Source organism: Streptomyces sp. NPDC051211 (assembly GCF_040689505.1).
Classification (GTDB): domain Bacteria; phylum Actinomycetota; class Actinomycetes; order Streptomycetales; family Streptomycetaceae; genus Streptomyces.
Window position 1 is genome coordinate 57,672 of sequence record NZ_JBFBAV010000018.1, and the last position, 57,671, is coordinate 115,342.

The 57,671-nt window shown below is 71.1% G+C and carries 48 protein-coding genes and 1 riboswitch (1 of these 49 only partly in view); of the genes, 32 read left to right on the top strand and 16 right to left on the bottom strand.

Annotation, left to right across the window (positions count from 1 at the left end; all coding sequences use genetic code 11):
• From AB0447_RS19540 to AB0447_RS19635, 20 genes are all read left to right on the top strand, one after another.
• Positions 1 to 264: the 3' portion of an STAS domain-containing protein gene (locus AB0447_RS19540; protein WP_366477934.1), read on the top strand. Its footprint begins 111 nt before the window's first position; only the last 264 of its 375 coding nucleotides appear in the window; its start codon lies off the left edge, out of view; the stop codon is at positions 262 to 264.
• Positions 261 to 2,393: a glycogen debranching protein GlgX gene (gene glgX / locus AB0447_RS19545; RefSeq protein ID WP_366477935.1), complete on the top strand. Its 2,133-nt coding sequence runs from the start codon at positions 261 to 263 to the stop codon at positions 2,391 to 2,393. The genes AB0447_RS19540 and glgX overlap by 4 nt, the downstream gene beginning before the upstream one ends.
• 1 nt (position 2,394) lies before the next feature.
• Entirely contained in the window at positions 2,395 to 2,706 is a 312-nt protein-coding gene (locus AB0447_RS19550; protein WP_366477936.1) for an STAS domain-containing protein, read from the top strand.
• Positions 2,699 to 3,187 (top strand): ATP-binding protein, encoded by a 489-nt coding sequence (locus tag AB0447_RS19555; protein ID WP_366477937.1) that lies wholly within the window; start codon positions 2,699 to 2,701, stop codon positions 3,185 to 3,187. Before AB0447_RS19550 ends, AB0447_RS19555 begins: the two co-directional genes overlap by 8 nt.
• Complete coding sequence (locus AB0447_RS19560; protein WP_366477938.1) at positions 3,169 to 4,434, top strand: PP2C family protein-serine/threonine phosphatase; 1,266 nt, start codon at positions 3,169 to 3,171, stop codon at positions 4,432 to 4,434. The genes AB0447_RS19555 and AB0447_RS19560 overlap by 19 nt, the downstream gene beginning before the upstream one ends.
• Entirely contained in the window at positions 4,434 to 5,192 is a 759-nt protein-coding gene (locus tag AB0447_RS19565; protein ID WP_366477939.1) for a MinD/ParA family protein, read from the top strand. Before AB0447_RS19560 ends, AB0447_RS19565 begins: the two co-directional genes overlap by 1 nt.
• A 71-nt stretch (positions 5,193 to 5,263) precedes the next feature.
• On the top strand, positions 5,264 to 6,004 hold the full coding sequence (locus AB0447_RS19570; RefSeq protein WP_366477940.1) for a type 1 glutamine amidotransferase domain-containing protein: 741 nt from the start codon (positions 5,264 to 5,266) through the stop codon (positions 6,002 to 6,004).
• A 32-nt stretch (positions 6,005 to 6,036) separates the two neighbouring features.
• Positions 6,037 to 7,521, top strand: a complete 1,485-nt coding sequence (locus tag AB0447_RS19575) for an aldehyde dehydrogenase family protein (RefSeq protein WP_366477941.1) — start codon at positions 6,037 to 6,039, stop codon at positions 7,519 to 7,521.
• 21 nt (positions 7,522 to 7,542) lie between these two features.
• Positions 7,543 to 8,157 (top strand): NAD(P)-binding domain-containing protein, encoded by a 615-nt coding sequence (locus tag AB0447_RS19580; protein WP_366477943.1) that lies wholly within the window; start codon positions 7,543 to 7,545, stop codon positions 8,155 to 8,157.
• Positions 8,142 to 8,642, top strand: a complete 501-nt coding sequence (locus AB0447_RS19585) for a (2Fe-2S)-binding protein (protein ID WP_366477944.1) — start codon at positions 8,142 to 8,144, stop codon at positions 8,640 to 8,642. The genes AB0447_RS19580 and AB0447_RS19585 overlap by 16 nt, the downstream gene beginning before the upstream one ends.
• 3 nt (positions 8,643 to 8,645) lie before the next feature.
• Complete coding sequence (locus AB0447_RS19590; protein ID WP_366477945.1) at positions 8,646 to 11,036, top strand: xanthine dehydrogenase family protein molybdopterin-binding subunit; 2,391 nt, start codon at positions 8,646 to 8,648, stop codon at positions 11,034 to 11,036.
• Positions 11,033 to 11,857, top strand: coding sequence for an FAD binding domain-containing protein (locus tag AB0447_RS19595; RefSeq protein ID WP_366477946.1), 825 nt, complete (start codon positions 11,033 to 11,035; stop codon positions 11,855 to 11,857). The genes AB0447_RS19590 and AB0447_RS19595 overlap by 4 nt, the downstream gene beginning before the upstream one ends.
• Before the next feature lie 37 nt (positions 11,858 to 11,894).
• Complete coding sequence (locus AB0447_RS19600) at positions 11,895 to 13,184, top strand: MFS transporter (RefSeq protein ID WP_366477947.1); 1,290 nt, start codon at positions 11,895 to 11,897, stop codon at positions 13,182 to 13,184.
• Complete coding sequence (locus AB0447_RS19605) at positions 13,181 to 14,614, top strand: ATP-binding protein (RefSeq protein ID WP_366477948.1); 1,434 nt, start codon at positions 13,181 to 13,183, stop codon at positions 14,612 to 14,614. Before AB0447_RS19600 ends, AB0447_RS19605 begins: the two co-directional genes overlap by 4 nt.
• 41 nt (positions 14,615 to 14,655) lie before the next feature.
• The gene (locus AB0447_RS19610) at positions 14,656 to 14,997 is read left to right on the top strand and encodes a nuclear transport factor 2 family protein (RefSeq protein ID WP_366477949.1); all 342 of its coding nucleotides are present in this window, start codon (positions 14,656 to 14,658) and stop codon (positions 14,995 to 14,997) included.
• A gap of 84 nt (positions 14,998 to 15,081) precedes the next feature.
• On the top strand, positions 15,082 to 15,726 hold the full coding sequence (locus AB0447_RS19615) for a TMEM175 family protein (protein WP_366477950.1): 645 nt from the start codon (positions 15,082 to 15,084) through the stop codon (positions 15,724 to 15,726).
• A 72-nt stretch (positions 15,727 to 15,798) separates the two neighbouring features.
• On the top strand, positions 15,799 to 17,124 hold the full coding sequence (locus AB0447_RS19620; RefSeq protein WP_366477951.1) for a transposase: 1,326 nt from the start codon (positions 15,799 to 15,801) through the stop codon (positions 17,122 to 17,124).
• A 5-nt stretch (positions 17,125 to 17,129) separates the two neighbouring features.
• Positions 17,130 to 18,290 carry an XdhC family protein gene (locus AB0447_RS19625; RefSeq protein WP_366477953.1) on the top strand — a complete coding sequence of 387 codons (1,161 nt, stop codon included), beginning with the start codon at positions 17,130 to 17,132 and terminating at the stop codon, positions 18,288 to 18,290.
• 138 nt (positions 18,291 to 18,428) lie between these two features.
• Positions 18,429 to 19,871 carry a GuaB1 family IMP dehydrogenase-related protein gene (locus AB0447_RS19630; RefSeq protein WP_366477954.1) on the top strand — a complete coding sequence of 481 codons (1,443 nt, stop codon included), beginning with the start codon at positions 18,429 to 18,431 and terminating at the stop codon, positions 19,869 to 19,871.
• Between the two features lie 415 nt (positions 19,872 to 20,286).
• A complete protein-coding gene (locus AB0447_RS19635; protein ID WP_366477955.1) occupies positions 20,287 to 20,862 on the top strand; it encodes a sigma-70 family RNA polymerase sigma factor in 576 nt (191 codons plus the stop codon).
• Here AB0447_RS19635 and AB0447_RS19640 read toward each other — a convergent pair.
• The gene (locus AB0447_RS19640) at positions 20,826 to 23,801 is read right to left on the bottom strand and encodes an AAA family ATPase (protein WP_366477956.1); all 2,976 of its coding nucleotides are present in this window, start codon (positions 23,799 to 23,801) and stop codon (positions 20,826 to 20,828) included. The two genes, AB0447_RS19635 and AB0447_RS19640, sit on opposite strands and share 37 nt — an antisense overlap.
• 1,261 nt (positions 23,802 to 25,062) lie before the next feature.
• On the opposite strand from AB0447_RS19640, the gene AB0447_RS19645 reads away from it, so the two are divergent.
• The 5 genes from AB0447_RS19645 (at position 25,063) to AB0447_RS19665 (ending at position 32,058) form a co-directional block, all read left to right on the top strand.
• The gene (locus AB0447_RS19645) at positions 25,063 to 25,389 is read left to right on the top strand and encodes a hypothetical protein (protein ID WP_366477957.1); all 327 of its coding nucleotides are present in this window, start codon (positions 25,063 to 25,065) and stop codon (positions 25,387 to 25,389) included.
• A 32-nt stretch (positions 25,390 to 25,421) separates the two neighbouring features.
• Positions 25,422 to 26,318, top strand: a complete 897-nt coding sequence (locus tag AB0447_RS19650; protein WP_366477958.1) for a hypothetical protein — start codon at positions 25,422 to 25,424, stop codon at positions 26,316 to 26,318.
• A gap of 348 nt (positions 26,319 to 26,666) precedes the next feature.
• Positions 26,667 to 27,083: a hypothetical protein gene (locus AB0447_RS19655; RefSeq protein ID WP_366477959.1), complete on the top strand. Its 417-nt coding sequence runs from the start codon at positions 26,667 to 26,669 to the stop codon at positions 27,081 to 27,083.
• A gap of 509 nt (positions 27,084 to 27,592) precedes the next feature.
• Positions 27,593 to 31,816, top strand: coding sequence for a hypothetical protein (locus AB0447_RS19660; RefSeq protein WP_366477960.1), 4,224 nt, complete (start codon positions 27,593 to 27,595; stop codon positions 31,814 to 31,816).
• Between the two features lie 71 nt (positions 31,817 to 31,887).
• The gene (locus AB0447_RS19665; RefSeq protein ID WP_366477961.1) at positions 31,888 to 32,058 is read left to right on the top strand and encodes a hypothetical protein; all 171 of its coding nucleotides are present in this window, start codon (positions 31,888 to 31,890) and stop codon (positions 32,056 to 32,058) included.
• A gap of 582 nt (positions 32,059 to 32,640) precedes the next feature.
• Here AB0447_RS19665 and AB0447_RS19670 read toward each other — a convergent pair.
• The 9 genes from AB0447_RS19670 to AB0447_RS19710 all read right to left on the bottom strand — a co-directional run bounded on the left by AB0447_RS19670 (position 32,641) and on the right by AB0447_RS19710 (position 41,638).
• Positions 32,641 to 33,876, bottom strand: coding sequence for a histidine kinase (locus AB0447_RS19670; protein ID WP_366477962.1), 1,236 nt, complete (start codon positions 33,874 to 33,876; stop codon positions 32,641 to 32,643).
• Positions 33,873 to 35,639, bottom strand: coding sequence for a cation acetate symporter (locus tag AB0447_RS19675; RefSeq protein ID WP_366477963.1), 1,767 nt, complete (start codon positions 35,637 to 35,639; stop codon positions 33,873 to 33,875). Before AB0447_RS19675 ends, AB0447_RS19670 begins: the two co-directional genes overlap by 4 nt.
• A gap of 148 nt (positions 35,640 to 35,787) precedes the next feature.
• Positions 35,788 to 36,063 (bottom strand): hypothetical protein, encoded by a 276-nt coding sequence (locus tag AB0447_RS19680; protein WP_366477964.1) that lies wholly within the window; start codon positions 36,061 to 36,063, stop codon positions 35,788 to 35,790.
• Between the two features lie 225 nt (positions 36,064 to 36,288).
• Complete coding sequence (locus AB0447_RS19685; RefSeq protein ID WP_366477965.1) at positions 36,289 to 37,206, bottom strand: response regulator transcription factor; 918 nt, start codon at positions 37,204 to 37,206, stop codon at positions 36,289 to 36,291.
• Between the two features lie 10 nt (positions 37,207 to 37,216).
• Positions 37,217 to 37,423, bottom strand: coding sequence for a zf-HC2 domain-containing protein (locus AB0447_RS19690; protein WP_366477966.1), 207 nt, complete (start codon positions 37,421 to 37,423; stop codon positions 37,217 to 37,219).
• A 173-nt stretch (positions 37,424 to 37,596) separates the two neighbouring features.
• Positions 37,597 to 38,532 carry an SCO0930 family lipoprotein gene (locus tag AB0447_RS19695; protein ID WP_366478003.1) on the bottom strand — a complete coding sequence of 312 codons (936 nt, stop codon included), beginning with the start codon at positions 38,530 to 38,532 and terminating at the stop codon, positions 37,597 to 37,599.
• Between the two features lie 117 nt (positions 38,533 to 38,649).
• Positions 38,650 to 39,663 carry a GDSL-type esterase/lipase family protein gene (locus AB0447_RS19700; RefSeq protein ID WP_366477967.1) on the bottom strand — a complete coding sequence of 338 codons (1,014 nt, stop codon included), beginning with the start codon at positions 39,661 to 39,663 and terminating at the stop codon, positions 38,650 to 38,652.
• Positions 39,660 to 40,520, bottom strand: a complete 861-nt coding sequence (locus AB0447_RS19705; protein WP_366477968.1) for an SDR family oxidoreductase — start codon at positions 40,518 to 40,520, stop codon at positions 39,660 to 39,662. The genes AB0447_RS19700 and AB0447_RS19705 overlap by 4 nt, the downstream gene beginning before the upstream one ends.
• A complete protein-coding gene (locus AB0447_RS19710) occupies positions 40,517 to 41,638 on the bottom strand; it encodes an LLM class flavin-dependent oxidoreductase (RefSeq protein WP_366477969.1) in 1,122 nt (373 codons plus the stop codon). The genes AB0447_RS19705 and AB0447_RS19710 overlap by 4 nt, the downstream gene beginning before the upstream one ends.
• Before the next feature lie 308 nt (positions 41,639 to 41,946).
• Here AB0447_RS19710 and AB0447_RS19715 point away from each other — a divergent pair, with 308 nt between their 5' ends.
• From AB0447_RS19715 to AB0447_RS19735, 5 genes are all read left to right on the top strand, one after another.
• Positions 41,947 to 43,410 carry an amino acid permease gene (locus AB0447_RS19715; protein WP_366477970.1) on the top strand — a complete coding sequence of 488 codons (1,464 nt, stop codon included), beginning with the start codon at positions 41,947 to 41,949 and terminating at the stop codon, positions 43,408 to 43,410.
• A gap of 10 nt (positions 43,411 to 43,420) precedes the next feature.
• Positions 43,421 to 43,876 (top strand): Lrp/AsnC family transcriptional regulator, encoded by a 456-nt coding sequence (locus AB0447_RS19720; RefSeq protein ID WP_030027017.1) that lies wholly within the window; start codon positions 43,421 to 43,423, stop codon positions 43,874 to 43,876.
• Positions 43,877 to 43,976: 100 nt separating this feature from the next.
• Positions 43,977 to 44,741: a class I SAM-dependent methyltransferase gene (locus AB0447_RS19725; protein WP_366477971.1), complete on the top strand. Its 765-nt coding sequence runs from the start codon at positions 43,977 to 43,979 to the stop codon at positions 44,739 to 44,741.
• Positions 44,742 to 44,863: 122 nt separating this feature from the next.
• A complete protein-coding gene (locus AB0447_RS19730) occupies positions 44,864 to 45,664 on the top strand; it encodes a carbon-nitrogen hydrolase family protein (protein WP_366477972.1) in 801 nt (266 codons plus the stop codon).
• Positions 45,665 to 45,750: 86 nt separating this feature from the next.
• The gene (locus AB0447_RS19735; protein WP_366477973.1) at positions 45,751 to 47,448 is read left to right on the top strand and encodes an NAD(P)/FAD-dependent oxidoreductase; all 1,698 of its coding nucleotides are present in this window, start codon (positions 45,751 to 45,753) and stop codon (positions 47,446 to 47,448) included.
• A 69-nt stretch (positions 47,449 to 47,517) separates the two neighbouring features.
• Here AB0447_RS19735 and AB0447_RS19740 read toward each other — a convergent pair whose 3' ends face one another.
• From AB0447_RS19740 to AB0447_RS19750, 3 genes are all read right to left on the bottom strand, one after another.
• A complete protein-coding gene (locus AB0447_RS19740; protein ID WP_366477974.1) occupies positions 47,518 to 48,216 on the bottom strand; it encodes a DUF5995 family protein in 699 nt (232 codons plus the stop codon).
• Between the two features lie 87 nt (positions 48,217 to 48,303).
• Positions 48,304 to 49,707: a solute carrier family 23 protein gene (locus tag AB0447_RS19745; RefSeq protein WP_366477975.1), complete on the bottom strand. Its 1,404-nt coding sequence runs from the start codon at positions 49,705 to 49,707 to the stop codon at positions 48,304 to 48,306.
• Between the two features lie 72 nt (positions 49,708 to 49,779).
• Positions 49,780 to 50,991: an MFS transporter gene (locus AB0447_RS19750; RefSeq protein WP_366477976.1), complete on the bottom strand. Its 1,212-nt coding sequence runs from the start codon at positions 50,989 to 50,991 to the stop codon at positions 49,780 to 49,782.
• A gap of 72 nt (positions 50,992 to 51,063) precedes the next feature.
• Between AB0447_RS19750 and AB0447_RS19755 the strand changes: the two genes are divergently transcribed.
• Both AB0447_RS19755 and AB0447_RS19760 read left to right on the top strand, forming a co-directional pair.
• Positions 51,064 to 52,269 carry an ROK family transcriptional regulator gene (locus AB0447_RS19755; protein WP_366477977.1) on the top strand — a complete coding sequence of 402 codons (1,206 nt, stop codon included), beginning with the start codon at positions 51,064 to 51,066 and terminating at the stop codon, positions 52,267 to 52,269.
• A 40-nt stretch (positions 52,270 to 52,309) separates the two neighbouring features.
• Positions 52,310 to 52,912 carry a hypothetical protein gene (locus tag AB0447_RS19760; protein WP_366477978.1) on the top strand — a complete coding sequence of 201 codons (603 nt, stop codon included), beginning with the start codon at positions 52,310 to 52,312 and terminating at the stop codon, positions 52,910 to 52,912.
• 58 nt (positions 52,913 to 52,970) lie between these two features.
• Here the strand turns inward: AB0447_RS19760 and AB0447_RS19765 are convergent, their stop codons facing one another.
• From AB0447_RS19765 to AB0447_RS19775, 3 genes are all read right to left on the bottom strand, one after another.
• Positions 52,971 to 53,714: an NAD(P)H-binding protein gene (locus tag AB0447_RS19765; protein ID WP_366477979.1), complete on the bottom strand. Its 744-nt coding sequence runs from the start codon at positions 53,712 to 53,714 to the stop codon at positions 52,971 to 52,973.
• A 34-nt stretch (positions 53,715 to 53,748) separates the two neighbouring features.
• Entirely contained in the window at positions 53,749 to 54,633 is an 885-nt protein-coding gene (locus AB0447_RS19770) for an RNA polymerase sigma-70 factor (protein WP_366477980.1), read from the bottom strand.
• Positions 54,634 to 54,722: 89 nt separating this feature from the next.
• Positions 54,723 to 57,098: a chitinase C-terminal domain-containing protein gene (locus tag AB0447_RS19775; RefSeq protein WP_366477981.1), complete on the bottom strand. Its 2,376-nt coding sequence runs from the start codon at positions 57,096 to 57,098 to the stop codon at positions 54,723 to 54,725.
• A gap of 274 nt (positions 57,099 to 57,372) precedes the next feature.
• A riboswitch (FMN riboswitch) is annotated at positions 57,373 to 57,503 on the top strand.
• Positions 57,504 to 57,671: the final 168 nt, after the last annotated feature.

Sequence of the window (57,671 nt, forward strand, 5' to 3'; positions counted from 1 at the left end):
GTCCGCGAGGGCCGGCCGCTGAAGATCGACCTCACCGCCGTCACCTACGTCTCCAGCGCCGGCCTGCGGACCCTGCTCGTGGTCTACCGCGAGGCCCAGCACGCCGGGGTCGCCGTCACCCTCTACGGGGTGAGCGAGGAAGTCCGGTTCGTCATGTCGGCCACCGGCTTCCTCGACTTCTTCGAAACCGGCGAGGCCGCGGCCGCCAACGCCAAGGCCAACGCCAACGCCAAGGCCAAGGCCACGGCCAGGGCAGCCCGATGACCGAAGCCCACAGCGAGCAGGTCCTGCGCGTCGACGCGTACCCGACCCACGAGGTGGGCGGGTACCGCGTCCGCGCCGGCAAACCGTTCCCGTTCGGGGCCAACGTGGTCCCCGGCGGAGTCAGCTTCTCCGTCTTCTCCGACCAGGCCACCTCCATGACCCTGGTCATCTACAAGCGCGGAGAGCCCGAGCCGATGGCCGAGCTGGAGTTCCCCGACGAATTCCGCATGGGCAGCGTCTTCGCCATGACCGTCTTCGGCCTCGACCACGAGAACATCGAGTACGGCTACCGCGCGGACGGGCCCTTCGACCCGGTCGTCGGCCACCGCTTCGACGCCCGCCAGGTCCTCTCCGACCCCTACGCCCGGCTGATCGCCGGCCGCGACGTGTGGGGCGTACCGCCGGACTACAGCCGCGGTTACCAGTACCGGTCGCGGGTCTGCCTGCAGGACTTCGACTGGGGCGACGACACGCCGCTGCGGATCCCCGCCGAGGACCTCGTCGTGTACGAGGCCCACGTCCGCGGGTTCACGAGGCACCCCAACTCGGGCGTCACCGCCCCCGGCACCTTCGCGGGCCTGCGGGAGAAGATCCCGTACCTGAAGGAGCTCGGGGTGAACTGCATCGAGCTGCTGCCCGTGTTCGAGTTCGACGAGAGCGACAACCCGCGCAGCAACCCGGAGACCGGCGAGAAGCTCTACGACTACTGGGGCTACAACACCGTCTCGTTCTTCGCGCCCAAGGCCGGCTACGCGGCCACCGGACGCTACGGCATGCAGGGCGACGAGTTCCGCACCCTGATCAAGGAGCTGCACGCGGCCGGCATCGAGGTCATCCTCGACGTGGTGTTCAACCACACCGCCGAGGGCAACGAGATGGGCCCGACCATCAGCTTCAAGGGCCTCGACAACGCCACGTACTACATGCTCACCCCGGAGGGGTACTACTTCAACTTCAGCGGCACCGGCAACACGGTCAACTGCAACCACCCCGTGGTCCGCAACTACGTACTGGACTGCCTGCGCCACTGGGTCGCCGACTACCACATCGACGGCTTCCGCTTCGACCTCGCGGCCATCCTCGGCCGGGCCCTGGACGGCACCCCGCTGCCCAACCCGCCGCTGCTGGAACTGCTCGCCTTCGACCCCGTCCTGCGGCACACCAAGCTCATCGCCGAGGCCTGGGACGCGGCCGGGCTCTACGAGGTCGGCAACTTCCCGGCGTACGGCCGCTGGGCCGAATGGAACGGCAAGTACCGCGACACAGTACGCCGCTTCATCAAGGGCGACGCGGGCGTCACCGGGGAGCTCGCCACCCGCCTCGCCGGCTCGCCCGACCTGTACACCGGCCGCGGACCCGCCGCCTCCGTCAACTTCCTGACGGCGCACGACGGCTTCACCCTCGCCGACCTGGTCTCGTACAACGACAAGCACAACGAGGCCAACGGCGAGAACAACAACGACGGGGCCAACGACAACAACAGCTGGAACTGCGGGGCCGAGGGACCCACCGAGGACCCGGAGATCAACCGGCTGCGGCTGCGGCAGATGAAGAACGCCCTGGCCATCCTCCTCACCAGCCAGGGCATCCCGATGCTCCTGTCCGGGGACGAGGTCGGCCGCACCCAGCAGGGCAACAACAACACCTACTGCCAGGACAACGAGCTCTCCTGGTTCGACTGGGACCAGGTCGAATCCAGCGCGGAACTCCTGAACTTCACCCAGCAGATGATCGCCTTCCGCATGCGCCACCGGGAGCTCCGCTCCACCGAGCACCCCACCGGCGCGGTCCGGCCCGACCTGGGCCTGCCCGACATCAGCTGGCACGGGGAACGGGCCTGGCAGCCCGACTGGTCGCCGGACAGCCGGCTGCTGGCGGTGGCCCGCTGCGGACCCGGGGACGACGACGTGGTGTACGTGGCCATGAACTCGCACTGGGAGGCGCACGACCTGGAGCTGCCCGCGCTGCCGGGGCGGCGGACCTGGCACCTGTTCGCCGACACCGGGGCCGAGGCGCCGTACGACATCCGCACCCCCGGCACGGAGCCCGAACTGGACAACGCCGGCAAGTACCTGATCGGCCCGCGCTCAGTGGTGATCCTCGTGGGCCGCACCAACGAAGGAGACTGACATGCCGCTTTCCGTGTCCCTGAGCATCGAGGGCGACACCACCGTCATCGAGCTGAAGGGCGAGCTGGACGCCAGCACCGCGCCGGACTTCCACCAGACCATCGAGAAGGCCGCCGGACACGGCACCACCACGGTCGAGATCAAGATGGCCGGGGTCGGCTACATGGCCAGCGCCGGACTGCGCTCGCTGGTCTTCGCCCAGCAGAAGGTCGCGAACAACGTCACGATCAAGGTGACCGGCGCCAGCGAGCCGGTCGCCCGCACCATCCGCACCGCGGGCCTGGACCGGAGCATCGTGCTCTCCGATGAGTGAGAGCCACCCACCCCGCAAGGCCAGGACCCCGCTGACCGAACCGGCCGCCGGCGAGCTCCAGGTACCGGCCAGCTTCGGCTCGCTCGCCGCCATCGCCTCCTTCGTGCAGGCGGTGGCGGGACGGGCCGGGCTGGACCGGCGGGCGGCCTACCGGCTCCGGCTCGCCGTGGACGAGCTGGCCACCAACATCGTGATGCACGGGTACCGGGGCGGCGACGGACGGATCACCGTCCGCGGCCGCTCCGGCCCCGGCCGGGCAAGGATCGTCGTCGAGGACAGCGCCCCGGAGTTCGACCCGGTGGCCGGCTGCCTGCCGCCCGCCACCGAACTCCCGCCGGAACAGCGGCGGATCGGCGGCCTCGGCATCCACCTCGCCCTCACCAGCGTCGACGAGTTCAGCTACGTACGGCACGACGGCCGGAACATCAGCACACTGACCGTGAAGGCTGAGGGGACGGACCCATGCCCTCCACAACCGTGATCATCCTCAACGACCACCCGCCCCCTCCGGACAGCCTGCTGGCGGCGCTCCGGACCATGGACGCGGAGCTGGTGGTCCACACCCTGCAGGAGCTGCTCTCCGGCCCGCAGGACCTGCTGCCGGTCGCCGACGTGCTGCTCGCGCCGGCCGAGGTGCCGGGGGAGTCGGTCCGCATGGCCGTCCGGCGGCTGCGCCGCTGGGCCGGGGCACCCATCGTGGTCGTCTGGACCGTGGACCGCTTCGCCGCCCTGGAGGAGCACGTCCGCCTCGGCCACGACTACCTGGTACCGCCGTTCCTGCCGGCCCTGGTCGGCGCCCGCCTGCACAGCTGCTCCGAACGGGCCGAACTGGGCCGCACCCTGCGCGAGGCCGACGCCCGCGCGGAACTCATGGGCTACGAGAAGGAACTGGAGATCGGCCGGGAGATCCAGGCCGGCTTCCTCCCGGAGGCGCTGCCGGTCCCCGACGGCTGGGAGATCGACGTCCGCTTCCGCCCGGCCCGCCAGGTCGCCGGGGACTTCTACGACGTGTTCGAACTGGTCCACCGCCGCCGGCTCGCCGTGGTCGTCGCCGACGTCTGCGACAAAGGGGTCGGCGCGGCCCTCTTCATGGCCCTCATCCGCTCCCTGCTCCGCCACACCGCCGAGAACAGCGGCCTCCAGCACCTGGTGGCGGCCGGCCGGTCCGGCGCCCGGATCCCCGTCGTCGGTGCCACCCCGCTGCTCAACGCGGTCACCGCCACCAACGGCTACCTCACCCGCAACCACCTGCGGCAGGGCTACTTCGCCACCCTGTTCTTCGGCGTGCTCGACCCGCTCACCGGAAGCCTCGTCTACATCAACGGGGGCCACAACCCGCCACTGCTGCTCAGCGCGAACGGCGGAAGTCCCGTGGCCCTGGACGTCACCGGGCCCGCCGTCGGCGTGCTGCCCGACTGCGTCTACACCCTCGGATACGCCCAGCTCGACCCCGGGGACACCCTGTTCGTCTTCACCGACGGGGTTCCGGAGGCGCGCTGCCCGGACGGCCGGTTCCTCGGCGACGACCGGATCGTCGACCTTCTCGTCGGCGACCACACCGGGCCGCCGCGCAGCGGCAGGGACCTGCTCGACCGGATGGACTCGGCGGTGCGCGAGCACACCGGTTCCGCCGAACAGCACGACGACGTCACCATGCTGGCCCTGCACCGGCCACGCGCGGCGCGGGGGCCGCACGCGGACGGTGCCGGCTACCGGGTGGTGGCCTGATGACCCGGACCATCGTGGTGCACTCCCACCGCGGCGGCACGGGAAAGTCCACGGTCCTGGCCAACCTCGCGCTGCTGCTCGCGGACGAGGGACGCCGGGTCGGGGTGGTCGACACCGACATCCAGTCGCCCACCCTGGACCTGCTGTTCCGGCTGCCGCCGGGCGGCGGGTCGCTCACCGACTACCTGCTCGGCCGCTGCGAGATCGAGGCCGCGGCCCATCCGGTGGCCCGGCCCGGGCTGTACGTCGTACCGGCCCGGACCGGCACCACGGCGCTGCGCGAGATCATGGCGACCGGGTACGACGTGGGGCTGCTGCCGGAGGGCTTCGACCGGCTCGCCGACCGGTACGACCTGGACCTGCTGCTGGTCGACACGCACGCCGGACTCAACAACGAGTCGGTGACCGCCATGGCCAGCGCCGACATCCTGGTGCTGCTGGTCCGGGCGGACCGGATCGACCTCTCCGGGGTCGAGGAGACCATCGCCCTGGCCGGGCGGCTCGCCTGCCGGCGGGCCCTGGTGATGAGCATGGCCCCCGAAGGCATGGAGCGGGCACCGGTCCGCCGCCGGGCCGAGGAGGTCTACGGCGCGCCGCTGGCCGGAATCCTGCCGTACGTGCCGGAAATGGCCGCCCTCTACGGCGAACGCATATTCGCCGACGCCCACCCCGACCATCCGCTGGTCGGTGAATTCCGCACCATCATCTCGGCGCTCGACATCGCCATGGACGCACGTGACGAAGTATCGCGTGCCTGACGTCATCCCCTTACGCCCTCTGACAGCGGGCGTGTTGAATCGGCAGCGAATCCAGAACAAGGAGATCAGTCATGAAGATTCTCGTCGTCATGACGGCCAAGGCCACGCTCCATCTGCTGGACGGGGAGCTGCACCCCTCGGGATTCTGGGCCGAGGAATTCGTGGTCCCCTATCAGATCTTCCGCGCCGCCGGACACACCGTCGACGTGGCGACGATCGGCGGCCGGGCTCCCACCGTCGACCAGACCAGCATCGACCCCCAGTTCCTCCAGTGGGTGCGCCCGCAGGGCTCCGAGAACACCGACGAGGCGGCCGCGGCCGAGTACGTCGAGGTCATCGGGTCCACCCCGCAGCTGAAGAACCCCATCGCCCTGGAATCCCTGGGGGAGAAGGACATCGCCGGCTACGACGGCATCTACATCAGCGGCGGCCACGGCGCCATCGGCGACCTGCCCAAGTCCGACGAGCTGGCGCAGCTGCTGCGCTGGGCCATCGCCCAGGACAAGCCGCTCGCCACGGTCTGCCACGGCCACACCTCCCTGCTCGCGCTGCGCGACGGCGAGGGCCGCTGGCCCTTCGAGGGCTACCGGATGACCGCCTTCTCGCACAGCGAGGAGCTCGTCACCAACATGGCCGGCCGGCTCCCGCTGATCCTGGAGGTCGAGCTCACCCGGCTCGGCGCCCGGTACGAGAAGGCCGAAGCGATCTGGGACTCGCACGTGGTGGTCGACCGCAGGCTGACCACCGGCCAGAACCCGTACTCCTCGAAGGCTCTCGCCGAGACCTTCTTACGGCAGCTCGCGCAGGGCTAGACGGCCCCGCACCCCGACACCGGAAGGCAGCCATGACCAAGCGCGCGCTCAGCGACCAGCCCCTGGCCAACCCCGGAAAGCTGTTCATCAACGGCACCTGGGTCCCGGCCCGGGACGGCCGGACGGAGCCGGACATCAGCCCCGTCGACGGACAGGAGATCGTGCCGGTGGCCCAGGCCGCCGCGGCCGACGCCGACGCCGCGGTGGCGGCGGCGCGAGCGGCCTACGAAGAGGGTCCCTGGAGCAGACTGTCCGCCCAGGAACGCGCCCTTCGGCTGAACCGGGTCGGTGAGCTCATCGAGCGGGACCTGGAGGAGATCGCCCTGCTGGAGACCGTGGACATGGGCAAGCCGTTCGCGTTCTCCAGCACGGTCGACGCCCCGATGGCCGCGCAGCTCATGCACTACTACGCCGGTGCCGTCACCCGCGTCGACGGGTCCTCCCGGGCCCCGGCCGGCGGGCAGCTCGCGTACACGCTGCGGGAACCGCTCGGCGTGGTCTGCGCGATCACCCCGTTCAACTTCCCGCTGCTGCTGTCCATGACGAAGATCGCTCCGGCGCTCGCCGCGGGCAACACCGTGGTGCACAAGCCCTCCCCGGCCACCCCGCTGACCGCCCTGAAGATCGCCGAGCTGTTCCAGGAGGCGGAAATCCCGGACGGCGTGTTGAACGTGGTCACCGGTCCGGGCGTGGAACTGGGTGAGACCCTCACCGGCCACCCCGGTATCGACAAGATCGCTTTCACCGGTTCCACCGCCGTCGGCCAGTCCATCATCCGCAAGGCCGCCGGCACCCTCAAGAAGGTCACGATGGAACTCGGCGGCAAGTCCGCCAACATCGTCTTCGCCGACGCCGATCTGGACGCCGCCGAGGAACTGGCCTTCTTCGGCATCTACTACAACAAGGGCGAGATCTGCACGGCCGGCTCCCGCCTGCTGCTCCAGCGCCCGATCCACGACGAACTCGTCGAACGGCTGGTCCGGCGGGCCGCCGCGCTCAAGCCCGGCGACCCGCGCGATCCGGCCACCCTGTTCGGGCCGCTCGCCCACCGCGGCCAGTTCGACAAGGTCAGCTCGTACATCGAGATCGGCGAGAAGGAAGGCGCCAACCTGCGGATCGGCGGCACCGGCTGGACCCCGGAGGGCGCGTCCTCGGAAGGCCTGTACTTCCTGCCGACGATCTTCACCGGCGTCGACAACGGGATGCGGATCGCCCAGGAGGAGATCTTCGGCCCGGTGCTGTCCATCATCCCCTTCGACACCGAGGAGGACGCCGTGCGCATCGCCAACGACAGCGCGTACGGCCTCGCCGCCGGCGTCCACACCAAGGACCTGCGGCGCGCCCACCGGGTGGCGGCGCAGATCAAGGCCGGCACGGTCTGGGTCAACTGCTACAACCAGTACGACCCCTCCGTGCCGTACGGCGGCTACAAGGCCTCCGGCTTCGGCCGCGAATGCGGCCCCGAGTCGCTGGAGAGCTACACCCAGACCAAGTCGGTCTGGATCGGCCTCGACTGACCGGACCTTCAGAGGAGAGTCATGATCACGGGCATCATCGGCACCGGGCGGATCGGATCCACCCTGGCCCGCATCCTGGTGGCCGCAGGCCACCGGGTGGTCCTCGCCAACGCGAGCGGCCCGCACACCCTCGGCCCGCTGCTGGCCGAACTGGGCTCCGCCGCGCAGGCCGCGACCGTCGCCGAGGCGGCGGAGCGGGCCGACCTCCTGGTGCTGATGGTGCCCTTCGACAGCGCCCGAGGGCTGCTGCCGCAGGACGCCGTCCGTGACAAGGTCCTGATCGACGCCATGAACGCGTTCAGCGGCCGCGGCGAGCCCCGGGACCTGGGCGGCCGGAGTTCCAGCGAAATCGTCGCCGACTGGTATCCGGGCGCGCGGCTGGTGAAATCCCTGAACACCATGCACTTCGAAACACTTGCCTTCGCCGGCACCGCACCCGGTGACCGCCTCGCCCATTACACGGCGGGCGACGACGAGAAGGCGAAGGAAATCGTGGCGGGAATCATCAAGGACCTCGGATTCGCCGCCGTGGACACCGGCCCGCTGCACTCCGGTGGAATTCTCCAGCAGCCCGGCGGGCCGCTCTTCAACCGGCCGCTCACGGAAGCGCAGGCAACGGAATGGATCTCACGCTGAACGTCAACGGACTGCCCCGGCAGTTCGCGGCCGAACCCAACGAACTGCTCGTCGAGCGGCTCCGGGACGGGCTCGGCCTCACCGGTACCAAGGTCGGCTGTGACACCGGCCAGTGCGGCTCCTGCGTCGTCCGGCTCGACGGCACCTCCGTCAAGAGCTGCCTGATCCTCACCGCCTCCGCCGCCGGCTCCGAGGTGACCACCATCGAGGGGGTCTCCGCCACACCGGACGGTGAACTCACCGGCCTCCAGGAGGCCCTGCGCCAGGAGCACGGCACCCAGTGCGGGTTCTGCACCCCCGGCATGGTGATGGCGCTGGGCGAGTTCGTCGACAACGCGGCCGCCCGGGGCGCCGACGCCCCCACCGAGCCCGAGATCCGCGAGTGGCTCACCGGCAATCTCTGCCGCTGCACCGGCTACCACAGCGTCGTCCGCGGGGTGCAGCGCGCCTGCTCCGCGCAGGCCGCCGCGAGACAGGAGGGGTGAGCGATGACCGCACCGACGGGGGAAGCGAGCGTCCTCGGCGCGCCGCTGGACAGCCGTGAGGACCCGCAGCTGCTGCGGGGCGAGGCCACGTACATCGCGGACATCGACCTGCCCGGCACCGCCCACATGGCCATCCTGGGCAGCGAGGTCGCGCACGCCCGGATCCTGTCCATCCAGACCAAGGCCGCCGAACAGATGCCGGGCGTGCTGAAGGTGGCCACCGCGGCCGACTTCACCGATGTCATGCCCCTGCCCTGCATCTGGATACCCGGCGGGGTGGAGAGCCACTTCCCGCCCCACCCGTACGGACTGCCCGGCGCCCGCCCGGTCCTCACCGGCGACACCGTCCGGCACGTCGGCGACGCCATCGCCGTGGTCGTCGCCGAGACCCCGCGCCAGGCCGCCGCCGCGCTCGCCGCCATCACCGTGGACTACGAGCCGCTGCCCGTGGTCACCCGGGCCGACCAGGCCCTCGCCGAGGGCGCCCCGCAGCTCCACCAAGCCGTCCCCGGCAACCTCAACGCGTACTGGACCTGCGGCGACAAGGAGCGCACCGACGCCGCCCTGGCCGCCGCCGAGGTCACCGTAGAGCTGGACCTCGTCAACCAGCGCACCATCAACAGCCCCATCGAACCGCGCGGCGCCGTCGGCGACTACGACCGGGCCACCGGCGAGTACACCCTCTACGCCTCCACCCAGGGCCCGCACAACCACCGCTTCCTGCTGTCCGCCCTGGTCCTCGGGATCCCCTTCAACAAGCTCCGGGTGGTCGCCCCGACCGTCGGCGGCAGCTTCGGCACCAAGGGCTACCTCTACCCCGACATGGCGCTGGTCCTGCTGCTGTCCAAGGCGCTCGGCCGCCCGGTCAAGTGGGTGGACACCCGCACCGGCCTGATGAACTCCACCGTCCAGGGCCGCGACCACCGCCAGCACGTCACCCTGGCCGGCACCCGCGACGGCCGCATCACCGCCGTCCGCTGCACCAGCTACGCCAACCTCGGCGCCTACCCCTCCACCATCGGACCCGGAGTCGCGACCGCCCTGATGGGCCGCTCCATCAGCGGCATGTACCAGATCGACGCCGCCTTCTGCGAGGTCTACGCGGCCTTCACCAACACCGTCCCGCTCGGCGCCCAGCGGGGCAGCGGCCGCGCCGAGGCCGCCTTCCTGATGGAACGCCTCGTCGACCGGTACGCCGCCGAGATCGGCATGGACCCGGCCGCCGTCCGCCGCCGGAACCTGGTCCCCGCCGAGAAGTTCCCGTACGACAACGGGCTCGGCTGGACCTACGACTCCGGCAACTACGCGGAGAACTTCGACAAGGCCCTGGAGCTCGCCGGATACGCCGACATGCCCGCCCGGAAGGCCGAGGCCCGCACCCGCGGCAAGCGGCTGGGCGTCGGCATCGCCACCTACGTGGCGATCTGCGGGGTCGGCCCGTCCACCCGGATGTCCCAGGAAGGCATGCTCGGCGGCACCTGGGAGAGCGCCAACATCCGCGTCCACCCGACCGGCGAGGTCTCCGTCACCGTCGGCTCCGCCTCCACCGGCCAGAGCCACGGCACCGTCTTCGCCCAGGTCGCGGCCGCCGAGCTCGGCATCGACCCGGCCACCGTGAACGTCTACGAGGGCGACACCCTCAAGGCCCCCTACGGCCAGGGCACCTACGGCAGCCGCTCCTACAGCATGGCCGCGCCGGCCGTCGCGCTCACCGCCCGGAAGATCAAGAGCAAGCTGGTCCGGGCCGGCGCCGTCTTCCTCGGCATCCCCGAGGAGAAGGCCGTGTACGCCGACGGGAAGGTCTTCGAGGAGGGCAACCCGGAGAACGCCAAGACCTTCGCCGAACTCGCCATGTCCATGTGGTACGGCTGGGGCCTGCCGCCGGAGATCGAACCGGCCCTCGACGAGACCACCCACTTCGACCCGCCGGACTTCAACTACCCCTTCGGCAGCCACGTCGCGGTCGTCGAGATCGACGAACTCACCGGCGAGACCGAGGTGGTCGCCTACACGGCGGTCGACGACGCGGGCAACATCGGCAACCCCAAGGTCGTCCTCGGCCAGATCGAGGGATCGATCCTGCACGGCCTCGGCCAAGCCCTGATGGAAGCCGCCGAATACGACACCGACGGCCGGCTGCTCACCGCCGACCTCACCGGCTACGCCCTGCCGCGCGCCGCCGACGCGCCCTTCTTCACCCTCGGCAAGACCGTCACGCCCAGCCCGCACAACCCGCTGGGCGCCAAGGGCGCCGGCGAGATCGCCACCGTGCCGCCCGCCGCGGCCGTGGTCAACGCGGTCGTGGACGCCCTGTCCGACCTCGGCGTGCAGCACATCGACATGCCGGTCACCCCCGAGAAGGTCTGGCGCACCATGCAAGGAGGAGACCGGTGATCCTCACCGCATTCGACTACGTCCGGCCGGCCGGCCTGGACGAGGCCCTCACCCTCCTCTCCGGCGGTACGGGCATCCGCGTGCTGGCCGGCGGCCAGAGCCTGCTGCCCGAGCTCCGCAAGGGCACGGCCACCGCCCGGCTGCTGGTCGACGTACGCCGGCTCGACGAGCTCCGCGGGGTCGCCGGCACCGCCGGCGGAGGGCTCCGGATCGGCGCCCTGACCACCCTGGCCGAGCTCGCCGCCCACCCCCGGGTGCGGGCGGTGGCACCGGAACTGGCGGCGGCCGCCCGCGCCAACGGCGACCCGCAGGTCCGCAACCTCGGCACCGTCGGCGGCAACCTCGCCGCCGGCGGGCGGGCCACCGACCTGCCGGTGGCCGCCGTCGCCGCCGGCGCCCTGGTCGAACTGGCCGGACCGGGCGGGCGGACCACCGTGCCGGCCGAGGAGTTCGCGGCCGCCGGACCCCCGCCGGCCTCCCTGGTCACCGCCCTGCTGGTGACCGACGCCGGCCCGGCCGCCGCCTTCGAAAAGACCGCCGACCGGGCCACCCGCTACCCGGTCTGCGCGGCAGCGGTACGCATCACCGCCGACGGGCCGCGCATCGCCGTCGCCGGCGCCACCCAGCGCCCGCTGCGGCTCACCGGGGTCGAAGACCGGCTCCGCGGCACCGCCCACACCACCGAGGCCGTCCTCGCGGCCTTCCGCGCCGAACCCCGGGAACTCTTCGTCCCCGGCCGCGGCACCTCGGCCGAATACCTCGGCCATCTCGCGGGCGTCCTGACCGCCCGCGCGCTCGCGCGGGCCCAGGCCCTGACCTGACCGGCCCTGACCGCCGTCCCACGGGGGAGTGACAGCAGTGGCAGGCAACACCTCGAAGCCCACGACCAGCACGCCGACCACAGGAGTCACGGTGCCACCGTCCGCTCCGCGAGCGACGCCCGCCGCCGCACCCGGAGGCTCCGGCTTCCGGGTCGTCGGGGCGGTCCTGGTCCTGCTGATGCTGTCCTCCTCCGTACCCTCCGCCCTCTACGTCCTCTACCAGGACCGGTGGGACCTCTCCTCCGGCATGATCACGGTGGTCTTCGCCCTGTACGCGGTCACCGTGCTCGCCGGCCTGCTGCTCTTCGGCTCGCTCTCCGACACCCTCGGCCGGCGCCCGGTCCTCGCCGCCGGCCTGATCCTGGCCATCGCGTCCATGGGCCTGTTCGCCGCCGCCCAGGGCCTGGGCTGGCTGCTCGCCGCCCGGGCCGTCCAGGGCCTCGCGGTGGGCCTGGCCACCGGGGCGATGGGCGCCGCCCTGCTGGAACTCGCCCCCCGGAACCGGCCCGCGCTCGGCGCTCAGGTCAACAGCGCCGGGCCCACCGTCGGCATCGGACTGGGCGGTATCGGAGCGGGGCTCCTCGTCCAGTACGCGCCCGCCCCGACCTCGCTCAGCTACCTGCTGCTGATCGCCGCCTTCGCCCTCTGCCTCGCGGGGGTGCTGCGGATGCCGGAGAGCGCTCCCGGCGCCGGCCGCTCCGGCGGGTTCAAGCTGACCCCGCACCGGATCCACGTGCCGGCACCGGTCCGCCGCCGCTTCGCCGTCCTCGTCCTCACCATCATCGCCGTCTGGTCGGTCGGCGGCTTCTACCTCTCGCTCGGCCCGCACCTGGCCCTGTCCCTGCTGGAGAGCACCAACTACCTGGTCGGCGGCGCCACCGTGGCCCTGCTGGCCGGCGCGGCCACCGCCGCCCAGCTGGCGCTCGGCCGCACCGAGGCACTGCGCACGGCGGTCCTCGGACTGTGCGGGCTGATCACCGGACTCGGCCTGGTGCTGCTCGCCCTCGGCCTCGGCTCGGCCGCCGTGTTCCTGGTGGCCACCGCCGTCCTCGGCAGCGGCTGGGGCGCCGCCTTCCTCGGCTCCTTCCGGGCCCTGAGCATGCTCGCCGACCCCGCCCACCGCGGCGAACTCACCGCCGCCGTCTACGTCTTCGCCTATCTCGCGATGAGCGTGCCCGCGGTGCTCGCCGGACTGCTCACCAACATCCACGGACTGCACCGCACCTCGGTCGGCTTCATGGCCGCGGTCGCCGCGATGTGCGCGCTCGCGCTGCTGGCGACCCTGCGGCTGGCCGCCCGTACCAGGGCCGAGGGGAGCACGGAATGACCGACGGGGAACTGCGGGCCGCCCTGCACGGGCTGGAGGTCTTCGCCGGACTCACCGAGGACCAGCTGGACTGGCTGGTGTCGGTGTCCGAACCGCGGGTGCTGCCCGACGGGGCGGTGCTCTTCCGGGACGGGGACGAGGCCCGGGAGTTCCACGTGCTGCTCTCCGGCGGCCTGGTGGTCACCAAGGTGGTGGACGGCCGGGAGGAGGTGCTCACCCGCCACTCCACCGAGGAGGAGACCGCCGAGGAACACGACGGCAAACCCGCCGCCGCCCACCGGTTCACCGGGGAACTGCCGCTGCTCACCGAGGGCAACTACGTGGCGACCGCCGCCGCCAGCGGACCGGCGACCACGGTGGTCGCCTACTCGAAACCGGCCTTCTTCGAGATGCTGACCCGCTGCCACGGGGTGGCCGCCGTGCTGATCCCGGTGCTGGCCTGGCGGATCAAGTCCTCCGAGGTGCAGGCCCGCAAGCGGGCCACCGTGGAGGCCCTGGGCACCCTGGCCGCCGGGCTGGCGCACGAACTGAACAATCCGGCGGCGGCGGTGGCCCGGGCCGCCCAGGAACTCGGGCCGGCCCTGGACCGGCTCACCCGCACCGCGCAGGCCTGGGGCGCGGCGGCCGGCGGCGCCGAACGCCCCGTACTCGACCGGCTGGCCGACGAGCTGGACAAGGTGCCCCCGCCGGCCACCACCGATCCGCTCGCGCAGGCCGACGCCGAGGAGGAGATCGCCGACTGGGCCGAGGAGGCCGGTGCCGAACAGCCCGGACTGCTCGGTGCCGGCATCGCCGACCTCGGGCTGGAACTGGACTGGCTGCGGGACCGGCTGGCCGGCGTGGGCGAACCCGCCCGGCCCGCCGCCCTGGACCATCTCGCGGCCCTGCTGGAGACCCGGGCGCTCGCCGCAGAGCTGCGCGCGGCCGGCCCGCGGATCTCCCAACTGGTCGCGGCCACCCGGGATTACGCCAATCTCGACCGGGCCCCCGAGCAGCGGTTCGCGGTCACCGACGGCCTGGAGAACACCCTCGTCGTGCTCCGGGCCAAGCTGGCCGGCATCACCATCGTGCGGGCCTACGAGCCGGATCTACCCGAAATGACCGGCTATCCAAGTGAGTTGAACCAGGTGTGGACCAACCTGGTCGACAACGCGGCCGAGGCCATGGAAGGCGCCGGAGTGCTCACCCTGCGTGCCCGCACGGAGGGCGGCTGCATGGTCGTCGAGGTCGCCGACACCGGCCGCGGCATCCCGGAGGAGTCCCTCCCGCGCATCTTCGAACCGTTCTACACCACCAAGGACGTGGGGAAGGGGACTGGTCTGGGGCTGCACCTGAGCTACCGGATCGTGACCCAGCGCCACCACGGCTCGCTCACGGCGCGTTCCCGGCCGGGCGAGACCCGCATGATCGTCCGTCTGCCCATCGGCTGAGCCGTTCAGCCGAAGCCCGTCAACCGAGAAACGGAGCCGACATGGCCACGTACGACATCGCCAAACTGCACCCCGTGTTCGTCCGCCAGATGGACGCCCTCGCCGCGCTCGACATCGACGCGGTGATGAAGAACTACACGGACGACGCCGTACTCCTGCGATTCGAAGGAGTATCGGTCGGAATCGACGCCGTACGTGAGACGTTCACCGGCTATCTCACTCTGAAGCCCACCCTCGTTGAACTCCAGGAGTACATCGAGACCGAGGACACGATCTTCTATCGGGCGATCATGAACCTCAATGGAGAGCCGGAGCATGCGTTCGGGACACTGGTGGTCCGCGATGGCCGAATCTGGCGGCAGACGGCCGGCTTCGGCAGCTGACCCCGGATATCCGGGTAGCGTACGCGGGGAGGGTGGCGGGCCACCCTCCCCGCTGGCATCCAATCACACGGCAAAGGGGAGGCCATGGAACAGGAAACCGGCCGGGTCGAGGCATTCAGTGACGGCGTATTCGCCATTGTCATCACGATTCTCGTCCTGGAGATCAAGGTGCCGGAGGAACACGGCTCCGACCTGTGGCACGGATTATGGGCGCAGTGGCCGCATTATGCGGCGTACGTCGTGAGTTTCCTCATCATCGGCGTCATGTGGGTCAATCACCACACCATCTTCGGTCACCTCAAGCGGGTCGACCGGCCGCTGCTCTTCCTCAATCTCCTGGTACTGATGGTGGTTTCGGTGATTCCGTGGACCACCTCGGTCCTCGCCGAACACCTCAAGGACGGCGAAGCGGCCAAGGTGGCCGCAATCCTGTACAGCTCCTGGACGGTCATCTACGCTCTGGCCTTCACCGCCTTCTGGTGGTACGTCACACGGGTCGGGCACCTCTTCCACGAAACAGTGGACAAGGACGGCGCACGCGCCACACGGATGCGCTTCGGTCTCGGCGCCATCGCCTATCCCGTCACTGTCGCCCTGTCGTTCTTTTCCGCGACGCTCGCCCTTGTGGCACACTTCCTCATCGCCATCTACTATGCGGCGAACCAGATCCCCATCCCCCTCGTGGTAGAGGAAGAGCGGCTCGAATCTGCCAGCGACCTCAGGAAGTAGCCGCCAGGGCCTACGGACGTATCCACCGGTCAAGTAGGGTATTGGATCTAGCTGGTCGCGGGGGAGGCGCAGATGGCTCGCGTAGTCCTGCCGGAGGAATCCGCCAAGGAAGTCTCCGAATTAATCGACATACTGATACCTCTGTTCTTCGAATCATTACCCCGGCGGGACCAGAGAAACTGGGCCCGCGTGTACCTGAACGGCCTCGTCCGTACCACCGGCAAGAAAACGATCCGCAACATCGCCGGCACCGGGGCCAGTTCCGTGGAACAGAGTCTCCAGCAGTTCATCAGTAAGTCGCCCTGGGACTGGACCCCGGTCCGCCGCTCGCTCGCCCAGCACCTCGAACGCACCGCACAGCGCCCCCTGGCCTGGGTCGTCCAGCCCATGGTGATAGAGAAGGCCGGGGACCGCTCGGTCGGTGTCGGCCGCCAGTTCGTCCCCCAGCTGGGCCGCACCGCCAACTGCCAGCAGGCCAGTGGAATCTGGCTCGCCTCCAGCGAAGCCGGCTTCCCGGTCGAATGGACCCTCACCCTGCCCGGCCCCTGGACCAGCGAACTGCTCCGCCGCCGCCGGGCAGGCATACCCGACACCGCCCGCTCCCTCACCCCCGCCCAGGACGCCGTACACGCCGTCCAGCGGATGGCCGCCGGCTGGCAACTCCAGCGCCGGCCCGTGGTGATGGAGGTGGGCAATGCGGAACTCCCGCAGTGCATAGAAGCACTCTCCCTCCAGGACATCCCCTTCGTTCTGAAGGTGGACGGCTCGGTGCCCGTCTCCTTCGGCGGCGCCGGACGCCACAAACCCGGCCCGCACACCGCGCCCGCCCGTGAACTCATCGACTCCCTGCGCTCCCAGCGCCGGGTCGTCGAATGGACCCGCCACGGCCGGGCCGAAGGCGCCGTCACCCTGCTCACCTCGGCCGCCATCCTCGCCGCCCCCGCCGAGGACCGGCCGGTACCCGCGCCGCCCACCCCGCTGCTGCTGGTCGGGGCCTGGACCGAAGCCGCCCTGCTGCCCTCCGAGTTCTGGATCACCAACATCGGGGACCGGCCGCTCGCCCAGCTGTTCCTGCTGGCCAAGCTCACCGACCGGGTCGCACTGGACTACGCCGAGGTGTGCGAACCCGTCGGCATCCGGGACTTCGAGGGCCGCTCCTTCCGCGGCTGGCACCACCACGTCACCCTCGCCAGCGTCGCGCACGCCGCGATGCTGCTCGGCGCCCGCGCCCACCGCACGAGCAGCCCCGGCCACACCGGCAGCACGGGCGGGCCCGGCAGTACGGCCGTCGGCCCCGCCGGCCGGCCGCCGTACGCCGGCCCGCACCGGCCCGCCCCCCTGCTGCCGCCCCGCCCCTTCGTGCCCGGCCAGGCCGGCCGGCGCGAGTACATCCGCTGACGCGCATGCTGGACATCGCCGAAGAACTACGCGCGTGGTGTGCCGCGCACCGGGAGTTCGCACTGGCCACGGTCGTCTCGGTGAGCGGCAGCGCCCCACGCGGCCCCGGCGCCTCACTCGCCGTCGACGACCGGGGCACGGCGCTGGGCAGCATCTCCGGAGGCTGTGTGGAGTCGGCCGCGCACGAGCTGTGCCTGGACGCCATCGCCTCCGGGGAGGGCGGCCTCCACCGGTTCGGCTACAGCGACGACGACGCCTTCGCCGTCGGCCTGACCTGCGGCGGAGTCCTCGACGTCCTGATCACCCCGGTCCGCGGCCAGGACCCGGTACGGCCCGTCCTCGGCACGGTCCTCGACACCACCGCCCGCGGCGGCCGGGCCGCCCTCGCCCGGGTGGTCAGCGGCCCCCCGGAACACCACGGCCGGGCCCTCGCCGTCCGGCCCGACGGCTCGTACGAGGGCGGGCTCGGCGGCGGCAGCGCACTCGACCGGGCCGCCGCCGACCGGGTCCGGGCCCTGCTGCTGGCCGGCCGCACCGGCACCGCGGAACTCGGCACCGCCGGCGGGCTGTGCGGGGAACCCCTGACCCTGCTCGTCGAATCGGCCGCCGAACCGCCCCGGCTGCTGGTCTACGGGGCCATCGACTTCGCCGCCGCCCTCGCCCGGATCGGCGGCTTCCTGGGCCACCGGGTCACCGTCTGCGACGCCCGGCCCGTGTTCGCCACCCCCGCCCGCTTCCCGGACGCGGACGAGGTCGTCGTCGACTGGCCGCACCGGCACCTCGCGGCCGAATGGGAAGCCGGCCGCCTGGACTCCCGTACCGCCGTCTGCGTACTCACCCACGACGCCAAGTTCGACGTACCCCTGCTGGCCCTGGCCCTGCGGCTGCCCCTCGGCTACGTCGGCGCCATGGGCTCCCGCCGCACCCACGAGGAGCGGACCGCACGGCTGCGCGCCGAAGGGGTGACGAGGTCGGCGCTCGGCCGGCTCCGCTCGCCCATCGGCCTGGACCTGGGGGCCGGCACCCCCGAGGAGACCGCCCTGTCCATCGCGGCCGAGCTCACCGCGGTACGCCACGCCGCCACCGCGGCCCCGCTGACCGGCGGCCGGACCCCGATCCACCGCCGCACGCACCGTGAAACCCGCAGCGGGACCATGGTCCCGTAGGAAAAGACCAACCGGACCGAAATGTCCTGGACGATCGGCCCGGGCGGCATGAACCCCCGGACATGGGAGAATGAAGTACGTGCGTTTTCCTCGGCTGCCCTGTCCGAGGGTCACCATCGATCGACTGGGATTTAGCACGTGCGTTTCCTCAATGACCTGAAGCCGCCGTACGACCTCACGTACGACGACGTATTCATGGTGCCGAGCCGCTCGGCGGTGGGTTCCCGCCAGGGCGTCGACCTCTCCTCGCCCGACGGCACCGGGACGACCATCCCCCTCGTCGTCGCGAACATGACCGCCATTGCCGGCCGCCGGATGGCCGAGACCGTCGCCCGCCGCGGCGGCATCGTCGTCATCCCGCAGGACATCCCGATCGATGTCGTCACCGACGTCATCTCCTGGGTGAAGACCCGCCACCTGGTGCTCGACACCCCGATCACCCTGGCGCCCACCCAGACCGTCGCCGACGCGCTCTCCCTGCTGCACAAGCGGGCCCACGGCGCCGGCGTCGTCGTCGACGCCGACAACCGGCCGATCGGTGTCGTCACCGAGCACGACCTGTCCGGCGTGGACCGCTTCACCCAGCTCTCCGAGGTCATGTCGAAGGAGCTGCTGCTCATCGACGCCGACATCGACCCCCGCGAGGCCTTCAACAAGCTCGACGCCGGCCACCGAAAGCTGGCCCCCGCGGTCGACCGGGACGGCCGCCTCGTCGGCATCCTGACCCGCAAGGCTGCCCTGCGCGCGACCCTCTACACCCCGGCCACCGACGCCAACGGCAAGCTGCGCATCGCCGCCGCCGTCGGCATCAACGGCGACTACGTGGAGAAGGCCAAGCAGCTGCTCGACGCGGGCGTGGACACGCTCGTCATCGACACGGCGCACGGCCACCAGGAGTCGATGATCAACGCGATCAAGGCCGTCCGCGCGCTGGACCCGCAGGTCCCGATCGTGGCCGGCAACATCGTCGCCGCCGAGGGCGTCAAGGACCTCGTCGAGGCCGGCGCCGACATCATCAAGGTCGGTGTGGGCCCCGGCGCCATGTGCACCACCCGCATGATGACCGGTGTGGGCCGCCCGCAGTTCTCCGCGGTGCTGGAGTGCGCCGCCGAGGCCAAGAAGTACGGCAAGCACGTGTGGGCCGACGGCGGTGTCCGCCACCCGCGCGACGTGGCGATGGCGCTGGCCGCCGGCGCCTCCAACGTGATGATCGGCTCCTGGTTCGCCGGGACCTACGAGTCCCCGGGCGACCTCCAGCAGTCCGCCGACGGCCGCCTGTACAAGGAGTCCTTCGGCATGGCGTCGGCGCGCGCCGTGCAGAACCGGACCAGCGAGGAGTCCGCCTACGACCGGGCCCGCAAGGGGCTGTTCGAGGAGGGCATCTCCACCTCGCGGATGTTCCTCGACCCGGCCCGCCCGGGCGTCGAGGACCTGATCGACTCGATCATCGCCGGTGTCCGCTCCTCCTGCACCTACGCCGGTGCCGGCTCCCTCGCGGAGTTCGAGGAGAAGGCCGTCGTCGGCATCCAGTCGGCCGCCGGCTACGCCGAGGGCAAGCCGCTGCACGCCAGCTGGAGCTAGCCGCCGCAGGGTGACCGTAGGTGACCGTACCGCCCGCCCTGCCGCGTCCGAACGGATGCGGCAGGGCGGGCGTCGTCGTGCCGGGGGACACTGCGTTCCAGCTGCTGTCCCGGCTTCGGCTTTCCCGGCTTCCCGCCTTTCCGGCTTCCCGCTCTTCCGGCTCCCGCCGTGCCGGCGGCGCCCGGCGGAAGAATCCCGTGATCCGATTGAACCGGTCCGCTGCCGCCCGACCGTTCGCCCGGCCGCAGGTCCGCCGCTCGGCCGACCGCTCACCGCGCCACCCGCCCGTCGGCCGCCGACCGGGCCGCTATCCGCCAGGTGGCGGATAACTCCGAGCTCCTTCTCGGTCACCCTCGGGTCAACGGCGCCGCCCGCCGCCGACCCGGGCGTACCGCAGACCGAAGGAGCGACCACGGTGACCACGACCCTCGAGCGCCGCACCGACGAGCAGTCCCTCTCCCGCCTCCAGCGCCAGCACGGCAGAGCCCTCTTCGGGTTCCTGCTCGGGCTCACCTACGGTGACCGGCAGCGCGCCGAGGATCTGCTGCAGGAGACCCTGTTACGGGCCTGGAAGCACCCCGAGGCGCTGGAGAGCGACCACGACTCGATGCGCCCCTGGCTGTTCACCGTCGGCCGGCGCCTGGCCATCGACGCCCGGCGGGCCCGGATGGTGCGGCCCGCCGAGGTCGGGCCCGAGGTCCTCGACCAGGCCCCGCAGCACGAGGACGGCTCGGACCGGTCCGTGGCCGCCCTGGACGTGCGCGAGGCCCTGCGCACCCTCAGCCGGGAGCACCGCGAGGTGCTGGTCCAGATCTACTTCCGGGGAGCCTCGGTCAGCGAGGCCGCCGAGGCCCTCGGCATCCCCGTGGGCACCGTCAAGTCCCGTACGTACTACGCCCTGCGCGCACTCAAGGCGGTCATGCCCGGCTACGGCCCGGCGGTCCCGGCCGCCGGCTACGGCCCGGCGGTCCCGGCACGCCTCGCGGCCTGAGCGGCAGCCTCCGAAGCGGCACGCCTCGCGGCCTGAGCGGCAGCCTCCGAAGCGGCCTGCGTCGCGGCCTGAGCGGCAGCCTCCGAAGCGGCCTGCGTCGCGGCCTGAGCGGCCGCCTCCGAAGCCGCCTGCGACGCGGCTTGAGCGGCAGCCTGCGCGGCCACCTGGGTGCGGGAGCGGACCTGCAGCTTCCCGAGGATGTGCGAGACATGGGTCTGCACGGTCCGTCGGGACAGGAACAGCTCCGCGGCGATCTCGGGGTTGGAGCGCCCCTGCGCGACCAGCAGGGCCACCTTCAGCTCGGCCGGCGTCAGCGCCTCCCAGCCGTCCCTCACCTTCCGGCGGGCGCTGCGGCTGCCCCGCCGCACCCCCAGCCGGCGCAGCCGGGTATCGGCCCGGGCCAGGTCCCAGTGGGCGCCGAGCCCCTGGTACGCGCCGACCGCGCGGGTCAGCGCGGCCCGGGCGGGCGCCAGTTCGCCGTGCCAGGCCAGGGCCACGGCCAGGTCCTCCAGGCTCCGGCCCAGCAGCAGCGGCCGCGACTCGCGTTCCGCACGCTCCACCACCTGCGCCAGCAGGACGGGATCCTGTCCGAACAGGCCCCGGCAGCGCAGCACGGCCGTCGCCGGGCCCGGTGACGCCGGCACCCCGGCCGCCAGCTCCTCGCAGGCGTCCACCGCGAGCCGGGCGGTGGCGGTGTCCCCGGTCTCCAGGGCCAGCCGGACGATCTCCGGCAGCACCTCGTGCCGGTCCGGCGGAGCGGCCTCCGCATACGCCTCGGACAGCGCCGGCAGCAGATCCCGCAGTGCCTCGGCGGGCCGGCCCGCCCGCTCGGCGAGCTGGGCCCGCGCCAGCAGCACGTAGCAGGCGTACCGGCGGGCCAGCACCACCTGGAAGACCTCCTGCGGCAGACGAGCCAACTCCCTGCGGGCCATGACGGGTTGGTCCCGGTGGGCCAGGATCAGCGCCCGCAGCCCGCGCACCACGACCGGCAGCCAGGCGTCGGAGGTCCGCAGGGCCTCCGCCCGGCCGGCGGCGGCCAGCGCCTGGTCCCACCGGCCGTACCGGTAGTGGAACTCGGCGAACCGGGCCTCGGTGCCCATCAGCCGCCCCGTCGACCGGGCGCGCTGCGCCAGCTCCCGGGCCTCGCTGAGCGCCTTGCCCACGATCAGCGGCTGGTCGAGACGGGTGTGCCCCTCGGCCTGGTTGGCGAGCAGCAGCAGCCGCATGTCGTTGGCCTGCGGGGAGCGCCGGGCACAGCCGATGCCCTCGGCGATGTGCCGCAGCGACTCGGCCTCCCGGCCCAGCCGGTACAGGGCGAAGGACATCGCGTGGTGGGCCTCGGCACCGCACAGCGGATCACCCAGCACCGCCGCGTCGGCGACCACCGCCCCGGCCAGCCCGTGCGCCTCCACGGGCCGGCCCAGCTCCGCCAGCGCCAGCACCCGGCAGGCCTCCAGCCGGACCCGCAGGCCCGGATCGGGGAACTCCCGGGCCAGGGCCCGCTCCGTCACCTCCAGCGACTGCGCCATGTCACCCCGCACCATCAGCGCCGACACCAGCTTGAACTCCAGCGCCGCCCGCCGGTCCGGATCCCCGGCCCGCTCGCACAGGGTGGACAGCAGGGCCACCGACTCCGGGCGCCGCAGCATCAGGGCCGCCTCCGCCAGATGCTCCTCCAGCGCCTGCCGCCCCTCCTCCGCCGGTCCGGTGTCCTGGGCGATGGCCCGCTCGATCAGGTCGGCCGCCAGGCCCGGCGAGTCCGTGATCAGCTGCCCGGCCGCCCCGGCCAGCCAGTCGAGCGCCCACGGGTCCAGCCGTCCGGCCGCCAGCAGCTGCTCGGCCGTCCGGGCCGGCGGCTCTGCCGCCCCGGCGAGCGCCCGCGCCCCGTCACGGTGCAGCGCGGACCGCAGTGAGCCCGGCAGGTCCGCGTACAGGGCCTGCCGTACGACGGGATGGCGGAAGGCCAGCCGGTCACCGGTGTCGCGCAGCAGCCCGGCCGCGACCGGTTCCTCCAGTACGCAGAGCAGGGCGCGGGCCGGCCGGTCCAGTACGCAGGCCAGCTCCCGTACGGTGAACTCCTCGCCCAGCAGCGCCGCGTGGCGCAGCAGCTCGTACGCGGCCGGGGACAGGAAGTCCAGGGCCCGGCGGGCCAGTGCGGCGGGCGGGGCGGGCAGATCGCGGTCCCGCACGGCGGGTTCGGCCCGCTCGGGGCCGACGTCCAGCACCCCCAGCGCGGCCCAGTGGGCGATCAGCTGCCGCAGGTAGCGCGGGTTCCCGCCGGCCCGGCCCGCCAGCTCGCGCAGCCGCGGACCCGGGGGCGCGCCCAGCTGGGCCCGGATCACGGCGGCCGTCTGCCGGTCGTCCAGCGGGCGCAGCGGCAGCCGCCGGCCCCCGGCCCGGTCCAGCGCGGCGCACAGCTGCTCCACCTCCGGGCGCTGTACGCCGCCGCGCAGGGCGGCGGCCAGCAGCAGCGGAAGCCGGGCGGTGGCCCGGCCGAGCCGCTGCCACAGCAGCAGGCTGGCGGGGTCGGCGGCCTGCAGATCGTCCAGGACCAGTACCAGGGGCCGCTCCGCGCACCAGTCCTCGACCCCGGTGACCAGGGTGTCGAGGGCGGCGGCCAGCCCCGCCTCGGGCCGGTCGGCGGCCATCAGCAGCCCGGCCACCGTGGCCCGCAGGTCCGGGGCGCCGGGCGGCCGGACCCCGTCCGGGTGCAGACAGTCCAGTGCGGCCCGCAGCGGCAGCTGCACCGACAGCGGATCGGCGGCCCCGGCCCGCACCCGGCAGCCGTGCCCGCCCGCCATGTCGGCCAGGGCACGCAGCAGGGTGCTCCGGCCCGCCCCCGGTTCGCCCTCGACCAGCAGGCAGGACCCGGCACCCCCGGCCACCGCGCGCACCGCGTCCCGGACCACGGCCGGCTGTCCCTCACGTCCGAGCAGCACGTCGGCGCAACCCCCTCCACCTGACCGCTTCCTGGCGCTGATGACGCTTGCTCGGGACACACGGGCGAAGGGGTGTTCGGGTTCACGTGCGGCACGGGCGGCCGTGTTGCCCGCCCTTGCGACGCTGTTCAGCGGCGGCGCTGCACGTCCGGGCAGTCGACCTCCACGGAGGCGCCGTACGGTTCCATGACGGTCTTCGCACCGGTGGCACTCCCGGCCAGGCACAGCTGGCCGCCCATGACCCGCAGGGGACGGCCTCGGCACGGCTGCCGGAGCCGGCGGTCGAGCCCCCGCCGCCCCCTCGCTGGGTACCGCAACCGCTGAGAGCGAGCGCGCACAGCGCCGCCAGCGCCACCCCGAACCGGACGCGGGAGGGCCGCCGTCTCCGGCGAATGCGGCCGGTTTCCTCAGCAATCGGTGTCGTAATCGCAGTCTGCGACCGTGGCAGCGGGCCGGCCATGAGTACTACTACTCAGAGCCCCACCCCCGCCTACTCACCCGGAACTCGGCATTCGGGGCCGAGCCGATAGCGGTTTGCCGGCTACATCGCGTCATCGTCGCCGACGCAAGCCACAAGCCGTACGACGCGGTGCCCCGCGGGATGACGCTGTGGTCCCCATGCGAAGCGGGTCCCGGCGCCGACATTGGGCTGCCCCGGAGGATTGTTGTCGGTGCCCAGGACCGCACGCTCTGGGCCGGCTTCTCAATTTTTCAGAGGTCTCAGACGTTGGCATCGACGCCGATCGACAGGTCGGTTCCGGTGGTGTCTGACATACCTGCACGAGGTGCCCCAGTGCGGGGGCATTGGCTGCGGTCTCGCGAGATCGGAACTTCTGAATCCGATTGCCGGCGATTGCGGGGGAGGGGGAAAGCGGCCAAGATCAACAAAGGATCCAGTCATTCTCCTTCGGGTGCCATGAAGGTCAACCATGCAGGCAGGAAACCTGCTTCGGCGCCATGTTCACCGCAGTGGGGATCTGGTTCAGGCCAACGCTTCAAAAGGTGGGGCGGTAGGTAGATCGAGGCGCATATATTGCACCCTCAGGGGAGGGGTGCGCGTGACGGTTGACGCGCGGATCCATCAACTCCCGGACCAACGTGGGAAGGATTCGGTGAAATGAGAAAACGGGCGGCCGCCGTCATCGGCGTCCTCGCCACTGTGGCTCTGGCCACACCGGCGTCGGCTACGAGTAACGACCTCGAGAATTTATGGAATCGGGCCGCATGCGCCGACCCTGACTTATCTGCCTTCAAGTTTCACTTGTACTACAACTCGGGCCAGGGCGGCGCCTACCGCAACATCGGTTACAGCGTCTACAACTTCGATCAGCTCTGGAACGGCAACAATGCCCCGGGCGGCGGAGAGAAGCTCCGCTTCTGCAACCTGGGCGCCAGCAAGCCCTGGCCCGGCTCCGGTCAGCCCGTCAAGAACAACGCGGCTTCCGGAACGAATGAGCACCCCAAGTACAAAGCACAGGTCCACTTCCACAGCGGCTGGACTGGTCCGAAGGACGTCATGAACCCGTTCCAGCACATCGATCAGTTCCGGTACGTCTACAACGAGAACGCCTCCTTCTCCTGGGCTTGAGGGCCCATGAGACCGAGCGAGAAGGGTTGGAGATGGTGAACAGTCGACTTGTCAAGTTCGGTTGTCCCGCTGCGGCCGTGGTGGCTGTCGCGGCCGTCGCGTTTGCGCTGGCAGGCCCTCTGGGCAATCAAGGGCCCGACGAGGGGGTCGAGGGAGTCGGCGCCGCACCGGTCGCTGTACCGCAGGCGTTCGTTGGAGACCAGGGAAACCCCGCCACGTGGCGACTGCCTGTAGAGGCCTACATGCCTGCTCGTACGGACGCCAGGATGGTCGGCTCCGTTCGGGACAGGCTGATCGACGAATGCATGAAGCAGGCTGGCTACGAGAAGTGGCAACCGGCTCCGGACCTCCCCGACCTCAGCGGCGTCTCACTGACGGACCGTCGATATGGCATCCATGACGACCAACTCACCGAAGAGCGTGGGTATCACCCGGATGCCGCGCTCCAGAAGGACTACGAGGCGGCGGTCGCAATCGGGGCTGTCGACAAGTCCGGCGCTGACCCGGAAGCCGTGCGGACCTGCGTCCAGAGCGCTGATGGCAAAGCCCCCGGTGTAGAGGTGGACGCCCTGGTTCAGCGGATCGGCAACGACTCTTACCGGGAGTCGCTGAAGGATCCCGCAGTAGTGGGCGTGTTTGCCCAGTGGTCCGTCTGCATGAAGGGGAAGGGGTACACCTACAAGGCCCCGATGGAGGCCGTCGACAATCCCAGATTCGGTCACTCGACCAATGTGACTCAGGAAGAGATCGCCACGGCCAGGGCCGACCTCGACTGCCGCAAGCAGTACAACCTCACTCGGGTGTGGTTCGATGCCGAGGCGAGGATTCAACAGTCGAAGATCAAGGGAAATCTGACTGCTTTGAATGCGGTGAAGGAAAGCGATCGTGCCTTGATCGAAAAGTCTGCAGCGCTCTCTGCGCCCAGGTAGACGGCTGTGCGCGGGTTGGATGGAGGCCGCCTGAGTCGCCACGCTCAACGACGGGGGCACAGCGCTGTCTTCGGTTTGCCGGTCAGCGGGTCTCTTGCACAGGGGTTCCGGCCGGAGCTTGACATGTCATGACTCAGCCCGACTTGCTCACCGCTCAGTGGCAACCCCAGCCAATTCCCGCCTCACAGTAGGCACTCCAACACCCAGTAATCCAATGAAAGGAACGCCATGAATAATGGCATGAGGCGAGTTGCATCGGTAAGTTCGGCCGCGGGTGTGCTCCTCGGCGTCTTCGCTTTCTCCCACACAGCTCACGCTGCGCAGACCTGCACGACGACCGGAAACCGCGTGTCCCTGGACCTTCCCGGCGGCCGTCCCGACACGGAGGTCAACATCCCGACGTGCATCGAGATCGTTCCCGCCAACAACGTCCGAGGAAAGGCCATCCTCAGATGGCAGATGATGGTGGACCAAGCCGACATCGCCAGTAAGCGATTCACTTCGTTCAAGGTGACCACGCGGCTGGAGAACCGAGACGCGGGCGGCACGGATGTCGTGGTCACGAGCAAGACCTGTGACTTCACTGCCGACGTCAATATGGCCACCGCGAACGATCCCACGAAGGATCTTGTTTGCTTGAGTCCGGCAGCCACTCTGGACTCCAGTAAGCAGTGGTCGGGTGACGCGACGGCTGTCTACGACGTCGAGGGTGACGGCAAGGGACCGATCACCTGGCACCTCAACGGCTCACCTCTGATGAGCTAGGGACCAGCAACGACGTCGTCTTTCCTATGGGCCCCGGGCCCGCTGCGGTGCTCACACGGTTGAGCACCGCAGCGCCGGTGCGGCCCCCGGCACGCAGTACAGCGGACGCATGGCAGCGATGGCGAAGCGGAGACGAGCTCAGGAACCGAGGGCTGTTCCGCGAGGCGATCCGCGACACGAGCAGGTCCGTCCGGCTCTGCGGGCAGGGACTCGCCGGTAAGTAAAACGGGGCCGGATGAGGTGCTTCTCGCGGTGGCGCCGGACTGGCAAACGGCCTTGCCCTGCGGCCGCCGCCCGCTTCCGCGAAAGACCACGATACGGCCTCCTGTTCTTCGGCAATGACACGAGGAGATTTGATGCAACGCAAAAGACCGGCACCCCTCGTTCCGGGAGGGGCTCTGATATTGGCGCTCTTAGCCGGCCTCACTCCTGCGACGGTTACCGCCGCAACAGCGGCCGATCGGGAACCCACTCCAGCTACGGCTGCCGAACCCCAGGACCGGACTTCCGTGCCGGTCCATGACCGCCAGCAGGTCCTTGGTGAGGGTTGGCAGGACTCGCCGGACGTCGCATGGACGACTACGTCGGATGCGCACGGGTTCCATATCCTGACGGCGCCCGAGAGCTCCGCTTACGGGTGGAAGACGCTGGCGTCGCTGTCGGAGCCGGGTTTCGACGCGGACGCGTGGATCGGCAACGTGTGTGTCACCGGGTCGGGTAAGCGGGCTGTGGTGGTGTACGCGCCGCGTACGTTCACCAACGACGCCCGGCTGATGGCGCGGGGTGGTTTCACCGCAGTCGTCGATCTCGCCTCGGGCGGTGTGACGAAGCTTGATGTGACGGCTTCGCTGTCGTACTACAACCCGGGATGCGGGGTGGGCGAGACTGCGGTGCTGACCCAGTCCCCGGGAGAGGACCGCAAGCAGACGCGGCTCATCACAGTGGACGCGGTGACCGGCAGGCTCGGAACGCCGGTGGTCACGGAAGGGCAGGTCACCTCCGCTACCCAGTCGAAGGACGGCATCGTCGCGGCCTTCGGCTCGCATCTGGTGTCCGTCGATGCCAAAGGGGCGAAGAAGGTACTGACCAAGACGTCCGGTACGCCGTACCGGATCACCCCGGAGGCCGACGGCGGGTTGCTGTTCATCGACAGGCAGGCCCGTAAGGACAAACTGTCGGAGGCCACAGCCTTCGTCAAGCGCCTGCCCACCGGAGGCCGGCCGTCCGTGATCGGCGAGGGCAAGCTCTCGGCGATCGGTCTGACCAGCGCCGCGGGCACGGCCTACCTGACCGGGGACGTCAGCACTGTCAACAAGTTGCCCCACGGCGTGGCCCGGCTCAAGGGATCTGGGAAGGACGCGATCGTCTCCACTGCCGGCAGGGCAGTCGTGGAGCGCACGGTCTGGGCCGACGGCGTCCAATCCCCGGCCTACCTCAACCAGGAGCAGGCAACCGACGCCCGGTCCGTCAACATCACGACGACCATCAGGGATACCGGCGAACGGGCCGAATTCACAGTCCGGCCGCTGGATTCCAAGGCGCCCAACTGGGAAGAGGGCCGGAACCCCTCCCCCCGCCTGGTCACGGAGAAGCAGTCCGGGGCGGCCGCGGCCGGAGCAGCGGGCTCGCCGACGGAGATCGTGGAATCTGAGCGCGTGTGCTCCGTACCGCGCAACGACCCGCGGAATCAGGCCATGCAGCCCAAGCCACGGCAGGTGGAGTGGGCCGTCGACCAGGCGGTCACCGGCACTTTGAACGCGCACATCGCCCGGCCGGTGAACTGGAAGAACCTGGGGATGCCGGCGTACAGACCGCAGTCACTGTTTCCGAACCCGGTGCTGCAAGGCGGCGGGCGGGTGCCCGCACAGATCCTGCTCGGCATCACCGCGCAGGAATCAAACATGTGGCAGGCGGCGCGCAGCGCCGTGCCTGGGGTTACGGCGAACCCGCTGATCGGCAATTACTACGGCATCGATCTTTACGACGGCAACTCCGCGAACGACTGGGATGTGAACTTCGCCGAGGCCGACTGCGGATACGGCATCACTCAGGTCACCGACCACATGCGGATGGCTGGCCGGGAGAACGGCCACGGTGGCGCGGCGTGGGACTACCAGAAGCAGCGGGCGGTTGCCCTGGACTACACGGCGAACGTGGCCGCGGGTCTGCAAATCCTGGTGCAGAAGTGGAATCAGACCAAGAAGGCCGGTGTAGTCGTTCACGATGGTGATCCCAGGCGCCTGGAGAACTGGTTCTTTGCGCTGTGGGCCTACAACTCCGGCTTTTACGAGAACGTCAACCACAACGAGCCGTGGGGTGTGGGCTGGGCCAACAACCCCGCGAACCCCGAGTGGGACGCCGGACGTACCCCCTTCATGGAGGACCGCCTCGGCAACGAGGACGCCTCGGCAGCCGCCCGGCCGCAACACTGGCCCTATCCTGAGAAGGTCCTCGGCTTCGCCGCGCACCCCCCGGCGTTCATCGAGTCACCGGGCAAGATGGTAGCCGCGTTCAGAGCAGCCTGGTGGAACGGCAAGGACGGCGACGCGACCATCACCGGAAGCGCAAAGCAGAACCGGGCCAGGCTGAAGCCACCGGAGGACCTGTTCTGCGGGCCGTACAACGAATGCGATCCCGCGAAGATCTCCGACGGCGCCTCCAACAAGGACAAGACAACCGGGCCCTGCCAGCGCGACAGTGACTACCACTGCTGGTGGCACCAGCCCGTCTCGTGGAAGACCGACTGCCCCTCCACGTGCGGCAACGAGTTCATGCGGTTCAACAGCTCCTACCCCGAAGAAGCCGACGGCACCGCCTACCCGCCGAACTGCACCAACAGCGGTCTGCCCGTCGGCGCTCTCATCATCGATGACCTCCCTGCCGGCACCCCCGTGATCCGACCCGGCTGTACCAACAGCACTTGGACCAACCAGGGAACGTTCGGATTCACGTTCTCCAACAATGGCAAGGAAACGACGTACCCCTCAAAAGTCGACCTTCACCAGCTCGGTGCCGGATTCGGCGGACATTTCTATTTCGGCCACACGCGCAAGGCCGACGCCAAGGGAAACCGTCTGAAGGTCACTGGTACGTGGAAGCTCAACAAGTCGATCAACGGTGCCGCCAAGATCATGGTGCATCTGCCTGACCATGGGGCTCATACCCTCAACGCCAAGTACGAGGTGCAGACCGCGCAGGGAACGCGGACCCGAGACCTGGGACAGAAGGGCGACAAAAACCGCTGGGTGAGCATTGGTGCATTCCTCTTCAACAACGTTCCGACGGTCAAACTCAGCACCACAGCGCCCGATGGAACCGGAGACGAGGACATTGCGTTCGACGCGATCGCAATCGTGCCGATCAACGCGAAGTACGTGGAGCGAAGTTTGACTGCTGCCTCGATCTTCGACCCGAACCAGTCCCTGAACTCCAATATGCCCAGCACGATCAAGAGTCCCTTGCGGACCATGAGTACCCTTTACGACTGGGCGATCTCCCGGAGCTACCGGGGACCTAGCTGGGAAGACAACCGGATCGAGGAGTACGGCGTCAGCTACTTCCCAAGGTGTGCGAAACCGGGGGAATTTCCGACAACTGCCCCGTGTACTGGGCAGAAGGCATACGATGCTGCTCGCGCCTGGTATCAACAGGTCAAGGACGGCGGCAAGGCGGTACGAGCGGACGGGGGCGTGCCCGCGATGTCCATACCGATGTGGATGGCCATGTCGAACCGTCGACCCAACCCCTCACAGTCGCCCGGGCAGGCGTACGCGGACAACAACGACTACAAGATAAAAAGCGACATCATGGCAAGCTATCTCGTCGATGGCACTGGAAAGATCATTCCTGATACGCAGTACGTCGACGGTGATGTACTGATCGGAAACGCACACCTGCCTCAATTCGTAGTCGAGATCATGAAGGGCATCGAGGCAGACTACGGCATCCCCATCCCCAATATTCGCTACTCTGGTGTGGATGCACTGCGCTGGGGTGACACCCGCGCCGTGGATCCCCTCGGCCATGGAGATGTTCCGGGCCAAGCCTACAAGCCCCATATGCGCGGTGGCCGTATCAGTCCAGACGGCAAGTGCATCGACACGCGTTTGGTCGGCGGCGGCGTGCATGGCTACCGGCCAATGGTGGCTCAGAGCCACGTCGACAAGAACGTCAAGGCGTGGCTGAGCAAGGTGAACGCTCATAGTAAGACGCATGTCGGCATCCGCCGATGGGCCGGTGATGTGTACAGCATGTTCTTCAAGAACGAGGGGCTGTACCCTGGTGACGACCACAACACGTTTGGCAGTTCGATCGGAAATGCGCCGCCCATCTGGCAGGACATCGCCGTGGCCTTCTGCACGGACGGCAGCGTGAAACCGAAGCACCTGACCTCCAATGATGACGCGAAGCCGTCGACCGGGATTGTGTACCAGAGCTACATGCCGGACCTGTACCTCTACGTCGACGGAAAGATGGTCGACAATCTCGGCAAACCGTCCACTTCGCGCATCCAGGCCGGGCACTGGATCAACTTCTCGAACATCCCAGGTGTGAACAGCACCAAGGGCAACGCCTTCGGAAAATGTGACGTTGCCGAACGCGGAAATGGGGGAAATCCATGGAATGTGGGAATACCATTTCCTGTAGTGGGAAACAATCCTGGCTACCGCCCGAACCGCCTCGTGCACTGCGACCAACCTGCTGCATACTTCACGGAGACCTACACTCCGTGACTTAGTTGAAGATAGTTTCGAGAGGCGCGCCAGGTCGGCGCGCCTCTCGAAGCGCATTTCTGGAGATGTTGATGGCTCTTGGTGTCGTTGTATGGTGTGCGGTCGGTTTTCTTCTGGTGACCGGTGTGTGCATTCCGATTGCGTACTTCATGCCGAAGGAGTCGCGTTCGGGCTGTCTCCTGGTTTCCGGTGGCCTTTTCCTGGTGTCGGCGCTGACGCTGCTCGTATTTCTCGTCGACTGATCCGAACCGTCAGATGTGCGGTCAACACGTCCGTGATGGCGTGCCCGGGGTGCGAGCGGGCGGGGCGGGGGTGTCCGTCACCGGGTGACTTTCGCCGGTGTGGGCGAGGACCAGGTGTGCCGGCGGTACGCCGGCAATAGCGCAATCTGCTCGTTCTGATGCGCCAAGCGCGGCAGCATCTATCCGCGATGGACTGGCACTCATGAGCCTGCGCCGGATGCGTCCCGAGTGACTGCCAACTGGGGTGGTGCTCCATGGCCGTCCAACGGACATCGGGTACCGCCAAGTCTGATGCGCTTGGACTGCTGGGGCATGGCCCGCGCACGCACTTGCCGAGGAAAAACAGGACGTCGCCCGGCTGGTTCTGCTCCGGCGATGTCCACCGCGGGGGCACGTCCGCAGGTAGTGAGGAACCGCACGCCCTCGCTGGGCGCGTTCCTCGCCGTCCATGGTCTGTCGCACCGGCCGGATCTTCGCGTCCGGCGCGACCCCGGCGAACGACAGCCTCATGTCCCCGAGCCCCGAACCGCACACCGTGTTCTGGTCCTGGCGCGCTCCCGCCCCAGCGCGCCCGGAGGGCGATCAGCGGCCCGGGGCCGGGCCCGAGGAGTGGACGCCTGGGCGGTACTTGGGGATGCGTACCGTGATCTTCATGCCGGCTCCGACGCCCGTTTCGATGACGAGCCCGTAGTCGTCGCCGTACACCTGCCGCAGCCGGTCGTCGACGTTCGGCAGACCGATTCCCGACGAGGATCCGGTGCGCTCCCCGGCCAGGATCCGGCGCAGCAGCTGCGGATCCATCCCCACCCCGTTGTCCTCGATGGTCAGCAGCGCCTCCGAGCCCGCGTCCCGCGCCACGATGGTGATCCGGCACTCGGCCGTGGAGTCCTCCACCCCGTGCTTGACCGCGTTCTCCACCAGCGGCTGCAGGCACAGGAACGGCAGCGCCACCGGCAGCACCTCCGGAGCCACCTGGAGGGTCACCTTCAGCCGGTCCCCGAACCGGGCCCCGGCCAGCGCCAGGTACTGCTCGATCGACCTCAACTCCTCGGCCAGCGTGGTGAAGTCACCGTGCCGCCGGAACGAGTAGCGGGTGAAGTCGGCGAACTCCAGCAGCAGGTCCCTGGCCCGCTCCGGATCCGTCCGGACGAACGAGGCGATGGCAGCAAGGGAGTTGAAGATGAAGTGCGGGGAGATCTGTGCCCGCAGCGCCTTGATCTCCGCCTCCATCAGCCGGGTCCGCGACCGGTCCAGCTCCGACAGCTCCAGCTGTACGGAGACCCAGCGCGCCACCTCCGTCGCCGCCCGCACCAGCACCGCCGACTCCCGCGACCCGTACGCCACCAGCGCGCCCAGCATCCCGTCCTCGCCGGTCAGCGGCGCGATCACGGCCCACTTCAGCGGGCAGTCGGGCCGCTGGCACTCCGTTCGTACGCTCGCACTGCGCCCCGAAGCCAGCATCTGGCCCACCCGCTGCATGGCCCGCCGCTGGTGGTGGTCGGCCCCGGGCCCGTCCCAGGCCAGCACCGACTCCCGGTCGGTCAGGCACAGCGCCTCCGTGCCCAGCAGCGACCGCAGCCGCTTGGCCGCCTTGCGGGCCGCGTCCTCGGTCAGGCCGGCCCGCAGTGGGGGAGCGGCCAGTGAAGCGGTGTGCAGGGTGTGGAAGGTGGCCCGCTCCACCTCGGTGCCCAGATCCAGTCCGCCGGCCCGGCCGCCCCGGCGCGCCTGCCGGCGGCCCAGCAGGAAGCCCAGGGCCAGGGCCAGGACGAGCACGGCGGCACCCGCCACCACCAGCCCGGTGACCGCGCCGGCCGTCATCGTTCGCCCCCCGTCACGGCGCCCGACATGCCGGAGCCCGCGCCCGGTCCGGCCTGCGCGGCCAGGTCCTCCGGCAGGTGCAGCCGGGCCACCGTCGCCGCCGCGTTCCGCGGGATCCGCCCGCGGGTCCCCAGCGACACCGTGATCATCGTCAGGAAGCCCAACGGCACCGACCAGACCGCCGGCCAGGCCAGCAGCGTGTGCACCCAGCCCTCCGGGGCCAGCCCGGCCCGCGTCGTCAGCACCGCGCTGAGCGCCGCCCCGCCCCCGGTGACCAGACCCGCCACCGCCCCCGGCGGGGTCAGCCCGCGCCACCAGATGCCCAGCACCAGCAGCGGACAGAACGAGGACGCGGACACCGCGAACGCCAGCCCCACCGCGTCCGCCACCGGCACCGCCGTCGCCGCGATGCTGCCGGCCAGCGGCACCGCCATCGCCACCGGCACCGCCAGCCGGAACATGGCCACCCCGCGCGAGGGCAGCACGTCCTGGTGCAGCACCCCGGCCACAGCCATCGTCAGCCCGGAGGCCGTCGACAGGAACGCGGCGAACGCCCCGCCCGCCAGCAGGGACCCCAGCAGATCGCCCGGCACCCCGCCCAGCATCCGCTCCGGCAGCACCAGCACCGCCGCGTCCGCGTCCCCGGTCAGCGCCAGCTCGGGCGCGTAGATCCGCCCCAGCGCCCCGTACACCGGCGGCAGCAGATAGAAGGCACCGACCAGTCCCAGCACCACCAGCGTGGTGCGCCGGGCCGCCTGCCCGTTGGGGCTGGTGTAGAAGCGGACCGCGACGTGCGGCAGCCCCATCGTGCCCAGGAAGGTCGCGAGGATCAGCCCGTACGAGGCGTACAGCCGGTACCCCTCCTCGTCCCCGGACAGCGGATGGGACCAGGAGGAAACCCCCATGCCCGCGCTGGACCGGGTGTCCGGGACGGGCGTGTCCGGCAGGAACACCAGCTCCGTGTCCGCCCGCACCTCGTGCTGCCCGGCGCCCAGCGTCACCGGCCCGCCCCGGTACTCCCGTCCGTCGACCCGCCCCGTGACGGTCAGCGTCAGCGGCTCCTCCAGGGACAGCCGCACGTCCTCGGCGAGCGTCACGGCGGTGTGCTCGCGGAACACGGCCTGCGCGTCGAACCGGGCCCTCGGCGCACCGTCCCCGGCCCAGGCGGCGATCAGGAAGAAGGCGGGCACCAGCAGCGCGGTCAGCTTCAGCCAGTACTGGAAGGCCTGCACGAAGGTGATGCTGCGCATCCCGCCGGCCGCCACCGCCGCCGTCACCACGAAGGCGACGACCACCCCGCCCACCCAGGTCGGCGCCCCCGTCAGGATCTCCAGCGTCAGCCCGGCGCCCTGGAGCTGCGGCAGCAGGTACAGCCAGCCCACCCCCAGTACGAACAGCGAGGCGATCCGCCGCACCGCCTGCGACTCCAGGCGCGCCTCGGCGAAGTCGGGCAGGGTGTACGCCCCCGAGCGCCGCAGCGGAGCCGCCACCAGCACCAGCAGCACCAGATAGCCCGCCGTGTACCCCACCGGATACCAGAGCAGCTCCGGTCCCTGGAGCATCACCAGCCCGGCGATGCCGAGGAAGGAGGCGGCGGACAGGTACTCGCCGCCGATCGCCGCCGCGTTCAGCCGGGGCCCCACCGTGCGGGAGGCGACGTAGAAGTCGGAGGTGGTCCTCGATATGCGCAGCCCGAGCGCCCCCACCAGCACGGTGGCCAGGACGACGACGGTGACCGCGGTCAGCGCGTACGTCTGGTTCACCGGGCAGTCCTTCGGCAGGGGGGGAGGGTGACCGGAGTCTATGCAGGCCACCACGGTGCGCAACAGGCACGTTCCGGCGAAACCCCCGCCCTCGCCCGGCCTGATCCGGAGGTCCCCACGAGAGGTTCCGAGAAGCCCGGGGGCCGTCCTACCGCACCGGGTCGCGGTGCTCCGCGCAGTCGCGCAGGGCGATCTCCAGCTCCACGTAGGACTGTTCGGCCCGCCGGAAGGCCAGCATCACCGCGGCCTCGGCGCGCGGCGGCAGGTGCTGCTGCGAGCCCTGCCCGGCCTCGTACAGCACATCGGCCCAGCGGGCGGCCGCGCTGCGCAGCCGCGCCAGCAGGGCCGCGGCCTCCTCCGGTCCTGCGGGCCGGGTCCGGGGCAGGCCGGTCAACTCGTCCACCAGCGCCTGGATGTCGGACATTTCGCTCCTCCCGCCCGGAAGATCCACGATACGTGCGGGCCCGTGGCGGTGGCGGGCGCCCGGCAGGCTCCTGCGGCCGGTGGCGGTGACGGAGCGCCGTACGCGGCGTCCCGCGCGACGAACGGCACCCGGCCCGCGCCGAGCGGTCCAGACCACCCCGCGCCCGGACCGGGCGCGCGCACCGGGTCCGGTGGACTCCCGCGGCCCTTTCCCCGGCCGGCCGAGTCAGCCGGTGGCCTGCCGCATCAGCAGGTCCCTGAGCTCCCGGGCGTGCCGCCGGCTGACCTGCAGTTCCGCCGAGCCGACCCGGACGCTGGTGGTGCCCGCGTCCAGCCGCAGCTCGTCGATGCGCCCCAGCGCCACCAGGTGCCGCCGGTGGATCCGGACGAACCCGCGGGGCGCCCAGCGTTCCTCCAGCGTGGACAGCGGGATCCGGACCAGATGGCTGCCCTCGTCCGTGTACAGCCGGGCGTAGTCGCCCTGCGCCTCCACATAGGCGATGTCCGCGATGGCCACGAACCGGGTCACACCGCCCAGTTCGACCGCGATCTGATCGGGGGTGCGGTCCGGGACCGTCACTTCGGGGCCCGTCCGGCGCTGCACCGGCACCGCCCGGGCGGAAGGGGCCGCCGGCGGGGAGGCCCAGGAGGCCGCGGAGGCCGAGGGCGACGACGGCGAGGAGAGCAGAGACGGCGAGGCCGGGACCGCGGTGCCGGCGCTGCCGGCCGGGTGCTGCCCCGCCTGCTGTGCCTGCCCGAGCTGCGCGCAGACCCGCCGTACCGCCTCCGCCAGCCGCTCCGGCCGCACCGGCTTCAGGACGTAGTCCACCGCCTTCAGGTCGAAGGCCTGCACCGCGAACCCCTCGTGGGCGGTGACGAACACGATCAGCGGCGGCCGGGCGAACCCGGCCAGCAGCCGGGCGATGTCCAGCCCGGTCAGGCCCGCCATGTGGATGTCCAGGAAGACGACGTCGATGGCGTCGCTCCCCTGCGGACCGGTCTCCAGCGCCCGCGTGATGCGGCGCAGCGCCTCGGTGGCGTCCGAGGCGCCCTCCGCACTGAGCACCCGGGGGTCGGAGCGCAACAGGTAGAGGAGCTCCTCCAGGAGCGGCTTCTCGTCGTCTACGGCCAGTACGCGCAGCATGGCCCGGAGTCTAGGGCGCGGGCCCGTCGTCGCCCAGCAGGTCCTGCTCCCCGAACAGGGCGAACAGGGCCGGTACCTCGGACAGGTCCAGGTACGCGGCCCGGCACGCTCCGCACCGGGGGAGGTGCGCGGCCACCTGCCGGTCCTCGGCGGGGGAGAGCGCGCCCAGGACGTAGCCGCCCAGCAGGAGCTCCACATCGTGCGGCGGTACGGTCATGCCAACCCAAGCTGCCCAAAGGGGTCGGGGCGGGCGCGGCCCCCGGTGGGGGAGGCAGGGGGCCGCGCGGTCCGGCGGACGGGCCGGTTCCGGGGAGGGGCTCGCACCTTGGCCTGCTCGGCCTGGCTCGGCCTGGCTCGGCCTTGCTTGGTCGGGCTCAGGCTGACTCGGGCCTACTTGACGGTGATGAGCTTGCCGTCCGGGGAGACGGCGTACCAGGTGCCGCCGACGCCCTGCCCGTTGGTGTCGCCGGGCTTCTTGTCGTTCGCGAAGGTGTAGACCGGCCAGCAGTCGACGGTCTGCTGCTTCTTGCCGTCCGGGCGGTCCAGGACCAGGTAGTTCCGGTCGGTGATGCCCTTGGTGTTCGCCTTGTCCACCGGGGCGACGACCGGCCACTTGGTCAGGCAGTCGCCGACGCACTTGGAGACCATCGGCCAGGCGGTGTCCGGCTTGAACCGGTAGACCGTCATGCCGTTCTTGTCCACGATGTGCTCGCCCAGCTTGGGGTCCTTGCGGACGGACAGACCGGGCTGCCCGGTCGCGGCCTCGCCGCCCGTCCCCGTCCCCGCCGCCGCCTTCGCGGCCTTCTTGCCGTCGGGTGCCAGCGCGAACCAGGTGCCGCCGACGCCCTGCCCCTTGGTCTCGCCCGGTGCGGTGTCCTTGGCGAACCGGTACGCCGGCCAGCCGCCCACCGTCAGCTGCTTGCTGCCGTCGCTGCGCACCACCTCGCCCAGCAGGGACGCGTCCTGGCTCGGCGCCGGGGTCACCTCGCCCGCCGGGACCGGAGGCCAGGCCTTGGCGCAGTCGCCGTCGCAGGTGGCCTTGGAGGGCTTGGCGGTGTCCGGGTCGAACCGGTAGAGCGTGAAGCCCGCGCTGTCGGTGAGCACCGAGCCCAGCGCCTCGTTCCGGGAGATCTTGAGCTCCCCGGCGGGCTTGCCCTGGCCGGCCGCGTCCGCGGCGGGCGCGGCGGGAGCCTGGACCGACGCCGCGGCCCCGGCCCCGGCCTTCGCCGCGTCACCGGCCTTGTCCTCCTTGGCGCCGCAAGCGGTCGCGGCCAGCGCGACGACGATGGCGACGGCAGCGAGGGAAGTTCCGCGCATCTTGCCCATGGTGATGTCTCCCACGTGTGTTGTTCGTTGCGCCCTCCCGCTGGGGCGGGCAACTGTGTGGATGACACGCCCGCCCGGGCCGGATCTGTTCAACTCACTTGATGTGGGGTGGTTCACTCACCTTCCGGTGAACCCGGCCCGGCGCAGGGCCGTGACCACAGCCAGACCGAGAAGCGCATGACCCGCGTCGTTGGGGTGCAGTCCGTCCGCGAGGTGCTCGGGACCCAGCAGGTCCCGGCCGGGCAGCAATGCGAGGTGTTCGTCGCCGCCCGAGATGCGGTCGCCCACCGCCCGTTCCATCGCGTCCCGCAGCGCCCCCAGGGTGGCGCCGAGCCGGTTCGGGGTGCGTTCGGCGTCGGGCCGCAGCACGGGGGAGACGAGCAGCAGCGGGGTGCGGGGGTGGCCCTGGCGGACCAGTTCGAGGAAGGCCCGGGTGGTCTCGTACATCAGCGGCACCGAATGGGGCACCCGGGACCAGCAGTTGGTGCCGAAGGCCAGGGTCAGGGCGTCGGCGGGCAGCGCCGCGAGCTGTTCGGCGGTGGCGAGTTCGCCGCGTGCGGCGCCCGCGTAGCCGAGGTTGACGGTGTCCCAGCCGAGCGCCCGCCCGGCCACCGCCGGCCAGCAGTGCGCGGGCCGGGTCGACCACCAGCCCTCGGTGATGGAGTCCCCGTGCACCACCCAGCGCGGGGCGGCGGGCGCCGGGGCGAGCGGGCCGCCGATCCCGCGCAGCCCGAGCAGCAGCGGGGACTGCGCCTCGGGCGGGTGGACGGTGTACGGGCCGCGGCCGGGCGGGAGTTCGATGCGGACGACGGCCTCCGCGGCGGGTTCGGTGAACACCTCGCCGAGCAGCCCCTCCCGGTTCCACAGGGCGAACCCGTGCGCGAGGTCCCGCAGTGCGTCGGTGGGGCCCGGTACGGCCGCCCGGTAGCGGATCTCCACGGCCTGGGCGGGCCGGTCCGGGCCGGTGGTGAACTCCAGCCGCACCCCGATCGGCAGGGTGGCCCGCTCCCCGGTGTCCCAGGGCAGCCGCATGGTGTCGGCCGGGTCGGCCCGGAACGGGCGTCCCTTGTCGAGCCACCCCACCCCGCGCAGGAACGGCCCCGGATCCAGCCACCCCTCGCCAGCGCTCACTGTTCGCCTCCGATCGTCGGATACGGGAACTTCACGCCGACCCCTCCGTCGACCACCAGCGTCTGCCCGGTGACGTACGCCGACAGCGGCGAGGCCAGGAAGTACAGGGCGGCCGCGATGTCCCAGGTCTCCGCGACCCGGCCCAGCGGGGCGTTCTCCGCGTTGCGCCGCCGCCCTTCGGTGCCGAGCAGGGCGGCGACCCGCGGGGTCCACACCACCCCCGGGGCCACCGCGTTCACCCGTACCCCGCTCGGGCCCAGTTCCACCGCTGCGGAGCGCACCAGTGAGACGAGTCCCGCTTTGGCGGCCCCGTACGCGGCGTGCCGCGGGGCGGCGGTCAGCCCGGAGACGGAGGCCACGAACACCAGTGGCCCGCCGCCGGCCGCCGCCAGGGCCGCGCCCCCGTACTGGACGGCCAGCCAGGCGTGCCGCAGCACCAGGTCGAAGTGCCAGTCCCAGACGGCGTCGTCGAGCTCGGCGAGGGCCGCGTACCTGGCCATGCCGACGATGTCGACCACCCCGTTGACCCCACTGACCCCACTGACCCTGTTGACCCCACTGACTCCGCCGGCCGGCCCGGCCAGCAGCGCGGGGGCGCGGTCGAAGAGGTCCCGTACGCTCTCCCGCCGCGTCACGTCGGCCGCGTACGGAACCCCCGCCACCTCGGCGGCCACCGCCCGGGCCCGCTCCTCGTCGACGTCCACGCAGAGCACGCGGGCGCCGGCGGCGGCCAGCGCGTGGGCGGTCTGGCGGCCGATGCCGTTCCCGGCGCCGAGCAGGACGAAGCCGCGGCCGTCGAGGCGGTGCAGGGCGGCGTAGTCGGGGACGGGCGAGGTGTCGGGCAGCGGCCCGGTCAACCGGCGCTCCGGGGCTCGTACCGGGCGAGCTCGGGGATGACTTCCTTCCCGAGGATCTCCAGGGTCCGCAGGATCTCCCGGTGCTCCAGATAGCCCCACTGCACGTAGCAGATCAGCTGGTCCACGCCGAGGTCCGCGTACCGCTTGGCCTTGGCGACGATGGTCTCGGCGTCCCCGATGAGGATCATGTCCCCGTCGCTGAACTCCCGTACGGGGACCTGCCCTTCGAGGATCGGGGCGAGCAGCGGGAAGGCCTGTTCGCGCTCCTCGGCGGCCAGGTGCGGCAGCTCCCACTCCAGGGTGAACTGCGCCAGGTGCGAGTACCACCAGGCCACCGAGTCCCACACGCGGGCCCCGGGTGCCGTGCCGGCGGGGGTGGCGTGGACCAGGGTGTAGGCGCTGACCCGGTTCGTCGTCACGTCCGTCAGCGGCTGCGGATCCCGGGCGGCCACCCGGTAGGCCGCCACCTGCCGGGCCATCGCGTCCAGCGGCTGCATGATCGAGAAGGAGAGCAGCCCCAGTCCGTGCGCCCCGGCGACCTCGGCCGAGCCGGGGGAGGTGGCCGCCATCCAGGCCGGCGGGTGCGGGTCCTGCACCGGTTTGGGGGTGACCATCCGGCGGGGGAAGCGGAACCGCTCGGAGGCGTACTCGAAGTACTCCTCCCGCCACATCCCGGTGACGATCCCGATGGCCTCCCGCCAGTCCTCCCGGGATTTCTCCCGGTCCACCCCGAAGGCCGTCTGCTCCATGGGAGTGGAACGCCCGGTGCCCCACTCCACCCGCCCGCCGGAGAGGACGTCCACGGTGGCGACCTTCTCGGCGATGCGCTGCGGCGGGGTGAAGCCGAAGGGCGTCAGGGTCACCCCGAAGCCGAGCCGGATCCGCTCGGTGAGCCCGGCCAGGTGGCCGAGCAGCACCTCGGGGGCCGGGCAGTGCGAGCGCCCCTCGCGGAAGTGGTGCTCCACCGCCCACACCGTGCGGAACCCCATCCGGTCGGCCAGCCGGATCTGCTCCACGGCCTCCCGGTAGGCGCGCTGCTCGGCTGCCCGCTGGCCGTGCGGATGGGCTCCCGGCCAGGGCCTCGGTACGTCGATCTCATAGAGCACGTCCAGGTCCATGACACGGCACGCTGCGACAGATCTGACGAAGTGTCAAGAAAGGTCGCTGAGGGTGACTACGCATCGATCGATCATCCGCACGCAACAAACGGCCATCACGGACAGATCCGTGCAACGATCGTGCGCGAATATGCAAGGATGGTGCATTACGGGCGGGAACCCCCAGCCCATAGGCTCACTCGCTGTACGTGGAGTGGCGCGACCGCCTCCCCGGCGGTCCCCCCTGCCCGGCCTGTCCAGGCCTGCTCCTTCGGATTCGCTGCGGTCGATGCCTTACCCCCCGATCCGCAGTGTCAAAGGAGTCCTTCGTGCTGGACCACGGCCAGGCGCCGCCGCTCACCTCGCGGCCCGCCCACCCGCTGCTTCGCCGCAAGCCCGTCGAGCGCCTCGTCAGCGAGGCCGGACAGGGCGAGGGCGGTGCGCTCAAGCGCTCCCTCACCATGTGGCAGCTGACGATGCTCAGCATCGGCGCGACCCTGGGCACGGGCATCTTCGTCGTCCTCGGCGAGGCCACCCCGATCGCCGGCCCGGCCGTCTGGATCGCCTTCATCGTCGCGGGTCTGACCGCGCTGTTCTCGGCCCTGTCCTACGCCGAGCTGGCCGGCACGATCCCCGTCTCCGGCTCCTCGTACTCCTACTCCTACGCCACCATGGGCGAGCTCGTCGCCTGGATCTGCGGCTGGTGCCTGGTCCTGGAGTACGGCGTCTCGGTTGCGGCGGTCGCCGTCGGCTGGGGCCAGTACCTCAACGAGCTGCTCGACGGCACCATCGGGTACACCATCCCCGAGACCTTCTCCGCCCCGCTCGGCGAGGGCGGGTACATCAACCTGCCGGCCCTGGTCGTGGTCCTGCTCTGCATGGTGTTCCTGGTGCGCGGCGCCAAGGAGAGCGCCCGGGTGAACTCGATCATGGTGGGCGTCAAGATCGTCACGCTCGTCCTCTTCTGCGTGATCGGCTTCATGGGCATCAAGGCCGGCAACTACACCCCGCTGGCCCCGCTCGGCGTCACCGCCATCAGTACCGCCGCCTCCATGCTGTTCTTCTCCTACATCGGCTTCGACGCCGCCTCCACGGCCGGCGAGGAGGCGAAGAACCCCAAGAAGGACCTTCCCCGCGCGATCATGCTCTCGCTGCTGATCGTCACCGGCCTGTACTGCCTCGTCGCGATCGTCGCCGTCGGCGCCATGCCGTGGCAGGACTTCGAGGGCAGCGAGGCCGCCCTGGCCAAGATCATGGAAGACGTCACCGGCCACAGCTTCTGGAGCGTCATCCTCGCGGCCGGCGCCGTCGTCGCCATCGCCAGCGTCGTCTTCGCCGTCCTCTACGGCCAGACCCGCATCCTCTTCGCCATGTCCCGTGACGGCCTCATCCCCAAGGTCTTCGCCAAGGTCGACGAGAAGACCGGCACGCCGCGGATCAACACGATCATCGTCTGCCTCTTCTGCGGCATCCTCGCCGCAACCATCCCGCTGAGCGAGCTGGCCAACGCCACCAGCATCGGCACCCTCTTCGCCTTCGCCCTGGTCAACGTGGCCGTGGTCATCCTGCGCTTCAAGCGCCCCGACATGCCGCGCACCTTCAAGGTGGCCCTGTTCCCGGTCACCCCGATCCTGGGCTTCGTGTGCTGCGCCTACCTGATGTGGGAGCTGCCGATGCCGACGTGGATCGCCTTCGGTGGCTGGATGGCGGTCGGGCTCGTGATCTACTTCTTCTACGGAATGCGCCGCTCCAGCCTGGCTGCTGCCGCGGCCGAGGTACCGACAGAGAAGTGATTCACCCCCCGTGCGACTGAACGATCTCGACGAACGCATCGTGCACGCCCTTGCCGAGGACGCCCGCCGCTCCTACGCGGACATCGGCTCCGAGGTCGGCCTGTCCGCTCCCGCAGTCAAGCGGAGAGTGGACAGGCTGCGCGCCGAAGGCGCGATCACCGGCTTCACGGTCCGGGTCGACCCGGCCGCCATGGGCTGGGAGACCGAGGGCTTCATCGAGATCTACTGCCGCCACAACACCTCGCCGGACGACATCCGGCGGGGCCTGGAGCGCTACCCCGAGGTGGTGTCCGCGTCGACCGTCACCGGCGACGCGGACGCCCTCGTCCAGATCTTCGCCTCCGACATGCGCCACTTCGAGCGCGTCCTGGAGCGCATCGCGGGCGAGCCCTTCGTGGAACGCACCAAGTCCGTCCTGGTCCTCTCCCCCCTCCTCCGCCGCTTCACCTCGGGCGCCCCGGCTTAGGGTGTCCGCCGGGCGCCGGGCGCCGTGAGCCCCGCGCCGTGCGGAGGTCCGGAGGGAAAACCGGATGCCGCCGTGCCACCGGCCCGGCATGCTGGCCCCGGTGAACCGTGAACTGATCTCCCGAATCGCCCATACGCACCACCCCGTCGCCGCCCCGCTGAACGACGACTCCGTACGCAGCCTCCTGCACCGCGCCCTGCCCCGCGGGGACGAGCGCATCCTCGACCTCGGCTGCGGCGGCGCCGAATGGCTGCTGCGCGCCCTTCAGGACCGCCCCGGCGTCCGCGCCACGGGCGTCGACACCGCGGAACCCGCCCTGGCCCACGCCCGCACCGCCGCCGCCGAGCGCGGCCTCGCCGAACGCCTGGACCTGCACCTCCTCCCCGCCGCCGAATTCACCTCCCCGCACCCCTTCGACCTCGTCCTCAGCGTCGGCGCCACCCACGCCTTCGGCGGCCTGCTCCCCACCCTCGCCGCGGCCCGCACCCACCTCGCACCCGGCGGCCACGTCCTCATCGGCGACAGCTACTGGGAGCGCGAACCCAGCCCCGAGGCCGTCGGCATGCTCGGCGACCTCGCGGACCTGCCCACCACCCTCGACCAGGTCACGGCGGACGGCTGGACCCCGGTGTACGGTCACCTCAGCACCCGCGGGGAACTCGACGCGTACGAGTGGTCCTGGACCGGGTCCCTGGCCGCCTGGGCCCTGGACCACCCCGACCACCCGGACCACGCCGAGGCGCTGGCCACCGCCACCGCCCACCGCACCGGATGGCTCCGGAGCTACCGTGCGAGCTGGGGATTTGCCAGCCTGCTGCTGCGCAGCACCACCGACCCGCAGCCCACGCACAACGAATCGCCGTAAGAGGCCGAAAACGCGCAACGAATCGCTCGGTGGCGCGCAACATCGGCGCCTTGTTGCGGCGCGGGGGCAAAACGTACCGTCGTAGGACCGCACTGAACCCCACCTGCCACAGAGGTACGCCCATGCCCCCGCTGCGCACCGCCCTCCTCCAGAGCTCCGGACGGCTCGGCGACGTCGCCGAGAACCTGAAGGTGCTCGACGAGGCCGCCGCGCGCGCCGCACAGGCGGGGGCCGGGCTCCTCGTGGCGCCGGAGATGTTCCTCACCGGCTATGCGCTGGACCTCCAGGACATCCCCGCCCTCGCCGAGTCCCGGGACGGCATGTCCGCCCGCGCCATCGGCGAGATCGCCCGCCGCCACGGCCTCGCCGTGCTCTACGGCTACCCCGAGCGCGAGGGCGACACGGTCTACAACTCCGCCCAGCTCATCGGCGCCGACGGCACCCCGCTCGCGAACTACCGCAAGACCCACCTCTTCGGCGGGTTCGAGCAGGAGGCCTTCACCCCCGGCGACACCCCCGTCGTCCAGGCCGACCTGAACGGCCTCCGCATCGGCATCATGATCTGCTACGACGTGGAGTTCCCCGAGAACGTCCGCGCCCACGCGCTCGCCGGCACCGACCTCCTCCTCGTGCCGACCGCCCAGATGCACCCGTTCCAGTTCGTCGCCGAGCAGCTCGTCCCCGTGCGGGCCTTCGAGAACCAGATGTACATCGCGTACGTCAACCGCACCGGCCCCGAGGGCGAGTTCGAGTTCGTCGGCCTCAGCTGCCTCGCCAGCCCCGACGGCACCACCCGCACCCGCGCCGGCCGCGGCGAGGAGATGGTGTTCGGCGAAGCCGACCCCGACCTGCTCAAGGCCTCGCGCGAGACCAACCCGTACCTGCGCGACCGCCGCCCCGGGCTCTACGCCTCCCTGATCTGAGCCCCTGCTCCACCCCCCCGCTGCACCCCCGCTCCACCCCACCCCCTGCTCCACCCCTGAGCCCTGCCCGCAAGGAGTCGTACCCCATGACGTCCACGGTGCCCACCACCGCCGTCCCGCACAGCGACGGACAGCCGCCGATCACCATGTTCGGCCCGGACTTCCCGTACGCCTACGACGACTTCCTCGCCCACCCCGCGGGCCTGGGCCAGATACCGGCGACCGAGCACGGCACCGAGGTCGCCATCATCGGCGGCGGCCTCTCCGGCATCATCTCCGCCTACGAGCTCATGAAGATGGGCCTCAAGCCCGTCGTCTACGAGGCCGACCAGATCGGCGGCCGGCTCCGCACCGTCGGCTTCGAGGGCACCGGCACCGAGGGCCTGACCGCCGAGATGGGCGCGATGCGCTTCCCGCCCTCCTCGACCGCGCTCCAGCACTACATCGACCTCGTCGGCCTGGTCACCCAGCCCTTCCCGAACCCGCTCGCCGAGGCCACCCCCTCGACGGTCGTGGACCTGAAGGGCGAGACCCACTACGCCGAGACCATCGCCGACCTCCCGCAGGTCTACCGCGACGTCGCCGCCGCGTGGAACGCCTGCCTGGACGAGGGCGCCGACTTCTCCGACATGAACACCGCGATGCGCGAGCGGGACGTCCCGCGCATCCGCGAGATCTGGGCGAAGCTCGTCGAGAAGCTCGACGACGAGACCTTCTACGGCTTCCTCTGCAAGTCCGAGGCCTTCCAGTCCTTCCGCAAGCGCGAGATCTTCGGCCAGGTCGGCTTCGGCACCGGCGGCTGGGACACCGACTTCCCGAACTCCATCCTGGAGATCCTCCGCGTCGTCTACACCGAGGCCGACGACCACCACCGCGGCATCGTCGGCGGCTCCCAGCAGCTGCCGCTGCGCCTGTGGGAGCGCGAGCCCGAGAAGATCATCCACTGGGCGCAGGGCACCTCGCTGTCCTCCCTGCACGAGGGCACCCCGCGCCCGGCGGTCACCCGCCTGCACCGTACGGCGGGCAACCGCATCACGGTGACGGACGCCTCCGGCGACATCCGCACCTACCGGGCCGCGATCTTCACGGCCCAGTCCTGGATGCTGCTCTCCAAGATCGAGTGCGACGACACGCTGTTCCCGATCGACCACTGGACGGCGATCGAGCGCACCCACTACATGGAGTCCAGCAAGCTCTTCATCCCGGTGGACCGGCCGTTCTGGCTGGACAAGGACGAGGAGACCGGCCGCGACGTCATGTCGATGACGCTCACCGACCGGATGACCCGCGGCACCTACCTCCTGGACAACGGCCCCGACCAGCCGGCCGTCATCTGCCTCTCGTACACGTGGTGCGACGACAGCCTGAAGTGGCTGCCGCTGTCCGCGAACGAGCGGATGGAGGTCATGCTGAAGTCGCTCGGCGAGATCTACCCCAAGGTCGACATCCGCCGCCACATCATCGGCAACCCGGTCACCGTGTCCTGGGAGAACGAGCCCTACTTCATGGGCGCGTTCAAGGCCAACCTGCCCGGCCACTACCGCTACCAGCGGCGCCTGTTCACCCACTTCATGCAGGACCGCCTCCCCGAGGACAAGCGCGGCATCTTCCTCGCCGGCGACGACATCTCCTGGACCGCGGGCTGGGCCGAGGGCGCCGTCCAGACCGCCCTCAACGCGGTCTGGGGCGTGATGCACCACCTCGGCGGCTCCACGGACGCCACCAACCCGGGCCCGGGCGACCGCTACGACGACATCGCCCCGGTCGAACTCCCCGAGGACTGAGACCCGGCGCCGCACCAGACCACCGGCCGCTGCCGCGTCGCATCCCCCGTGCGCGGCAGCGGCCGGTTTTCATTGCCAGGCCAGGGCGGGCCGGTCCGGCAGCCGTGGCCGGGGCACCCCCAGGGGGGTCAGGAGACATCGGCCCACCAGGCCGACGCCGGCGTCCAGGGAGCGGGTGACGTCCTCCGCCAGGTCCGGGGTGCGGCGCAGGGTCCACAGCAGACGGGCCGAGGCCCACGCCCCGTCTCGGGCCCGCTGCAGGCTCCACGAGCCCAGCAGATGGGTCACCGGGTCGGCGACCTCCAGCAGGTCCGGGCCCGGCATCAGTTCCTCGCGGATTCGTTCCTCCAGCGCGACCAGCGTGTCACCGACCCGGTCGAAGTCGCCTTCCAGGGCAGCGGGTGAGCAGTCCAGGGACCGGCAGGCGGAGACCACCGCCAGCGCCAGGTCGTGCCCGATGTGCGCGTTGATCCCGGCCAGCGCGTACTGGAGCGGCCGGATCCCGGGATGCCGGCGGTACTGGAACAGCGGGCGCCAGCAGGCCGGCGTCCGGTACCCCTCGGCGGCGGCCTCCACCGCCGCGAGGTAGTACTCGGCGAACCGTACCGTCAGCCCCTCCGCCCGCCTCGGCTCCGGGAACCCGCCGCCGTCGATCCGGCGGTGCAGGGTCTCCGTCACCGTCAGGTACACCCGGTTGAACACCGCGACGCCGTCGTGCGCGGGCAGCCGCTGGTCCAGGGCGCGCATCCGCGCCAGTACCGCATCCATGGGAGGCAGGTAACCAGCCTGCGCCCGCCGGCGGGAGGGCTTGGCCGTGCGCTTCGCCGGTTCGGGCGAATCGCACGGCCGTTTCCGTTACGGGCGTGCGCCTCCCGGCCCCTCTTCGTCGTACGCCGAGGTGCCCGAGTCCAGCAGCGGCTCCTCCGGCTCCCGACCCTTGAGATGGGCCGGCGCGAAGAACCGCAGCGCGTGGTAGCCGGTGATCACGACGATCGTGCCGAGCGCGATCCCGCCGAGCTCGAAACTGTCGGTGATCTTCAGGCTGACCCCGCCCACGCCGATGATGATGCCCGCCGCGGCCGGCACCAGGTTCAGCGGATTGCGCAGGTCCACCCGCCCGTTGATCCAGATCTGCGCGCCGAGCAGGCCGATCATGCCGTACAGGATCACGGTGATCCCGCCGAGCACCGCGCCCGGGATGGCCGCGACGACCGCGCCGAACTTCGGGCACAGGCCGAACAGCAGCGCGAAGCCGGCCGCCGCCCAGTACGCGGCGGTCGAGTACACCCGGGTCGCCGCCATCACGCCGATGTTCTCCGAGTACGTGGTGTTCGGCGGTCCGCCCACCGCGGTGGACAGCATCGACGCGGCGCCGTCCGCCGCGATCGCGGTGCCCAGCTTGTCGTCCAGCGGGTCCCCGGTCATCTCGCCGACCGCCTTGACGTGTCCGGCGTTCTCCGCGATCAGGGCGATCACCACGGGCAGGGCGACCAGGATCGCCGACCACTCGAAGGCGGGCGCGTGGAAGGAGGGGAGGCCGATCCAGTCGGCCTCGGCCACGCCCGACAGGTCCAGCCGCCAGTGGTCGACCGCCTCCGGGCCGCCCAGCGTCGAGTGGATCTTCCCGAAGACCCGGTCGAAGACGAAGGAGATCCCGTACCCGAAGACCAGCCCGAGGAAGATCGCGATCCGTGACCAGAATCCGCGCAGGCACACCACGGCCAGCCCGGTGAACAGCATCACCAGCAGCGCCGTCCACTGGTCCTGCGGCCAGTACGTCGAGGCCGTCACCGGCGCCAGGTTGAAGCCGATCAGCATCACCACCGCGCCCGTGACCACCGGCGGCATCGCCGCATGGATGATCCGCGCGCCGAACCGCTGCACCGCCAGGCCCGACAGGAACAGCGCCGCCCCCACCACGAACACCGCGCCGGTGACGGTCGCACTGTCGCCGCCGCTCGCCCGGATCGCCGCCGCCACGCCCACGAAGGACAGGGAGCAGCCAAGGTAGGAGGGGATCCGGCCGCGGGTGGCGAGCAGGAAGATCACCGTGGCGATGCCGGACATCATGATGGCCAGGTTCGGGTCCAGGCCCATCAGCACCGGCGCCACGAAGCTCGCGCCGAACATCGCCACCACGTGCTGGGCGCCGAGCCCGGCGGTCCGCGGCCAGGACAGCCGCTCGTCCGGCCGTACCACCGCTCCGGGAGCGGGAGTCCGACCGTCACCGTGCAGGGTCCAGCGCACGCCGAGGCCCATGTTCGCTCCGTTCCGCCAGCCGTGTCTGCAACTCTGTGCAAGGATCAGGGCCGCAGGGCGGCCGAGGACATGTTACGGCCGGATAGAGGCTGGTTCGTCCCGATTGGCGGGCACGGGCGCCCCCGCCCCCGTCTTCGGCCGCAGCACCGCGGCCCCCACCACCAGCCCGAACGCCAGCAGCGTGACCAGCCCGAACGACACCACCAGCGAACTCGCGTCCGCGACCGCGCCGATCGCCGACGGGGCGATCAGCCCCGAGGTGTAGGTGATCGTCGCCACGCCCGCGATGGCCTGCGCCGGAGCCGGCCCGCTGCGTGCCGCCGCCGCGAACGCCAGCGGCACCACCACCGCGACGCCCAGCCCGATCAGCCCGAACCCGGCCAGCGCGCCGGCCGGCTGCCGGACCAGTACGACGAGCAGGCCGCCGGCCGTGGCCAGCAGACCGCCGGCCCGTACGGTGCGCACCGCGCCGAACCGGTCCACCACCCGGTCGCCCGCGAGCCGGGCGACCGTCATGGTCAGCGCGAACGCCGTGGTGGAGGCGGCGGCCAGGCCCGCGTCCGTGTGCAGCACGTCCCGCAGGTAGACCGCAGACCAGTCCAGGCTCGCCCCCTCCGCGAAGACCGCGGCGAACCCGATCGCGCCGATCAGCAGGGCCGACTTCGGCGGCAGCGCGAAATGCGGCGGCGCTTCCTCCCCGTGCCCGCTGCGCAGGTCCAGCACTCCGCGTACGGCCAGCCCGGCGGCGGTCAGCGCGAGCGCCGCGACCAGGTGGTGCAGCCGGGCATCGGCCCCGGCGTGCGCGGCGACCGTACCGGCCGCCGAGCCGAGCAGTGCGCCCGCGCTCCACATGCCGTGCAGGGAGGACATGATCGACCGGCCGAGCCGGTTCTCGGTCTCCACGCCGAGGGCGTTCATGGCCACGTCGGACATCCCGGAGGTGGCGCCGTAGACCAGGAGGGCCGCGCACAGCACGGGCAGGTTCGGGGCCAGGCTCGGCAGGACCAGGGAGAGCGTCCACATCGCCAGCAGGCCGCGCAGGGCGGCGCGGGCGCCGAACCGGTGGTTGATCCGGCCGGCCAGCGGCATGGCGAGCGCGGCGCCGACGGCGGGGAAGGCCAGGGCCAGTCCGAGGGTGCCGGCGCCGAGTCCCGCGTTCTCCTGGATCCAGGGGATCCGGGTCGCGAAGCTGCCGGTGACGGCACCGTGGGCGCAGAAGACGGCGGCGATGGCGATCCGGGCGCGGCGCAGCCGCGCCGGGGTGAGGTCGGTGTCCTCGGTCATGACCGTAAACTATCAGGAACCCTGCCTGATAGATAAGATTTCCGTTCGACCGCGGCTCCCTAGGATGCGCACGTGACCACTGCCCTCTCGCCCGCCTCCCCGAGCACGGCCCGCGCCATCAACGACCGGTTGGCCCTCAACCTCCTCCAGGAGGAAGGGCCGCTGACGGCGAGCCAGCTCAAGGCCGGCACCGGCCTGTCCCGGCCGTCCGTGGCCGACCTCCTCGAACGGCTCGCCACGGCCGGCCTGATCGAGGTCGTGGGGGAGTCCCGCGAACAGCGCCGCGGACCCAACGCCAAGCTGTACGGCATCGTCTCCCGCCGCGCCTTCCTCGCCGCCCTGGACGTACGCACGGACAGCGCGACCGCGGTGGTCACCGACCTGCTGGGCCGCCCCCTGGCCGAGGCCGCACTGCCGGTGGACGCCCCCCGGGACGCGGTCGCCGTGCTCCGCCGCACCGCCCGCGCGGCCGGGGCGGACGCCCTGCACACCGTGATGGTGGGCGCCCCCGGCCTGGTCGCGCCCGCCACCGGCGAACTCCGCGACACCACCGGCCTGCCGTCCTGGCACCGCGACCTGGTCGCCCTGCTGCAGAGCGAACTGCCCGCCCGCGTCCTGGTGGAGAACGAGACCAACCTGGCGGCCCTGGCCGAACAGCGGCTCGGCGCCGCCCGCGACCTCGACTCCTTCGTCCTGCTGTGGCTGGGCGCCGGGGTCGGCGCGGCGGTGGTGCTGGACGGGCGGCTGCGCCGCGGCGCCTCCGGCGGCGCCGGCGAGATCGGCTTCCTCCCCGTCCCGGGAACGGCAGGGCTGCCGTCCGCCACGGACTGCGGGGGCGGGTTCCACGCCCTGGCCGGGGCGGAGGCGGTGGCCGAGCTGGCCGTCCGCCACGGCCTCGCGGGCGGCGCGGCCGCCGCGGTCGCAACCGCGGTCGCGGCCGCCACGGAGGGGACGGCGCCGGCCGACGGCGGCGAGGCGTTCCTCGACGCCCTGGCCGAACGGCTCGCGCTCGGCGCGGCCGCGGTCGCCGCCGTGCTCGACCCCGGCTGCGTCATCCTCGGCGGCGAACTCGGCCTGGCCGGCGGACCCGCGCTGGCCGAGCGGGTGGCCCGCCGGCTCGACACCCTCACCCCGGTTCCGACCGGGGTCCGCGCCACCGCCCTCGGCGGCGGCGCCGTCCTGGCCGGCGCCCGGCTGGCCGCCCGCGACGCCGCCCAGGAAGTGCTGTTCGGCCGGCCCGGCCCGGACCCGGGCCGGAGCAGCCGCCGGGACGCATGACAGGCTTGGCCCGGGCACGGCACGGGACGAGGGGGAACTCATGCTGATCGACGAGGTGTTGGGGCACTGGGACTTCCGCGAGGTGCACACCCTGGTGGTGCCCGCCCCGCCCGGGGCGGTCTGGCAGGCCCTGGAGACGCTGACGCCGGCGGACGTGCCGGTCGCCGCGGTGCTGATGGGGCTGCGGACCCTGCCCACCCGGCTGCTCGGATCGGTCCTTCCCGGCCGCGGTCCGGCCGGCGGCTCCGGTGCCGGAAGCGGCACCGGAGCCCGGACCCTGCGGGACGCCATGGCCGACCGGTTCGTACCGCTCGCCGAAACGGCCGGGGAGGAGACCGTGTCCGGCGCGGCAGGCCAGTGGTGGAAGCCCGCGGCGCCGTTCATCGCCCTCGAGGACTCCGAGGAGTTCCGCGAGTTCAGGACCCCCGGCCACCTGAAGGCCGCCATCAACTTCCGGGTCACGGCCCACCCGCGCGGCAGCCTGCTGCGCACCGAGACCCGGGTCGTCGCCCTCGACCCCCCGACCCGGCGGGTGTTCGCCCCGTACTGGTACCTGCTGGCCCGGCCCTTCGGCGGGATCATCCGCCGCGCCATGCTGCGGGCGGTGGCCCGCCGCGCCCTGGCGGGCGGGCCCGCCGCCTGATCCGGGCGGACCGGGACCGTCCCGCGGCATGAGACGGCCCGCTCCCCCGGCCCGCTCGTCAGGCGCGGACGCCCTGGCGCTCCAGGAACTCCGTGAAGGTCCCCCTGCCCACCGCGTGCGCGGGAGTGAGGTGGCCGCCCCGGCGGTAGGCCGCGAACGTCTTGCCCGGCAGCCGCACCGGCAGAACCGGCCGGCGGCGTCCGGCGGCCTTCAGGTAGACCCGCGCCAGGTCGGTCATCCCGAGCGTCTCGGGGCCGCCCATGTCCGCCACCCGCCCGGCCGGCGGCGCCGCCGCCAGCTCGGCCAGCCGGTCGGCGACCTCCTGGACGTCGATCGGCTGGTCCGCCACCCCCGCCGGGACCAGCAGCACCGGCAGCTTCGCCATCGCCCGGAAGTAGCCGAGCACCAGGTCGTGGAACTGGGTGGTGCGCAGCACCGTCCACCCCAGCCCCGACTCCTCGATCATCCGCTCCACCCGGTACTTCACCCGGTAGTAGGGCAGCGGCACCTCGTCCACGCCGACGATCGAGATGTAGACCAGGTGCCGGACCCCGGCCGTGCGGGCCGCCTCGATGAGGTGGGCCGCCGCCTTGTCGTCCCCGCCCTTCGGGGTGCTGGCACAGTGCACGACCACGTCCGCGCCCGCCATCGCCGCGTCCAGGCCGGTGCCCTCGATCAGGTCGACCGGGTAGTCGCGCGCGCTGCGGCTCAGGACGCGGACCCGGTGGCCCGCGCCGCGCAGCCGCTCCACGACGAGCCTTCCGAGGGTGCCCGTTCCGCCGGTGACGAGGATGGTGCTCATGGGGTGTCTGCCTTCCGTAGGCGCTGTACGTTCCTCAGCCGGGACCGGGCAGCCCGCCGGAATGTGACAGCTGGCGGTGTACGAATTGCAGCTTCTCCGGGTTCACGATGGTCCGCAGGTCCGTGACCAGCCCGTCCTCGAAGTCGATCTGCAGGACGGCGACCTCCCCGAAGGCCAGCGCGGGCGCGCCGTTGACCTCGACGAGCGTGTAGGGGATCCCGGCCACGAACTTCTCCACCGCGCCCAGGAGGAACCGGGCCACCTTCTCCCGGCCCAGGACGGGCCGCCGGGCGGCGTTGACCACGCCGCCGCCGTCCGACACGTACACCGCGTCGGCGGCCAGCAGCCGTTCCAGTCCGGCCAGGTCCCCCTCCCGGGCCGCCGCCAGGAAGCTCCGGACCAGGCCCTGCCACTGCTCCGGGTCCGGCCGGAAGCGGGGCCGCGGTGCCGCCACCCGCTGGGCGGCCCGCCGGTACAGCTGGCGGCAGTTGGCCTCCGACAGGTCGAGCAGGCCGGCGATCTCCCGGTGGCCGTACGCGAAGGCCTCGCGGAGCACGTACACGGCCCGCTCCGTCGGAGTCAGCTGTTCCAGCAGTACCAGCAGGGCCAGCGATACGCCGTCCCGCTGCTCGGCGGTCTCCAGCGGCCCGAGCGTGCCGTCCGCGGTGAGCACCGGCTCCGGCAGCCAGGGGCCGACGTACTCCTCGCGCCGGACGCGGGCCGAGGTGAGCTGGTTGAGGCAGAGGTGGGTGACGGTCTTGGCGAGCCAGGCGCCCGGGTGCTCCACGTCGCTGCGGTCGTCCGCGCTCCAGCGCAGCCAGGCGTCCTGGACCATGTCCTCGGCTTCGGAGGCCGAGCCGAGCATGCGGTAGGCGATGCCGAACATCCGGCCGCGGTGTTCCTCGAATACGTCGTTCACGGTCCGAGCGTGCCAGAGGGCCCGGCAGCGCAAGGCTGCCGGGCCCTCCTCCTCGGATCACCCGATCTCAGGTCAGCCGGTCACGGCGTTCAGCAGGCTCCCTGGTCCTTCCAGACACCCCATTCACCGGTGGTGCCGGGCTCTTCGTTCTGGGTCCACCACTGCGCCTTCCAGTTGTGGCCCTTGTGCGAGACGACGGTGCCGCCGTTGTAGACCGTGCCCGCCGCGTAGGCCGGGTTGGTGCAGGTGCCGCCCGGCGGGGTCGTCGGCGGCGTGGTCGGCGGGGTCGTCGGGGGAGTGGTGGGCGGCGTGGTCGGCGGGGTGGTCGGCGGCTGGGTGCCGCCGCCCGGCTGGACCACGGTGGTGCCGCGGGCCAGGTCGCCGGCCAGGGCGTAGGTCGTGCCGGAGATGTTCACCGTCCAGTTGGAGGGGGTGGACACCGGCAGGTAGTAGTTGAACGCCAGGTCGACCGTGGTGCCCGGCGCCAGCGACTGCCAGGCCGGGAGCTTCAGGGAGACCCGGTGGAAGTCGCCCTTCAGGCCCCCGATGTTGCTGCCGGTGTGGCCGCTGCTGATCACCTTCGTGCCGAAGCCGGACTGGTCGGAGGCGTTGTTCGGAGCCGAGGTCGAGTAGTCGAACTGGAACTCGGTGCCGCCGGGCAGCGCCGTGTTCGTGTTGTTGGTGATCTTGATCTTCGGGGTGAGGGGGTAGTTGGAGTCGCCCAGCTTGAACTCGGTGAACTCCGCCTTGATGTCCACGGCCTGGGTGGGCAGCGCCGTGGCGCCCGCCTTCTTCGCGCCGTACGGGGAAGCCGTCTTGAACTTCCGGTACATCACGTCGGTGAGCGTGTCGCCCATCTCGTACTGGCCCTTGGCCGCGTTCCAGGTGTAGTCGCCCGCGAGCTCCCACACCATGGTGCCGCCGATGCCCCGGTCGATCACGTAGTCCGACTTCGCGGCGACCGACTGCTCGTCCTCGGTGGACAGGAAGACCTTCTTCTGCGCGTTCCACAGCCACGGCGCGACCAGGGTCGAGTCGTACTTGCGGGCGTAGGTGCCGGTCAGCGTGGTGTTCGCGGGGAAGCCGTACTTGGTGACGTAGTCGCCGACGACCCCCCTCTCCAGGTTCTTGGCGTGCCACATCGGGTTCGAGCCCGCCGGGGACTCGTTGCCGTTGGTGTCCTTGTCGTGCCACAGGTTGTCGATGCCGACCGCGCCGTCGCCGCACTTGGTCAGCCCCGCGCCGGCCGGGCAGCTGGTCGCCGGGGCCTTGCCCCACAGGCCGTCCGTCCCGCCCTGCACGTTCTTGAACCCGCGGGTGTAGTAGGGCAGGCCGATGTTGATCCGGCCGGCCGGCATGGAGCCGCGGAAGTAGTGGTAGGCCCAGTCGGTGTTCAGGTAGCCGATGCCGCCGTACTGCTGGCTGCCGTAGACGCCGGCCGCGGCGAGCTCGCCGTCCTTGCCGTCGTCGAAGAGCGAGGCGTTGGGGCCGACGTACTCGTTCCATGCGCCGTGCAGGTCGTAGGACATGATGTTGACGTAGTCCAGGTACTTCTGCATCTGGAACGTCTCCATGCCGCGCAGCAGGTACCCGGAGGAGGGGGCGGCCACGGTCAGCAGGTAGTGCTTCCCGTCGGCGGCGCCCGCGGTGTCGAGCTTCTCGCGGAGGGTCTTCATCAGGGCGGCGTAGCCCTGGACCAGGCCGGCCCGGCGGGCGTTGGCCAGCTGCCAGTCCAGCGGGTTGCCGGCGTCCTTCATCGTCGTCGGGTACTCGTAGTCGATGTCGACGCCGTTGAACCCGTACTTCTTGATGAAGGCGACGGTCGAGTCCGCGAAGGTGTTGATGCCGGCCTGGTTGACCGAGCCGTCGGCGTTGGTGGCCATCGAGTAGAAGCCGCCGGAGGCGACCCGGTTGCCGTCGTCGCCGAAGTAGCCGCCGGTCTCGGCCCAGCCGCCCACCGAGACGAGGGTCTTCACGTTCGGGTACTGCTTCTTGAACTTGTTCAGCTGGTTGAAGTGGCCCTGGTAGGGGAGCTGCGGGTCCATCTCGGCCCCGGCGACGCCCGGCCAGGTCATCCCGGTGGCGGGGTTGTTCGGCCCGTCCGCGCCCACCGAGATCTTGTTGTCGCTGCCGACGTGGGCGAAGGCGTAGTTCAGGTGGGTGACCTTGCCCCACGGAATGTTGTTCGCGAGGTAGGCGGGTTCGCCGTTCTTGCCGGTGCGCCAGCCGGTGAAGTAGCCGATGACCCGCCGCTGGTGGTCGGCGCCCATCTTCTCCCGGCCCTCGGTGTCGTACACCGCGCAGTAGGGGACGTCGACGTTCGGAGTCTTGTACAGCCCGTCCGGTCGACAGGACTCGTTGTCGGCGGCGTGCGAGACGCCGGCCGAGAGCCCGCCGACGAGCAGGCCGGCGATGGCGGCGCCGGATGCCAGCAGCATCGCTCTCGTGCGTGTGGGGGACAGCATCGTGCCTCCTGGGGAGGGGAGGTGGTGCGGGACACAAGGTGCTTACGGGTAAGGCGAATCGGCCCGTGACGTGCGCACATCTGACGGGCTGTCTCCCTGGGAATGTGAAGCAGACATTAAGAGGACTAGACCACCTCGTCAATAGGTCTGGACCAAAGCGGGAAGAGGGTGTCGGGAGCCGGTCGAGAACGGCTCGCCTGTGATCCAGGCCACAGCGGCCCACTCGCATGGCCTCGGAGCACCCGTGGCACACTGGGCCTCGTACCAGTAGCAGCAGCGCACTCCGGGGTCGGTGCAATTCCGAACCGGCGGTTACAGTCCGCGACCCGTCCGCATCCAGCGGCCGGTTGACCAGGTGAAATTCCTGGACCGACGGTTAAAGTCCGGATGGGAGGCAGTGCGCGGCGGGCCAGTCACCGGTACGCCGCCGTCGGCGGGGTGCGTCCGTGTATCCACACGGCAGACCCCTCTTTCCGGCCTCGGCGTCCCCGTGAGTGCCCCGCTTCATCTGTCGTATCCCGACAGGCCCCGGAGTCCGTGCCCGATGGAGGCAGGAGGACCCGGTGGCGACAC

What these genes read in the sequence shown, in the direction of transcription:
- AB0447_RS19580 (WP_366477943.1), top strand. Translation starts at nt 7,543, where the DNA reads ATGATCACGGGCATCATCGGCACCGGGCGGATCGGATCCACCCTGGCC.
- glgX (WP_366477935.1), top strand. Translation starts at nt 261, where the DNA reads ATGACCGAAGCCCACAGCGAGCAGGTCCTGCGCGTCGACGCGTACCCG.
- AB0447_RS19605 (WP_366477948.1), top strand. Translation starts at nt 13,181, where the DNA reads ATGACCGACGGGGAACTGCGGGCCGCCCTGCACGGGCTGGAGGTCTTC.
- AB0447_RS19750 (WP_366477976.1), bottom strand. Translation starts at nt 50,991, where the DNA reads ATGACCGAGGACACCGACCTCACCCCGGCGCGGCTGCGCCGCGCCCGG.
- AB0447_RS19560 (WP_366477938.1), top strand. Translation starts at nt 3,169, where the DNA reads ATGCCCTCCACAACCGTGATCATCCTCAACGACCACCCGCCCCCTCCG.
- AB0447_RS19730 (WP_366477972.1), top strand. Translation starts at nt 44,864, where the DNA reads ATGCCCCCGCTGCGCACCGCCCTCCTCCAGAGCTCCGGACGGCTCGGC.
- AB0447_RS19680 (WP_366477964.1), bottom strand. Translation starts at nt 36,063, where the DNA reads ATGTCCGACATCCAGGCGCTGGTGGACGAGTTGACCGGCCTGCCCCGG.
- AB0447_RS19740 (WP_366477974.1), bottom strand. Translation starts at nt 48,216, where the DNA reads ATGGATGCGGTACTGGCGCGGATGCGCGCCCTGGACCAGCGGCTGCCC.
- AB0447_RS19650 (WP_366477958.1), top strand. Translation starts at nt 25,422, where the DNA reads ATGGTGAACAGTCGACTTGTCAAGTTCGGTTGTCCCGCTGCGGCCGTG.
- AB0447_RS19665 (WP_366477961.1), top strand. Translation starts at nt 31,888, where the DNA reads ATGGCTCTTGGTGTCGTTGTATGGTGTGCGGTCGGTTTTCTTCTGGTG.
- AB0447_RS19550 (WP_366477936.1), top strand. Translation starts at nt 2,395, where the DNA reads ATGCCGCTTTCCGTGTCCCTGAGCATCGAGGGCGACACCACCGTCATC.
- AB0447_RS19760 (WP_366477978.1), top strand. Translation starts at nt 52,310, where the DNA reads ATGCTGATCGACGAGGTGTTGGGGCACTGGGACTTCCGCGAGGTGCAC.
- AB0447_RS19615 (WP_366477950.1), top strand. Translation starts at nt 15,082, where the DNA reads ATGGAACAGGAAACCGGCCGGGTCGAGGCATTCAGTGACGGCGTATTC.
- AB0447_RS19690 (WP_366477966.1), bottom strand. Translation starts at nt 37,423, where the DNA reads ATGACCGTACCGCCGCACGATGTGGAGCTCCTGCTGGGCGGCTACGTC.
- AB0447_RS19610 (WP_366477949.1), top strand. Translation starts at nt 14,656, where the DNA reads ATGGCCACGTACGACATCGCCAAACTGCACCCCGTGTTCGTCCGCCAG.
- AB0447_RS19765 (WP_366477979.1), bottom strand. Translation starts at nt 53,714, where the DNA reads ATGAGCACCATCCTCGTCACCGGCGGAACGGGCACCCTCGGAAGGCTC.
- AB0447_RS19555 (WP_366477937.1), top strand. Translation starts at nt 2,699, where the DNA reads ATGAGTGAGAGCCACCCACCCCGCAAGGCCAGGACCCCGCTGACCGAA.
- AB0447_RS19585 (WP_366477944.1), top strand. Translation starts at nt 8,142, where the DNA reads ATGGATCTCACGCTGAACGTCAACGGACTGCCCCGGCAGTTCGCGGCC.
- AB0447_RS19710 (WP_366477969.1), bottom strand. Translation starts at nt 41,638, where the DNA reads ATGGACCTGGACGTGCTCTATGAGATCGACGTACCGAGGCCCTGGCCG.
- AB0447_RS19565 (WP_366477939.1), top strand. Translation starts at nt 4,434, where the DNA reads ATGACCCGGACCATCGTGGTGCACTCCCACCGCGGCGGCACGGGAAAG.
- AB0447_RS19620 (WP_366477951.1), top strand. Translation starts at nt 15,799, where the DNA reads ATGGCTCGCGTAGTCCTGCCGGAGGAATCCGCCAAGGAAGTCTCCGAA.
- AB0447_RS19570 (WP_366477940.1), top strand. Translation starts at nt 5,264, where the DNA reads ATGAAGATTCTCGTCGTCATGACGGCCAAGGCCACGCTCCATCTGCTG.
- AB0447_RS19685 (WP_366477965.1), bottom strand. Translation starts at nt 37,206, where the DNA reads ATGCTGCGCGTACTGGCCGTAGACGACGAGAAGCCGCTCCTGGAGGAG.
- AB0447_RS19775 (WP_366477981.1), bottom strand. Translation starts at nt 57,098, where the DNA reads ATGCTGTCCCCCACACGCACGAGAGCGATGCTGCTGGCATCCGGCGCC.
- AB0447_RS19745 (WP_366477975.1), bottom strand. Translation starts at nt 49,707, where the DNA reads ATGGGCCTCGGCGTGCGCTGGACCCTGCACGGTGACGGTCGGACTCCC.
- AB0447_RS19625 (WP_366477953.1), top strand. Translation starts at nt 17,130, where the DNA reads ATGCTGGACATCGCCGAAGAACTACGCGCGTGGTGTGCCGCGCACCGG.
- AB0447_RS19735 (WP_366477973.1), top strand. Translation starts at nt 45,751, where the DNA reads ATGACGTCCACGGTGCCCACCACCGCCGTCCCGCACAGCGACGGACAG.
- AB0447_RS19575 (WP_366477941.1), top strand. Translation starts at nt 6,037, where the DNA reads ATGACCAAGCGCGCGCTCAGCGACCAGCCCCTGGCCAACCCCGGAAAG.
- AB0447_RS19590 (WP_366477945.1), top strand. Translation starts at nt 8,646, where the DNA reads ATGACCGCACCGACGGGGGAAGCGAGCGTCCTCGGCGCGCCGCTGGAC.
- AB0447_RS19695 (WP_366478003.1), bottom strand. Translation starts at nt 38,532, where the DNA reads ATGGGCAAGATGCGCGGAACTTCCCTCGCTGCCGTCGCCATCGTCGTC.
- AB0447_RS19670 (WP_366477962.1), bottom strand. Translation starts at nt 33,876, where the DNA reads ATGACGGCCGGCGCGGTCACCGGGCTGGTGGTGGCGGGTGCCGCCGTG.